Genomic DNA, 41,628 nt, shown 5'->3' with positions numbered 1-41,628 from the left:
GCTACGAGCGCAAAGCCAGCCACTTCCTCGCCTTCACCAGCATCGCCTGCACCCTCATCTGCTACCGCCGCCTCACCAAATGAGACGGCTTGTAAAACGAGGGCGTCCGCACCACGATCGGCTGTGATCATCACGACGGGCAACTCGTCTGGGCTCTCCACCCGCTCATGATGCGCAAGCAGCGACTCTGAGGACGCGGCGGGACGGTGATCGACACCACCTCGGGGAGCATGCCTGGCACGCCAGATCGCCTGTACGGCTACCAAGCAAGGAAGGCGCTGGCCCCGGAGACGCACCTGATGACTCATCAGTAAAGTCAGCAAAAGGTCAGCATCCAGCTGACCAGACCTGCTCACACACGAGCACACCGTAGAAGCACACCCCGCCGGCTGCGCCACCGAGAGAGGGTGCGAAACCATCCCTCCCGGTGGCACGCCGAAAGTCGGAGGCACGGCCGAGCGAGCCTGCTTCGGACATCGGCCGTGAGGAGAAAACCCCAGGTCAGCGCACCCTGCCCCGCGACTTGAGCGGGGTCGGCGGGACCTCCGGCGCAGGCAGCCGGCCCCCGTCGTAGCCCTTGACCTCGCCGAAGCGGGTGGTGGACATCCAGTCCTCGCGGGCCTTGCGGATCTCCTCGTCCGTGCGGCCCACGAAGTTCCACCACATGACGATCTCCTCCTCGAACGGCTCACCGCCCAGGAGCATCAGACCGGCGTCGGATGTGGCGCGCAGGGGCAGTTCCGTGCGGCCGCAGCCGAGGTAGAGCATCGAGCCCGGCAGGACCGGTACGCCGTCTACGTGGGCCTCGCCCGACATCGAGAGGACCGCGTACTCGAAGTCGGGTTCGAGGGGGAGGTTCACCTCGGCGCCCGCCGCCAGGGCCAGGTCCGCGCCGACCAGCGGGCTGTAGATGGTGCCGGGGGACGTCGCGCCGTCGAGTTCGCCGAGGATCACCGTGGCCGTGAGGCCCGGAGCGGTGACCTGCGGAAGGGCCGCGTGGTGCTGGAAGTGCGGCTCGACGTGGCGGTGGGCGTCCGGGAGGGCGACCCAGAGCTGGGCGCCGTGCAGGAAGCGGGCGTGGGGCCGGGGGCTCTCCTCGGAGTGGGAGATGGCCCGGCCCGAGGTCATCAGACCCAGCTCGCGCGGCCGGATGGTCTGGAGGCTGCCGGTGCTGTCACGGTGCAGCACCTCACCGTCGTGCAGCCAGCTGACCGTCTGAAGCCCCATGTGCGGGTGCGGCGGCACCTGCATACCGGGCTCGTCCGCGATGTCGTCAGGCCCGTAGTGATCGACGAAGGCCCACGCCCCCACCATGCGGCGGCCGAGGTTGGGCAGCAGACGGCGAACCTCGGTGGACTCGCCCAGTTGGACCCGGCGGGGGCTCAGGAGTTCCCGTACCGGCTCGGCGACGACGAAGCCGCGGCCGCCGCAGACGTTGAGGGTGGCCTGACGATCAAGATTGCTCATGGCGCTCAACCTATTCCTGTCCGGGCACGGAGCGGGTGTGCCCACGCGAAAATGATAGTGGAATGTTCAACCATCCTGTCGTGTTGACGACGGTGCCGCCCTCACGGGGTGGGCAGAGCGAGAAGCCGGTGGAGGAGATCCAATGAGCGAGACGTACTACGAGTTCGGTACGGCCGCCGAGCGCTGGGACCGCGCGCAGCTGTTCTTCGAGGCGAAGGAGTACCTCACCGCCGCGCGCATCCTGCGTGGTCTGGTCTCCGAGCACCCGGAGCAGACGGCCCAGCGCCTGCTGCTGGCCCGCGCCTACTACCACTCGGCCCAGCTCTCCCGCGCCGAGACCGAGCTCCGCGCCGTACTGGAGCGGGACCCGGTGGAGCACTACGCCCGGCTCATGCTCGGGCGCACGCTGGAGCGGCAGGGACGGGCCGCCGACGCGGCGCCGCACCTGCGGCTCGCCGCCGCGATGGCCGGGGACCTGCCGGAGTGACCCTCGGGGGCGGACGCGGGGCCCCGCGCCGCCCCTGAGCCGCGAGGGCGTCCTCCCGGTGAAGGACCGGCGGGGCAGCCGTACGGGCGCGACTCCGGCGAGCCGGGCGACGCCCCTGCCGAAACCACCGCCGGGCTTCGGTAGGGTCGGGCCGGGAGGTTCGAACCGTGCGCGCGGAACGGCTGGAACGCAGCGGCATGCGAGCGGGAGGTGCCCTGGCGCACCTGCTGCTCGTCGTCGTGCTCGCGCTCGGCGTCTTCGTGATGCACTCGGTGGGCCATCCGGCGGGGTCCTCGGACGGTGGTGCGACCGGGACGGCACAGCATGGGTCTGCCGCCGGGGTGCACGAGCCTCCCTCAGACGAGCCCGAGTCGTCGCCCGCTTCGTCGCACGACTCCGGTATGACGATGGACATGACCACGCTCTGCGTGGCCGTCCTCAGCGTCTGGCTGCTCGCCGGGCTCGTCCGGGCGGCGCTCGGCCGCCGTCGCGACCATCCCGCCCGGATCATCGCCGGGTTCTCACCGGGCCTCGGGCCGAACGCCCCGCCGCCCCGGCCTCCCGACCTCACTGAGCTGTCCGTCCTGCGGATTTAGGCCGAACGCCACCGCGGGCGCCTCGGGCCGCCCGCAGACGCGTCCCTACAGCCTTCCCGCGCGTACGCACGGGCGTACGCCGCACAGACAGCACACGAGGTGTGACACAGATGCGTGCCCTGACGAACCCCGCCGCCCGGAAGCTCGCCCTCATCGGCGCCGCGACCGCTGCCGGCCTCCTGCTCTCCGCCTGTGGCGCCGACGGCCCTGCGTCGAGCGGGACGGATCACGGGGGCAAGACCTCCGCCGCCGCGCCCTCCGCTCCCGCCACGGCCGACGCGTCCGGTGACTTCAACGACGCCGACGTGGCGTTCGCCCAGATGATGATCCCGCACCACGAGCAGGCCCTGGAGATGGCGAAGCTGGCCGACGGCCGGGCCGAGGACCCCGAGATCAAGAAGCTCGTCGTCCAGATCGAGAAGGCGCAGGACCCCGAGATCCAGAAGATGAAGTCCTGGCTCAAGCAGTGGGGCAAGCCCGAGTCCGCCGGTCACGACGGTCACGACGGCGGCCACGAGATGTCCGGGATGATGTCCGACCAGGACATGAAGGACCTGGCGGCCGCCAAGGGCAAGGCGTTCGACAAGAAGTTCGCCGAGCTGATGATCGCCCACCACGACGGCGCGGTCGAGATGGCCAGGACGGAACAGAAGGACGGCCGTAACGAGTCGGCGAAGAAGCTGGCCGACGACGTGGTCCGTACGCAGTCCGCCGAGGTCACCCAGCTGCGGACGATCCTCGGACGGCTCTGACCCATGCCCCGGGGCGGCCCCTCACCGTGAGGGGCCGCCCCGGGGACGGGGGCGTCAGGCGCCCGGCCGTGTGCTGACGGTCTCGCCACCCACCACGACGGTTTCGGCCACCGTGCCCAGGATCTCCTCAGGGTCGACGCGCAGGATGTCGCGGGAGAGGATCACGAAATCGGCGAGCTTGCCGACGGTCAGCGAACCCCGGTCGTTCTCCAGGAAGTTGGCGTAGGCCGAGCCCATCGTGTAGCCCTCGACGGCCGTGGCGACGTCGATCGTCTCCTGCGGCGTCCAGGGCTCCCCGCCGCCCGTCAGCGGGCGGCGGGTGACGGCGGTGTAGATGCCGACCATGGGGTCCATCTCCGCCACGTTCCAGTCGCTGGAGAGGGCCAGCACGGCTCCGGCGGTGTGCAGGCTGCGCAACGGCCATGCCTTGTGCCAGCGTTCGGGGCCGATGCTCTCGGCCCAGTCCTGGCCGGGTCCCGCGATGTCGGGCGCGGCGTGGCGGGGCTGCATGCAGGCGACGACACCGAGTTCGGCGAAGCGCGGCGTGTCGGCGGGGTCGAGGCATTCCACGTGGACGATCTGGTGCCGGGCGTCCCGGGGGCCGTTCACGGCCCGGGCGCGGGCGACGGCGTCGAGGACCGTACGGATGCCGCGGTCGCCGGTGGCGTGGACGAAGCACTGGAAGCCTCGGGCGTCGAGCCGGGTGAGCAGCTCGGCGAACTCCTCCGCCGGGTAGAAGGTGTCGCCGCGGTGACGGCCGCAGCCGGCGTACGGTTCCAGGAGCGCCGCCGTACGGGGTTCGACGACGTCGTCGATGTAGAGCTTGAGCGGGCCCACGTTCAGCCGGTCGTCGTCGTACTTCCTTGCCGCGGCGGCGAATTCGTCGAGGTCGGTCTCGGTCGTTCCGCGAGGGTGGAAGAGGGCGGCGACGATACGGGAGCGGAGCCGGCCCTCGGCGCGGGCCCGCTCGAAGAGGGCCAGGTCGTCGAGGGAGTTCTGCGGTTCGACGACCGTGGTGATGCCATAACCGATGGCGTCGTCCAGGCTCTTGGCGAGGCGTCCGTACTGCCGGTCGGGCGCGGCCCACGGCACGCCGAGCTCGCGCAGGGCGCGGTGGCCGTCGCGCGACAGGCCCTTGACGGCGAAGTCCCGTACGAATCCGGTGGGTTCGCCGGTGACCGGATCGGTGACGGCCTCGCCGAACGGCAGGCTGGTGCGGTCCCGGTGGACGCCGAGCCGGCGCAGGGCGGCGGTGTTGAGCCAGGCGGTGTGCACGTCATAGCTGAGGACGAGCGCCGGGGTGTCTTTGGTGACCGGGTCGAGGTCGGCGGCGGTGGGCATCCGGCCACCGGGGATGGCGGAGTAGTCGAACGCCTCGGCCTCGATCCACGCGGCGCCGGGGTGCGAGGCCCGCCAGGAGGTGATCCGCTGGTGGATGGCGTCGAGGGTGCGGGCTCCTGCGAGCTGGACGCAGGCGCCGTCGGAACCGAGGCGTACATGGTTGTGGGCGTCGATGAAGCCGGGCAGGACGAGCCGGCCGCCGGCGTCCAGGATCCGGGTCTCGGCACCGGTCCACGCGGCGGCGTCGGCGTCGGCACCGACCCAGACGATCCGTCCGTCGCGCACGGCCAGCGCCTCGGCCTCGGGCAGATCGGGGTCGACGGTGTGGATCCGGGCGTGGGTGAGAACGAGATCGGCGGGCGTGGGCTGGGTGACGGGGATGTGCATGAGAACGAACTCCATGTGCCGCGGGGGGCACCTTGAGGGGCTTGCGAGGGCTTACGGGCCACAGGGGCTTACGGGCGGGCGAAGGCGCCTTACGGATGGGCCGAGGAGCCTTACGGATGGGCCGGAGAGCCTTACGGATGGGCCGAAGAGCCTTCCGGGTGGGCGGGCGCGACCGTGCGACGCGCCATGAGCAGGTACACGAGCGCGGAGACGACCGCGCCGAGGAGCGTGAGGTCGGCCCCGCCGAGCGGTGCGACGAGTGGGCCGGTCCACAGCTCGGAGTCGCAGGTGAGCGCGGCGAAGAGGATGCCGGCGAGCAGGGCCGTCATTCCGGCGGGGTGCCAGCCCGCGCGGTACCAGTACGCCCCTCGCGCACCGGCGTGCAGCGCCTCGGAGTCGTAGGCGCAGCGACGCAGCACCATGTCGGCGAGGAAGACACCGCCCCAGGGGGCGAAGACGATGATCAGGAGGGAGAGGAAGGAGAGCAGCGAGGTGGTGAAGTCGGTGAGGAACAGGGCGCCGAGGGAGCCGAGTGCGGTGACAGCGGCACTGATCACGATGGCGCGGGCTCGGCTCCAGGGGATGCCGAGGACCTGGAGGTTCAGGCTGGAGGAGTAGAGCGTGATGATCGAGTTGGTGACCGAACCGCCGAGGACGAGGGCGAGGAAGAGCGGCTGGAACCAGCCCGGGAGCAGCCCTTCGGCCCCGGCGACCGCGTCCGTCATGTCGGTCTGGGTCGCGGCGGCGACCCCGGCGACGCCGAGGACGACGGAGGAGAGGAATCCGCCGAGGGCGCCGCTCCAGGTGAGGGCCTTCAGGGAGGTGGAGCGCGGCAGATAGCGGGTGTAGTCGGCGGGCATGGGGACGTACGAGAAGGGGCCGGCGAGCATGACGACGAAGGCGAGGCTCCAGCCGGCGGCGCCGGGCCCGGCGGCCGGCGCGGCCGTGTCGGCGCCGGGCAGGACGAAGACCAGCAGGGCGGCGAAACCGATGGCGAGGGCGTAGGCCATCCAGCGTTCGGCGAACTGGACGGTGGCGTGTCCCCACAGGGCGACGGCGAAGGTCATCGTCAGCGTGACCGCGAGCGCGACGGCGCGGGCGGCATCGCCGCCGCCCCAGCCCAGGTCGGCGAAGAACGCCTCCAGGGCGAGGGTGCCGACGACCGTGTTGACGATGGTGTAGCCGATGCTGACGACCCAGTTGAGTAGCCCGGCGGGCCAGTTTCCCCGCACACCGAAGGCGGCGCGGGAGATGACGAGGGTCGCCGTGCCGGTACGGACCCCGCTGAGTCCGGCGGCGCTGATGGCGAAGAAGAAGAGTCCGCCGATGACGACGACGGCGGTGGCCTGCCAGAAGGAGAGGCCGAAGGCGACGGCGAGGGCGCCGTTGATCACGTAGGTGAAGGTGAGGTTCGAGCCGAACCAGAGCCAGAAGAGGTCCTTGGCGCTGCCGTGCCGTTCGGTGTCGGGGATGGGGTCGATGCCGTGACCCTCGACCTGGAAGACCTCGTCACGACCGACGGCGGCCGCTCTTCCCTCTGGTGCCATGTCCACTCCCATACCCGCCCCCACATGCACGCAGATCATCTTGAATGCCGTTCTAGAAGTTAGAACGGCATTCAAGATGTGGGAGACAGGCCCGCCTCGTCAAGACCTCGGGGACCTGCGGTTAGAGTCGTGACCGTCAGGACGGGGCGGCGGAGGCGGATCGGGTGGCAGGGGCAGCACGACGGCGTGACGGGCACATCGCCCAGGAGCGCATGCTCGAGGAGGCCATGGCGGCCATCGCCGAGGACGGCCTGGCGGCGCTCACCATGTCGGCGCTCGCCGAACGCCTGGGCACGAGCGGCGGCCACATCCTGTACTACTTCGGCAGCAAGGACCTGCTGCTGCTGGCCGCGCTGCGCTGGAGCGAGACGGCGCTCGCCGAGGAGCGCCGCGCGCTCCTGTCCCGCCGGCTGACGGCGGAGCGCAAGCTGGACCTCTTCCTGCGCCTGTATCTCCCGCGCGGACCGCGCGATCCGCGCTGGACGCTCTGGATCGAACTCTGGGCCCGCACTCCCGCCAACGAGTCCCTCCGCGAGGCCCAGCGCGATCTGGACCGGGGCTGGCAGGAGGACCTGGAGGCGCTGCTCACCAAGGGAGTGTCACAGCGGCGCTTCGCTGCGATGGATGCCGCCGAGGTGACCGAGCGCGCTTCCGAACTCCTCGCGCTCCTCGACGGGTTGAGCACACGGGTCGTCCTCGGCCAGGACCAGGGGCGGGACGCCCGCCCGGCGCTGGAGGCGGCGAGGGCGGCGGTCGAACGGCTGATCCCGCGAGCCCACTGAGCTCGTTCAGCTCGTTCAGCTCCTTGAACTCGTCGAACTCGTTGAGCTCTTGAACCCGTTCAGCTCGCCGGATTCGCGAGCGCGGGCCGCGTTCATCCTGCCTTCGGGTCCTCCCACGGCAAGGGCTCCACGGGAGTCATGGGCCAGTCCGGGGTGCCGGGCCGGTGGCGTGACAGGTCGGCGTTCCAGAGGATCTGTTCGGCGTGGAGCGCGGGCCGTGACAGCCGGGCGATCGAGGGGTAGGAGGCGCCGATGACCTGGGCGAGGGCGAGGGTGGCCTCGGCGTCGGAGGCGGCTTCCCCAGGGTGGGCGTGCGGGATGCCGTACCACGCCGTGACCGCGTCCAGGGAGCGGCGACCGGGGCGGTAGCGGTCCGCGTGGCGGTCCAGGACGAGCGGGTCGCAGACCGGGGCCACGCCCGCCGGAAGCCGCTCGGTCAGCGGGCGCACGCCGTGGCGCAGGAGTTCGGCATGGAGCGTGGTCAGGACGTGCGGAGCGAACCAGACCACCAACAGTTCGCCCGACGCGAGGTGTTCGACGAGCAGGTCCGCCACTTCGCCGAGCGCGTCCGCCGCGGGAACCCCCTCCCTCCGCGCCCGCTCGATCGTGATGCCGTGCCCTTTGCCGGGCGCCAGGGAGAGTGGATCGGATCCAGGATCCAGGATCCAGTCCGCTGACACATCGTCACTCGTCCGTACGGACGCGGCGAGGATCCGGTCGACGGCGGCCCGGTTGCCGGTGGTCGCGATGTCCAGGGCCATGAGCCGACGGCGGTGCCAGCCGGGGTGTCCGAGCCGGGCGGGTGGCGTCGGCTCCCGTACGTGTTCGGGGTGGTAGACCTCCCAGCCGCCCGTCCGGCCGTGCCGGAGCACTCCCGAACCGGCGGCGACCACGGCTCCGCACACCGCGCACGGCCCGTCGTAGTCGTTGACGAGGCCACCCGGCCCCGCACCCGACCCGGCACCCGCACCCGCCGTGGCACCCTCCCCCGACCCGGGGCTCATGACGTCCCGGCGCCGTCGCGATACGCCTCGAGCAGCCTCAACCAGGCCTCGCTCAGCGTCGGATACGCCGGAACCGCGTGCCAGAGGCGGGCGATCGGGACCTCTCCCGCCACGGCGACGGTCGCCGAGTGGAGCAGCTCCCCGATGCCCGGGCCGACGAGGGTGAGACCGAGGACGATCTCGCGTTCGAGATCGACGACCATACGGGCGTGGCCGCGGTAGCCGTCCGCGTACAGACCGGCGCCCGCGACGCCGGAGAGGTCGAGGTCGACGGCGCGTACCCGGTGTCCGGCACGCTGGGCCTCCGCCAGGGAGAGGCCGACCGACGCGGCCTCGGGGTCGGTGAAGACGACCTGGGGCACCGCCGCGTGGTCGGCGGTGGCCGCGTGCGCGCCCCAGGGGTCTTCTTCGGGCAGGGAGTCGCCGGCGGCGCGGGCTGCGATCGCGGCGCCCGCGATCCGGGCCTGGTACTTGCCCTGATGCGTCATCAGGGCACGGCGGTTCACGTCGCCGACGGCGTAGAGCCAGTCGTGGCCGGTGACCCGGAGGCTGTCGTCCACCGAGAGCCAGGAGCCGGGCTCCAGACCGACCGTCTCCAGACCGATGTCCTCGGTGCGCGGGGCGCGGCCGGTCGCGAAGAGGACCTCGTCGCCCACCACTTGGTCACCGCCCTCCAGGACCACCGTGACCGGGCCGGTGCTTCCGTCCCGTACGACGGCGGAGACGGAGACGCCGGTACGGACGTCGGCCCCGCGCGCGGTGAGGGCTTCGGCGACGTGCTCGCCGACGAACGGCTCCATCCGGCCCAGCAGAGTCTCGCCGCGGATCAGCACCGTGACGTGCGAGCCGAGCGCCTGCCAGGCGGTGGCCATCTCCGCGGCGACCACTCCCCCGCCGACGACGACGAGCCGGTCAGGGACACGGTGGGCGCTGGTGGCCTCGCGGCTGGTCCAGGGCCTGGCGCCGGTCAGCCCGGGCAGCTCGGGCAGGACGGCGCGACTGCCGGTGCACACGGCGACGGCGTGCCGGGCGGCGAGGAGGTGGCGCTCGCCCTCGGGTGCCTCGACGGCGACCCGGCGGGCACCGGCCAGCCGTCCATGGCCGCGGAAGAGCCGCGCGCCGGTGGAGTCGAGCCAGGTGACGGCGCCGTCGTCCTTCCAGTGGGAGACGTAGTAGTCGCGGTGGGCGAGCACGGCGGCGGCGTCCAGCGGCCCTCGGACCAACTGCCGGAGGCCGGGCACCTTGCGCGCGTCGGAGCGGGCGATGGCCGGGCGCAGCAGCGCCTTGCTGGGCATGCACGCCCAGTACGAGCACTCCCCGCCGACCAGTTCGCTCTCCACCACCGCCACGCTCAGTCCGGCCGCCCTGGCCCGGTCCACCACGTTCTCGCCGACCGGCCCCGCGCCCAGGACCACCACGTCGTACTCGTGCTCCACCGCTCGTGTCATGCGCCCCAGTCTGGCGTCAGGTGTGCCGGGAGGCCACAGGGGAAGGTGCGGCGGTGCGGTCCCGGAATAGCGGGGGGCGACGCGCCGTTGTGCGGGGCGAGTCCCCAGGGGACCGTGAGGACACCATCAGGAGCCCCGGAGAGGTAGGAAGCATGAGCACCGTAGAGCTCACCAAGGAAAACTTCGACCAGATCGTGAGCGACAACGACTTCGTTCTGATCGACTTCTGGGCTTCCTGGTGCGGTCCGTGCCGCCAGTTCGCGCCGGTGTTCGAGGCCGCGTCCGAGCGTCACGAGGACCTGGTCTTCGCGAAGGTGGACACCGAGGCGCAGCAGGAGCTGGCCGCCGCGTTCGAGATCCGCTCGATTCCCACGCTGATGATCGTCCGTGACAACGTGGCCGTGTTCGCCCAGCCCGGCGCGCTGCCCGAGGCCGCGCTGGAGGACGTGATCGGTCAGGCGCGCAAGCTCGACATGGCCGAGGTACGCAAGTCCATCGAGGATGCCAAGCAGTAGGTCTCGCGCGCGAAGGGCGGTACGGGGAGCACCCGTACCGCCCTTCGCGTTGCCGCTGCTCGGTGTTCGGCGCTCGGCGTCAGCGGCTCACCGCCCGACGCTCCGTGCTCAGCGCTCCAGGACCAGCGCCAGGCCCTGGCCGACGCCGATGCAGAGCGCGGCGAGGCCCGTGCCCGATCCGGCAGCCGCGAGCTGGTGGGCCACCGAGCCGGCGAGCCGCGCGCCCGAGGCGCCCAGCGGGTGTCCGATGGCGATGGCGCCGCCGCGCGGATTGACGATCTGGGGGTCGAGTTCCGGCCACTCGGCGAGGCAGCCGAGGGACTGGGCGGCGAAGGCCTCGTTGAGCTCGAAGGTCGTCAGGTCCGCGAAGGAACGGTCCGCCTTGCCGAGCGCCCGCCGGACCGCCTCGACGGGGCCGAGGCCGAAGAGCTGCGGTTCGATTCCCGTGACGGCCGAGGCCCGGATCCGGGCGAGCGGCTCGCGGCCGGTCTCCCGCAGCCCCTCCTCGTCGACGAGGAGCAGGGCCGCGGCGCCGTCGTTGAGCGGCGAGGCGTTGCCCGCGGTGACCGTGCCGCCGTCGGTACGGAAGGACGGCTTCAGCCGGCCGAGGGCCTCCAGCGAGGTGTTGTCGCGGACGCACTCGTCACGGGCGAGGTCCACGCCGTCGTAGGGCACGACCTCACCGTCGTACAGCCCCTTCGCCCACGCCTCGGCCGCCTTCTGGTGGCTGGCCAGAGCGAAGGCGTCCTGCTGCTCGCGGGTGATGCCGTGCTTGTCGGCGACGAGCTCCGCGCCCTCGCCGAGCGAGACGGTCCACTCGGCGGGCATCCTCGGGTTGGTCATGCGCCAGCCCAGGGTCGTGGAGTGCAGCTGCTGGTGTCCCGCCGGGAAGGCGCGCTCGGGCTTCTGCAGGACCCAGGGGGCGCGGGACATCGACTCGACGCCACCCGCCACGACCACGGAGGCGTCGCCGAGCGCGATGGCGCGGGCGGCCTGGATCACGGCCTCCAGGCCGGAGCCGCAGAGGCGGTTGACGGTGACGCCGGGCACGGAGGTGGGCAGGCCGGCGAGCAGGACGGCCATGCGGGCCACGTCGCGGTTGTCCTCGCCGGCGCCGTTCGCGTCGCCGAAGTACACGTCGTCGATCCGGGCGGGGTCGAGGTCGGACACGCGGCCGACCAGCGCCTTGACGACATGGGCGGCCAGGTCGTCGGGGCGGACGGAGGAGAGGGCGCCTCCGAACTTGCCGATCGGGGTGCGGACGGCGTCGACGATGTAGACGTCGCGGATGCTCATCGGTTCTCTCCCACGTGGACCTTCGACAGGAAGTGTTCGCCAGGTGAACTTTCCTTCGGAATCGTGCGCGCCGAGTCTCTGCCGGACGGCGCCTCCTGTCAACGGTCCGGAGGAGCGATGTGTGGCGGATACAACCGCCGGTCCACCGATCCGCCGGGCGACGGGGCGACGGCGCGGGGCGCGCTCAGGAGCCCGTATCGTGCCGGATCAGCGCCGTCAGGCCGTAGTCCAGCTCACGTCCGTCGACCAGCAGGGCCTCGACCGTGCGGGTCTCCGGATCGATGTCGGCGGCCATGCCGTGGCCCTCGTAGCGCGGGTAGCCCGAGGAGCCCTGACGGCCGGTGGCCTCGACCACCGCCGAGCGGACCGCGCTGTCCTCCACGGAGGCGTCACCGCGGTCCTCCACGTGCTCGGGGACCAGGAGGATCTCGAAACGCTTCGGAACTGTGCTCATGCTTCCGACGCTAAGCGCTCGGCCGGGTCCGCGCCGGACATGTCTCCCGGCCTCAGCTCGACTCCCGCCGTACGACCCGCGAGGCCATCAGATCGTGCGCCGACGGGACGGCCTCCGGGTCACGGACCGCTCGGTCCACCAGTTCCGCCAGGTGCTCGCCGATCACCATGTCGATCCGCACCGTGCTCAGCCGCGGCCGCAGCAGCCGCCCGAGGAGAAGGTCGTCCGAGCCGACGATCGCGGTCTCGCCCGGGATCGAGACGCCCGCGTCCTGCAGGGCCCGCATCAGCAGCATCGCGTACTCGTCGTTGTAGGCGAAGACCCCGTCGAGGCCCGACTCCCTCCACCGGGCGGCCAGTTCGGTGGCGGACTCCTCCTCGTACCGCAACGGCAGAGGTACGACGGTGGCGCCCTTACCCTCGACCGCCTGCCGGGCACCCTCCAGGCGCGGCCCGGAGAACAGTTCCAGGCCCGGCTCCTCGGGGACGACCACGCCGATCCGGCGCCTGCCCCGCTCGACGAGATGCGCGACCGCGACACGGCCCACCCGCGCCTGGTCCATGACCAGCGCGTGCGCGCCCTCGATCCGCTGCGGGCCGACGGTGATCACCGCCTTCGCGCCGGAGCGCTTGAGGATCTTCACGCCCCGCGGGGTCAGCTGGACCTCCCCGAGGGAGACGACGGCGACCGGGCGGAGCTCGGCCCAGGTCCGGGCGGCCTCGTCGCCCTCCAGGCCGAGGCTGCCGTACTGCACCACGGTGTAGTCGAGACGGCGCAGCGCCCACTGGAGTTCGTTGAAGAACCGGCTGTACAGCGGCCCGGCCGGCACGTGCGCGGTGGGAAGCAGCACCATCCGGCTGTGGCCGGCGCGCAGACTGCGGGCCGCGGCGTGCGGCACATAGCCCAGCTCCTCGGCCGCCTCGCGCACCCGGCGGCGGGTCGGCTCGCTGATCCGTACGGCCGCGGTGTTGTTCAGAACGTACGAGACGGTGGCTCGGGAGACGCCCGCGAGCCGCGCGACATCGGCGCTCGTCGGCACGGGACGTTCGGCGGACTGTCTGGGTGACTGGCTCATCGCTCCGGCATCTTTCCAGACCGATCCCCACCGAGGTCTGGCGGATGGCCGGATTCGAGTGCTACACAGTGCTGACACGCGTCACTTACACGTGTCATCGGCGGGCTGTCGGCCCCGCATGTCGTCTCCTCCCGTGTCACCCAGCCATCACTTCCGCTCCTCGCCCCGCGTCGGGCGAGCTCCTGCTCAGGAGGGCAACGTGGCCCTTTCCTCCACCGGCGCCGACACCACCGGCGTCGGCCCCTCCCCGGCCCCCCGGCCGAACCGCGGGCTGCTGCCCTTGCTGCTCGCCGGGAACACGGCGATGTACGCGCTGTACGTCGGCGTGCCCGGCATGCTCCTCGCGCTCCAGATCGAGGCCATCGACCCCGCGGAGAAGGTGGCCAACTTCGGCCTGGTCTCCGGTGTCTCCGCCATCTTCGCCACGGTCTTCAACCCCGTGGCCGGCGCGCTCTCGGACCGGTCCGGGCGCCGCAATCCGTGGATCCTGGCGGGCGGCCTGCTCGCCGTACCCGTGATGCTCCTGCTCGGCGGCGTCGACACGATTCTGCTGGTGACGATCGCCTGGTGTCTGGGGCAGGCGGTGATGAACGTCTACCAGGCCGCGCTCACCTCCGTCGTCCCCGACCGGGTGCCGCCCTCCGCGCGCGGCAGGGCCTCCGCGGCCGTCGGCCTCGGTCTGCCGATCGGCTCCACGATCGGCGCCCTGGTCGGGGCGGCCTTCTCGGAGGACTACCGCACCGGCTATCTGGTCTTCGGCGCGGTCGTCGCGGCCACCGCGGTGCTCTTCACCGTCTGCGCCCGCGAGCGGAAGACGCCCGCCAAGGCGCCGATGCCGGTCAGGGCACAGCTCGCCGCCTTCGGCAGCGCCCTGAAGGAGCACGACTTCCGCTGGGCGTTCATCGGCCGCGCGCTGCTGGTGCTCGGCTACTTCGCGGTCGCGGGTTTCCAGCTGTACATCCTCAAGGACCACACCGAGCTGCCGGCCGGACTGTCGGCCGAGGCGGCGGTGGCGATCCTGATGCCGGTCAACGGCGTCGCGATGGTGGTCTCCACCGTCCTCGGCGGCTGGCTCTCGGACCGCTACGACCGTCGCAAACTCTTCGTCGGAGCCTCCGCCGCGCTCGCCGCGGTCGCGCTGGTGATCCCGGCCGCCTCGACGAGCTGGACCGCGATGCTCGCCTTCTCGGTCGTCAACGGCCTCGGTTTCGGCTGCTACATGGCGGTTGACACGGCGCTGGTCACCCTGGTGCTGCCCAAGGCCGAGGACGCCGCCCGCGACATGGGCGTGCTCAATATCGCCAACGCCGGCCCGCAGATCGTCGCCCCGTTCGTCGCCTCGCTGATCGTCTCGGCGAGTGGCGGATACACGGCCCTCTTCCTGGCCGCGGCCGTACTGTCGGTGCTCGGGGCGCTGGCCGTGCGCCCGATCCGTAGCGTGCGCTGAGCACCCCGTTCCGAAAGGCGTCACCGTGCAGTTGCACACCACCACCTGGGGATCAGGCGACCGGATCGCCCTGCTGATCCACGGCATCATGGCCGACCACCGCACCTGGCGCAGGGTCGGCCCGGCGCTCGCCGCGCACGGCTACCGGGTCATCGCCGTGGATCTGCGCGGTCACGGGGCCAGCGGCCGCGCCGCCGGCCCGGAGGGGTACACCCCCCGGGACTACGCCGACGACGTGGTCGAAACCCTGCCCGCCGGGGCCGAGTTGGCGATCGGTCATTCCCTCGGCGGACTGACGCTGGCCCTGGCCGTGGAGCGGCTCGCACCGCGCCGCGCGGTCTACTCCGACCCCGCCTGGCATCTGCCGGCCGGGTCCGGCGGCTATCGCCCGGAGCTGTTCACGCAGAGCAAGTTCCTCACCCGCGAGCACATCCGGGAGTTCAACCCCCGCTGGGAGGAGGAGGATCTCGACATCGAGACCGAGACGATACGGCTCTGGGACGAGCGGACGGCCCACGGCCTGGTGGGCTTCGCCGGCCGGGACGCGTGGCCCGTCGCGCCGGTCGTCCCCTCCCTGGTCACGCTCGCCGATCCGAGCATGCTGGTCTCTCCCGAGAACGCCCGGATGCTGAAGGAGCGCGGTTTCGAGCTCCGTACGGTCGTCGGCGCGGGCCACACCATCCACCGGGACGACTTCGACGGGTTCATGACCGCCCTGGACGGCTGGATCTGAGGTATCGGGCGCGTCCGCGTTCGGCGCGTGGACCACACCGTGGCCGGGGCCCGGAGCCATGACGGCGCCGGGCCCCGGCCACGACGTGCGGAAGGTCAGTTGTGGCCGAACTTCCGTTCCTTCTTGTGGGCGACCTGCTGCGCGAGCGGGCGGGGTGTCTCGCCCGTCGCCGACGTGCCGGTCTGTTCCTTCGTCGTCGGCGCGGCTCTGTGTTCGTGGCCGCCCGTACGGGCTCCGTGGTTCACCCTGGTCTGCTTCTTGCCCACGATCGTGCCTCCTCTGACTCCTGGAGCGGACTCGGGACGCTGGGCCGTTCCCAGATTCGCACGAGGGTGCGAGCGGCGCATGTCAGGGCGTGGGGGCGTGCCCGGCCAGCACCGGCCAGAGGGCGGGGTCCTCGGAGTTCAGCGCCCACAGGGCGGTGTTCACGACGCCGTGGCGGCGCAGGACGGCCAGGTGCCCGGCGACTCCCTTGGCGTCCTGGTACCAGACCTCCCGGGCGTGCTCGCCGTCCCGGTAGGTGAAGTACGGGGTGCTGGAGACGGGGTCGAGCCGGTAGGGGGCGCCGTGGGCGCGACGCAGCGCGTCGGCCTCCTTCCAGGTGACGTGCGCGGTCTTTCCGGCGTCGGTCTTCACGCCGTCCGTCTTTCCGGCGTCGGTCTTCACGCCGTCCGTCTTCACGCCCTCCGTCTTCCCGCCGTCGGTCGTTCCGGTGTCCGCCTTCCCGCCGCCCGCCGTGGGCCAGTCCCAGCCGTAGGCGGGCAGGGCGAGCTCGATCCGCTCGGGCGGTACGAGGGAGGTGGCGGTACGCAGCAGCTCGTCGTACCAGGCGGTGCTCGCGAGCGGTCCGGGGGCGCCGCCCGCCCAGTGCAGGTTGTACGCCATGATCCGCACCCGGTCGGCCGTCTTGCCCAGGGCGGCGTAGTCCCAGACGCGGCCGGTGGTCGCGGTCTTGGGCTTCACCGTGACCACGCACTGTTTGCCGAGGGCGTGCAGTCGGGCGCACACGTCCTCGACCAGGGCGGTGTAGCCGTCGCGGACGGCCGGGTAGGCGGAGTCGCCGGTGGTGGCGATGGTCTCGTAGTCGAGGTCGAGGCCGTCGTAGTCGCGGGAGACGGCGACGGCGGCGAGGGCCTTCGCGTGGGTGGCGCGGCGGGCGGGGTCGGTGAGGATTCCCGCGAGGACGCCGGAGGGCAGGGTCTCCATGACGGTGGGGACGACCTTGATGCCGGCCCGGTGGATGCCGTCGATGACGAGCCGCTCGCCGGCGCCGGTGTGCGGGGCGATCCGGTCGGCGGCCTTCGTCTCGTACCAGAAGGGGCTGACGGTGTGCAGCTGGTCGGCGTGGCGCAGGGCGGCGAGGTAGGCGGCCTCCTGGTCCCAGTAGGGGAGCCAGGCGGAGACGGTGCGCGGGGGGTCGCCCTCGGCCGCCCCGACGGCGGCGGGCGCGCCGATGAGCAGGGCCGTCAGCGCGGTCAGGAGCGCGAGGGTGCGGGACGGTGTCGCAAGGGGCATGGACCGAGCCTCGGCGGGCGGGGCTCGCGGCGCCCTGCGGGTTGGGCCATCCAGGCCGCGGGGGCGGGACGTGATCACGTTCCGGTACGTGGGGGGCGAGGGTCCCGACCGGCCGGGACCGCGGTCAGGTTCCTGTGAAGACCCGCTGGAACGCGCCGAGCGTCGTCCTGCCCGCCGTACGGTCCAGGATCGCGAAGACGATCTCGTCGAAGTGGCCGGCGAACCGGCCCTCGCCCGTGAGAAGGGTCCTGAAGGCGCCCGCGACCTCGGCCGGGTCGTTCTGGAAGACCCCACAGCCCCAGGCGCCCAGGACGAGACGGCGGTAGCCGCCGGCGACCGCCGTCTCCAGGACCCGTTCGGCGCGGGACGCGAGGGCGGCCGGGACGCGGGATGCGAGCTGGGGTGTCTGCCGGCGGATCACGCCCGCGTTCGGGGCGGGCGAGGTGAGGAAGCCGACCGTGAACGGCTCGTCCAGGAGGGCGCCCCGGTCGTCGCGGAAGACCGGGACGGCGGGCGAGAGGATCACCCGGTCGGTGTAGAAGGCGTCCCGCTCGGCCCGGTGATGGGCGTAGTACTCGGGGGCGCGCAGCAGCGTGGTGTAGAGCGCGGAGGCCCGGCAGACGGCCTCCTCCTGGGCCTGGGCGCCGTTGAGGTAGCCGCCGCCCGGGTTGCGGGCCGAGGCGAAGTTCAGGACGGCCACCGGACCGTCGTGGGCCCGGGTCATGCGGCGGGCGGCGACCAGACTGCTCTCGTCGGTGACCTCGATGACGGTGTCGCGGTCGGTGTCCGGGGTGACGGGAACGGGCTCGGGGCCGTACAGCCGTGTCGCCCGTATCGCCGCCGTCAGTTCCGCCTCGATGGAGACCTTCCGGCCGCCGGGGGCGCGGTAGTGGCCCGCCTCGACGATCTCCTCGGTCTGTTTCGCGATCCCCCGCAGCCGTGCGCTCATGGCCGAAAGCTTGATCGACTTCATCCCTCCTGACAAGGGGTTTTCCCGCGCGGAGCCGGAAGGGCGGTCTTGCACGCCCGTCGACCGTGGCTTTAGGTGGAGTCAGCGCCTTCCACGACAGGAGGATCCGACATGGCGTCGAGCGGCATACCGCCGGGCGGTCCGCCCTTGACCGAGGACGAGGCGGAGGATCTGCTGCGATGTATCTGCTTCAAGACGGGACCGCCCCGCACGATCGGGGTGGAGGTGGAGTGGCTCCTCCACGAACTGCGTGACCCGCGGCTCCCCGTCCCGTCGCGGCGGCTGGCTTCCGCCCTCGACACCGTACGAACCCTGCCGCTGGCCTCGGCACTGACCTTCGAACCCGGCGGACAGCTGGAGCTCAGCTCGCCGCCCGCCGCCTCCCTCATGGAGTGTGTCGGCACTCTCTCGGCCGATCTCCGCGCGGTACGCGACGCGCTCGGCCCCCTCGGACTGTCGCTCGGCGGCTACGGCGTCGACCCCTGGCACGCCCCCCGCGAGCGGCTGCTGCGCGAGCCCCGCTACGACGCGATGGAACTCGTCCTCGCTCGCAACGGCCCGGCCGGCCGGGCCATGATGTGCGAGTCGGCGTCGGTGCAGGTCTGTCTGGACGCCGGGCTGGAGGAGCCGGGCCCGCTCGGCTACCACCGCCGCTGGCAGCTGGCCCATCTCCTCGGCGCGGTCCTGGTGGCCGCGTTCGCCAACTCGCCTCTCCACGGCGGCCGTCGCACCGGATGGCGCTCCACCCGGCAGGCCCTGTGGACCGATCTCGACCCGGACCGCGCGCTCGCCCCGCCCGACTTGGACGGTGAGCCGCGCGCGGCGTGGGCGGCCCATGTGCTCGACACCCCGGTGCTGTGCGTACGGGCCGACGAAGGGGCGTGGGCCGTACCGGAAGGGCTGACCTTCCGGGAGTGGCTGCGCACGGGGCGGCCACGCCCCGTCGATGAGGAGGACCTGCGCTACCACCTGACCACCCTCTTCCCTCCCGTACGGCCGCGCGGCCATCTGGAGCTGCGGATGATCGACGCGCAGCCCGGTGTGGACGGCTGGATCGTGCCGGTGGCCGTGACCGCCGCGCTCTTCGACGATCCGGAGGCCGCCGAGACGGTATACCGAGCCGTCAAACCGCTTGCGGAGTACGCGGGTTCGGGAGCCGCTCCGCGCAATCCGCTCTGGCTGGCGGCGGCCCGTGACGGGCTGGCCGATCCCGATCTGCACGCCGCCGCCCTGGTGGCGTTCCCGGCCGCTCTGGAGGCGCTCCCCCGGCTGGGGGCGAGCGACTCCGTCCAGCGGGCGGTGGCCGCCTTCCACGAGCGGTACGTGATTCCCGGCAGCTGCCCGGCGGACGAACTCCGGAAGGTGACGTCATGACCGTGACCGACGATCCGACGACGCTGCGGCGGCGGGCGCTCGACGCTCTCACCACGGCTCGGAAGCGCACCGCGCTCCTCACCTCGTGCGTCGAGGACGACGAACTCACCGCGCAGCACTCGCCGTTGATGTCACCTCTGGTGTGGGACCTGGCGCACATCGGCAACCAGGAGGAACAGTGGCTGTGGCGGGCGGTCGCCGGGCGTGACGCGCTGCGACCCGAGATCGACTCGATCTACGACGCCTTCGAGCATCCTCGCGCCAGCCGCCCGTCCCTGCCGCTGCTGCCCCCCGCCGAGGCGCGCGCCTACGCCTCGGACGTACGCCGTCGGGTCCTGGACGTCCTGGAGCGCACCCCGCTGGAGGGCCGCCCGCTGGTGGAGGCGGCCTTCGCCTTCGGGATGATCGCCCAGCACGAACAGCAGCACGACGAGACCATGCTGATCACCCATCAGCTGCGCAAGGGACCGACGGCGTTGACGGCGCCCCCGCCGCCGACGACGCACGGTGGGCCGCTGCCCGCCGAAATCCTCGTCCCGGGCGGCCCGTTCACGATGGGGACCTCCGACGAGCCGTGGGCACTGGACAACGAACGCCCGGCCCACACCCGGGTCGTCCCGTCGTTCTTCATCGACACCGTGCCGGTCACCAACGGCGCCTACATGGCGTTCGTCGCGGACGGCGGCTACACCGACGAACGCTGGTGGCGGCCGGAGGGCTGGGCACAGATCCGGCGGCACGACATCGAGGCGCCGCTGTTCTGGCGCCGGGCGGGCGGCCAGTGGCTGCGCCGCCGGTTCGGGGTGACGGAGCCCGTTCCCGAGGACGAGCCCGTGGTGCATGTCAGCTGGTACGAGGCGGACGCCTTCGCCCGCTGGGCCGGACGCAGGCTTCCCACGGAGCCGGAGTGGGAGAAGGCGGCCCGTCACGATCCGGCGACCGGGCGCTCCCGGCGCTATCCCTGGGGTGATGCGGACCCGGCTCCGGCCCACGCGAATCTCGGCCAGCGGCACCTGCGGCCGGCTGCGGCGGGAAGCTACCCGGACGGCGCGTCGCCGCTCGGTGTACGGCAGTTGATCGGGGACGTGTGGGAGTGGACGTCCAGCGACTTCCTGCCGTATCCGGGCTTCCGGGCCTTCCCGTACAAGGAGTACTCCGAGGTCTTCTTCGGCCCCGCGCACAAGGTGCTGCGCGGCGGGTCGTTCGCCGTCGACGCGGTCGCCTGCCGGGGCACGTTCCGCAACTGGGACCTGCCGGTGCGTCGCCAGATCTTCTCCGGTTTCCGTACCGCACGGGACGCGGAGATCTCCTGATGTGCCGTCATGTCGCCTATCTCGGCGAGCCGGTCGCCCTCGGGGAGCTCGTGCTCCGGCCGGAGCACTCCCTGTGCCGGCAGGCGTGGGCGCCGCGCACCCAGGTCAGTGGCGTGGTGAACGCGGACGGGTTCGGGGTGGGCTGGTACGCGGAGGACGACCCGGTCCCCGCGCGCTACCGCCGGGCGGTGCCGGTCTGGGCCGACACGTCCTTCACCGATCTCGCCCGGGTGGTGCGCAGCGGCGCCCTGCTCGCGGCCGTCCGGGGTGCCACCCGGCCCGGTGCCGACGGGGAGGCCGCGGCGGCCCCGTTCGGCGCGGGGCCGTGGCTGTTCAGCCACAACGGCGCGGTCGAAGGCTGGCCGGAGTCGATGGTCGGCCCGGCGGCGGCGCTGTCGGCCGGGGAACTGCTCCGGCTGGAGGCACGGACGGACTCGGCCCTGCTGTGGGGGCTGGTGCTGCACCGGCTGCGGGCCGGCGACGCGCCGGGGCGGGCGCTCTGCGACACCGTGCGGGAGGCCGCCGGGGCGGCCCCCGGCTCCCGGCTGAACCTGCTCGTCACGGACGGCTCCGAGATCACCGCCACGACCTGGGGGAACACGCTCTTCTATCTGACGGGCCCCGACCGGAGCGGCGCGCCGCGCACGGTCGTGGCGTCCGAGCCCTACGACGACGATCCGCTCTGGCGCGAGGTGCCGGACCGCACTCTGCTGTCCGCCACCCGCACCGACGTCACCCTGTCCCCGCTCAAGGAGCCCTCCGCGTGAGCCCGTTCCAGCTGACCCGCACCCTTCCCGAGGACGCCACCGACGCCGCTCTGCGCGCCGACGTGCTGCACGGCTTGACCCGTACCCCCAAGGAGCTGCCGCCGAAGTGGTTCTACGACGCGCGCGGCAGTGAGCTGTTCGAGGAGATCACCCGGCTCCCCGAGTACTACCCGACCCGTGCCGAACGGGAGATCCTGGCCGCGCGGGCGCCGGACATAGCGGCGGCCACCGGCGCGCGGACCCTGGTGGAACTGGGCTCCGGTTCGTCGGAGAAGACCCGGTTCCTGATCGACGCGCTGCTGCCCGGCCTGGACAGCTATGTGCCGGTCGACGTGAGCGAGTCGGCGCTGACCGGGGCGGCCGAGGCGCTGCTCGCGGAGCGGCCGGGGCTACACCTGCACGCGCTGGTCGCCGACTTCACGCGGGGGCTCGCGCTGCCGGGGACGCCCGGGCCGCGCCTGATCGCCTTCCTCGGCGGCACGATCGGCAATCTCCTGCCGGCCGAGCGGAGGGTGTTCCTGCGTTCGGTGCGGGCGATGATGACGCCGAGCGACGCCCTGCTGCTCGGCACGGACCTGGTGAAGGACGAGGCGACGCTGGTCGCCGCGTACGACGACGTGGCCGGGGTGACGGCCGCGTTCAACAAGAACGTGCTGGCCGTGATCGGCCGTGAGCTGGACGCCGACGTGCGGCCGGAGGACTTCGACCATGTCGCGCTCTGGAACCGGGAGCAGGAGTGGATCGAGATGCGGTTGCGGGCCCGCCACGCGCTCACGGTGAAGGTGCGTGAGCTGGATCTGGTGGTGTCGTTCGAGAAGGGTGAGGAGGTGCGGACGGAGGTGTCGGCGAAGTTCCGTCAGGCGGGCGTGCGTGCGGAGCTGACGGCGGCCGGACTGGAGCCGACCCACTGGTGGACGGACGCGGAGGGACGGTTCGCGCTGTCGCTGGCGACGGCGCGCTGAGCCGCGCGGGCGAGGCTGCGTCGGTCCGGATATTGGACGCTGGATATCGGATCCAATACCCGGACCTCGGCGACGAGCCCCCTGGCCGCCGCGATCCGCCACAGAGACGCGGCCAGCGGATCCTCGCCCACGAACGCGGCGGGCCCGGCGGGCCGGTAGTCGAGCCGTACCGGCTGCACGACGGCCCCCGCGTCCAGCGCGGCCTGGAAGGCGGCTGGGCGGAAGGTGCCGCCGGCCCGCCCGCACCAGGTGGAACCCTCGGGGAAGACGATCACCCGTCCGCCGGCGGCGAGCGCCCGGGTCATCTCCCGGACGGTGCCGGGCAGGGCCCGCAGCCGGTCGCGCTCGATGAAGAGAGTGCCGCCCCGGGCCGCGAGCGGCCCGAGCACGGGCCACGCCCGGACCTCCCGCTTGGCGAGCATGCGACCGGGCAGGACGGCGGCGACGAGTGGGATGTCCAGCCAGGAGATGTGGTTGGCGACGACGAGGAGGGGGCCCTGGGCGGGGGCGGGAGCGCCGGTGACCCTGATGGTTACCCCGAAGGCCCGTATCACCGCCCGGCACCACCACCGCGCCGGGCGCCGCCGGGCGTCGGCCGGCAGCAGCGCCGTCAGCGGGGCCAGCAGCACTCCGACGAGGACCACGGCGAGGCCGGCGGTCAGCCGCGCCACCGCTCTGGCGGGTCGCACGGTGGCGCACCCGGGACCGTGGTGCGCGCCGCACCGGCCGGGGGTGCAGGGGGCGGCCGGCAGCCAGGGGGACGGGGCCGCGCTCACTGCGCCGGTGCGAGGGAGAGGAAGTGGCGCAGATAGCGGGGGTTGGTGTTGCGCAGCGAGAGCAGGACGTAGAGGTCGGCGACGCCGAAGTCCACGTCGTGTGCGGGGGCTCCGCAGACCCAGGCGCCGAGCCGGAGGTAGCCGCGCAGCAGCGGCGGGAGTTCGGTGCGGCCCTCGGGGCGGGCGACGCCGTCGGGGGTCCAGAGCTTGTGCGGGGTGACCCAGTACTCCTCCGGGGCGAGGTGCTTGGCCTTGACGGTGTCCCAGGTGGCCGCGGCCAGCCTGCCCCCGTCGGCGAGCGGTATCGAACAGCAGCCGGCCAGCCAGTTGTGGCCGGTGCGGGTCATGTAGCGGGCGAGTCCGGCCCAGATGAGGGCGATGACGGCGCCGTTGCGGTGGGCCGGGTGGACGCAGGAGCGGCCGACCTCGACGAGGTCGTCGCGGACGGACTCGAGCCGGCCGAGGTCGAACTCGCTCTCGGAGTAGAGGCGTCCGGCGATCCGGGCGCGGTCCGGCGGCAGGACCCGGTACGTTCCGACGACCTCGCCGGTGGTCTCCTCGCGTACCAGCAGGTGGTCGCAGTACGCGTCGAAGGCGTCCATGTCCAGGCCGGGTTCCGGCCCGTCGAGGCGTGCGCCCATCTCGCCGGCGAAGACCTGGTGGCGCAGCCGCTGGGCGGCGCGGACGTCCTCCTGGTCGCGGGCGAGGCAGACGACGTAGCGGGGCTGCGGGTCCCCGGCCGGCCCGGCGGGCGCCACGGCCTCGACGGGGACACCGCCGGCGAGGAGGCCGGGCGGGACCGGGGCGCCCGGCGGGATGGTGGTGGCGCCGGCCCGGACCGGGACGCCGGCCGGGACCGGGACAGCGGGTGCGACGGCGGGTGCGACGGCGACTGCGGGCGACGGTGCGGGCATGTCGGGCTCCTCCGGCGTACGGAAGGGGACGGTGAGGGCCGGGCCGCGCGGGGCGGTGGTCCGGCTCCTTACTTCTTCCGTGACCGGCTGGATTCGACGTGACCGTTCGGGGGCTCGCGGGTGTGGATGCGCTGAATGCTATTCGGCGAGCGCCTGGGTGATCTGCTCGGAGGCGTACTCCGCCGCCCGCTTCGGATCCTCTCCCTGGAGCACCGCCGTCATGTACGGCTTGATGGGGTTGGCGGCCTCGACGTCGGCCCACTGGGGGGAGTTGGGCGTGGCCCGGCCGCGCGCCGCTCCGACGGCCATGACGGCGGTGGCCTCCTGACCCTCGACGACGGAGGAGAGCGACGTCTTGTTGGGAACGTAGTTCATGGCGCGGGCGAGTTCGGTCTGCCACTTCTCCCCCGCCAGGGCCTTCACGACGTCGATGGCGGCGGTCCGCTCGGGCGCGTTCTCCGGGATGATCAGGTCGGATCCGCCGGTGAAGACGGCGCAGGGCTCTCCGGCCTTCTTGCCGGGGATCGGGAAGAAGCCGAGCTTGCCCTTGAGCGCCGGGTTCGCCCGGGTGATGGCGGAGACGGCGCTGGGCGTGGCGATGATCTGGGCGACGTCTCCCTTGGCGAAGACCTCCGCCTGCGGCGGTGTCTGTTCGTCGGCGTTCTTGGGGCCCGAGCCGAGGGACTGCAGGTCCTTGTAGAAGTCCATGCCGCGCAGCGCCGCCGGGCTGTCCAGGGCGCCGGTCCAGTCTCCGCCCTTGTCGTCGGCCAGTTCGCCGCCCTCGTCCCAGATGAAGCCGGCCAGCGTGTACCAGTCCTGGCCCGCGAGGTAGATGCCCTGGGAGCCGTCGCGGTTGAGCTTCTCGGTGTCGTCGAGCCACTCGGCGCGGGTGGCCGGCGGCTCGGTGACGCCGGCCGCCGCGAAGAGGTCCTTGTGGTAGATCACGACCCGGTTGGCCGCGTACCAGGGGATGCCGTACTGGGAGCCCGCGATCCGGCCGGGTTCGGCGAGGCCGGGCAGCCAGTCCTCGCTGCCGAGGTCGCGCACGGACTCCAGGGTCAGGTCGAAGAGCTTGTCGGTGTCCGCGTACTGGGCGACCTGGGTGTTGCCGACCTCGATGACGTCCGGGCCGCCGGGCCCCTGGATCGCCTCGGTGACCTTCTTGCCGATGCCGGTCCACTCCTGGAACGTGAACCGCAGCTTCACGCCCTCGTGCTCGGCTTCGTACGCCGCGGTGAAACGCTTGAGGAAGTCCTCGCTGACGCTGTCCCGCATCAGCCAGACGCTCACCGTGCGGCTCTGGTCCCCGCCGGGCAGGAGCCCGCAGCCCGTGAGGGCGAGGGCGGTCGCGGCGGCGAGAGGGCAGACGAGAGGGCGGTTCTTCACGTAGGTCACCTTCTGCGTTCCATGAAATGGAGTGCGGCATGAGGAGCTGACCCGACGTGGGGGGAACGAACGGGGTGTTCGCGCGGGTATGTGGCCTGGATTCTGGTCTGGACCAACGGGGTGGTCAAGTCCTGGACGATCCCGCTCCGGGCGAGCGCGACGCCCCGCCCGCGGTCGTGCCGGCCACCCGGCGCGCGACGTGTCGCGGACCGGGGCGTGGTGGGGCACGGTGGAATGACCCCATCGAGAGGAGTTCGGCCCCCATGTCGAACCACACCTACCGCGTCACCGAGATCGTCGGCACTTCCACGGAAGGCGTCAACCAGGCCATTCGCAACGGCATCGGCCGTGCCGCGCAGACGCTGCGGTCCCTCGACTGGTTCGAGGTGACGCAGGTCCGCGGCCACATCGTCAACGGGGAGATCGAGCACTACCAGGTCGGTCTGAAGGTCGGCTTCCGCCTGGAGGACGGCGGGTGACGACGGCGAGTCGACGACCGGAAGCGACGGGCACGAGCAACAGGCCGCACCCTCATGACCGGAAGTGACAGGCCCGCGCGTCGGCGCGGGCGCCGACGGCCTGCCCGGTCCCGTCAGGTGCGGCCCTCCCTCTCCTGGGCGTCCTTCAGCTCCGCGGACGGCACGGCCCAGCGGGCCCGTACGACCGTGAAGCCCGCGGCCTCCGCCGCGTCGCAGACCAGGTCGTCGTCGTCGACGAGCATCCGGATCTCACGCTCCCGGCCGAGCCTGCGCAGGATCTCCAGCTTGGTCACACGCGCCGGGCGGCGGTCGGTGTCGCGCCGCATGTGGATCCGGCCCTCCGGCAGACCTTGGGCGGCCAGCCATGCGACGGTGTCGCGGCGGCAGCGCTCGGGGCGCCCGGTGAGATAGACGATCTCGCATTCCCGCGCCGCCTCCAGGCAGAGCTCGACGCCCTTCGCGAGCGGCGGATCGTCGGGCGCGGCCGCGAAGAAGCCGTCCCAGTCGCGGGGCCGGCGCTCCAGGAAGTGCTGGCGGTGGGCGGTGCCGGAGAGCGTGTTGTCGAGGTCGAAGACGGCCACTGGCCTGCTGATTCGCGTCACGGCGCCAGCCTAGGGAATCCTCGTGGCGCGAGGACGTTGAACCGGGCGTGACCTCTTCACTCGACGGCATCCGCTTCTCCGTCCTCGACCGCTCCCGCACCAGGGAGGGCGAGGACGGCGCTCAGGCGTTGCGTGACACCGTACGCCTCGCGCGGGAGGCGGAGGAGCTCGGTTACCACCGCTTCTGGGTCTCGGAGCACCACAGCGTGCCGGGCGTGGCGGGATCGGCGCCGACCGTGCTGGCCGCCGCCGTGGCCGGCGCGACCTCGGCCATCCGGGTCGGTACGGGAGGGGTGATGCTCCCCAACCACCAGCCGATGGTCGTCGCCGAACAGTTCGGCGTCCTGGAGGCGCTGTTCCCCGGCCGGATCGACATGGGGCTCGGCCGCTCGGTCGGCTTCACGGACGGGATCCGGCGGGCTCTGGGCCGGGACAAGGAGGACGCCGAACGGTTCGGGGAGCAGCTCACCGAGCTGCTGGGCTGGTTCACGGGCACCCAGACCGCCCATCCCCAGGTGCACGCCCGCCCGGCGGAGGGGCTGAAGGTCCCGCCGTACGTCCTCGCGACCGGAGAGGGTGCCTCCCTCGCCGCCGAGGCGGGGCTGCCGCTGGTCATCGGCGATCTGCGTGGCCGGGAACGGCTGCTGACGGCGATCGACGCGTACCGGTCCGGTTTCCGCCCGTCGGCCTGGGCGGAGGAGCCGTACGTCGTCGTCGCGGGCACGGTGGCCGTGGCGGGGAGCGAGGAGGAGGCCCGGCGGCTGCTGGTTCCGGAGGCGTGGTCCCTGGCGTACTCGCGCACGCGGGGCGTCTTCCCGCCGCTGATGCCCGCCGAGCGGATCGAGGGGCTGCCGATGACGGAGAAACAGCGCGGGTTCTTCGAGTCGGGGCTCCAGGGCCATCTGTACGGCACGGAGGAGCGGGTCACCGAGGCGCTGGAGCGGGTGGTGAAGGAGACCGGGGCGCAGGAGGTGCTGGTGACGACCAGTACGTACGACCGCGGCGCGCTGCTCGACTCGTACCGCCGGCTCGCCCGCGTCGCGGGCCTGACCGGCGCGGACGCCTGATACCGAACGGTCGGGGTCGCGGATCGGTCCCGCGGCTCGGAACCGCGACAAGGGCAGGCGAGTGTCGTGTCGCGCGCCTCTTCCCCTGACCGAATAGATGAAAATGTGCTGTGCGTTTCCGCCGATTCCTGGCCACAGTGTTGCTCTTCCTGTCGACGCCGACGACGGCCCTTGCCGCGGCTCCGTCCACCGGCGACCAGCACAGCACCGCGTCGGTGCCGAAGTCGTTCACGATCTCCGGCATCGACCTCCACGACGCGCAGATCGTCAAGTTCGGTCGGCGCTACTTCATGTACGGCAGCATGTACGGCTGCGGATTCCAGTGGCTGGTCCGCGGCACGAAGTGGTGCGGCTTCGGTGTCAGCACGGCCCGGAAGCCGCAGGGACCGTGGAGCGAACCCCGGCTGCTGTTCTCCACGACGTCCCTCGACCCCTCGACGCTCCAGTCCTGGCAGGAGACCTGCGGCCGGACCGGCCAGGGCTGCTTCAACCCCCGCATGATCCGGCGGAAGGGCTGGGGCAAGGACGACGGCGCGTACATTCTGTGGTTCAACGCGCCCCGCCAGTATTCGATGGGGGCCGAGAACGCCTACAACGTCATGGGCTGCAACGGTCCGGTGGGGCCGTGCGGTCCGGAAGCCGGGTCGCCCTTCGGGTCGTACAAAAAGCCGGACCTCGACATCTGCCGGGGCAACGGCGACTTCGGTCTCATCGACTCCGGCACGCCGGGAGCCCGCCCTGCCCTCGTCTGCACCAGACCCGGCACGGCGGCGCTCTCCATCCAGGAGCTCAACCGGTGGGGCAGCGGAGGCACTCCGGGCCGGGGGGTCGAGCGGGTCGCCGGCATCAGCAAGGCGGAGGGGCCCGGGGGCTACTGGGACCGCGTCCACCGGCGGTACGTCCTCACCTACTCCGACCACGGCTGTGGCTACTGCGCCGGTACACCCATCGGCTACGCCACGGCCCCGAGCCTCTACGACGGCTGGTCGGCGCCGGGCAACGTCGGGTGGGGCGCCCCACTGTTCGGACGTCGCGCGTTCCACGCGAACTCGTGCGGCGGGCAGCCTCGCACCGTGACGGTCCTCGACGGTCGGCCCTGGCAGATCATCGACCTGTGGCTCGGGACCCGCAACGAGGCGGGGGCCGCCACGCACCTCGTGCCGCTCAGGTACGCGCCGACTCCTGGCGTGCCTGGCGACGGGCAGATCTGGCGGCCACCCCTCACCCTGAACTGCTGAGCCCGGCGGTGGCGGTCGGCGGCCCGCTGAACCCGGCGGCGGTCGGCGGCCGGGCTCAGCCGCGGACCTTCCGCCGCGCCCGCAGCCACTCCTTGTTCATCGCCGCGATCGAGGGCAGCGGGATGCCCTTCGGGCAGGCCGTCGCGCACTCCCCCGTCAGCGTGCAGCCGCCGAAGCCCTCCGCGTCCATCTGGGCCACCATGTCGAGAACCCGTGTCTCGCGCTCCGGCGCGCCCTGCGGGAGCACGTTCAGGTGGTTGATCTTCGCCGAGGTGAAGAGCATCGCCGAGCCGTTCGGGCAGGCCGCCACGCACGCGCCGCAGCCGATGCATTCGGCGTGCTCGAAGGCGAAGTCGGCGTCGGCCTTCGGGACCGGGGTCGCGTGGGCCTCGGGCGCCGCGCCGGTGGGGGCGCTGATGTAACCGCCGGCCTGGATGACGCGGTCGAAGGCGGAGCGGTCGACGACGAGGTCCTTGACGACGGGGAAGGCCGCGGCGCGCCAGGGTTCGATGTCGATCGTGTCGCCGTCGCGGAAGGACCGCATGTGGAGTTGGCAGGTGGTGGTGCGCTCGGGGCCGTGGGCCTCGCCGTCGATGACGAGGCTGCACGCGCCGCAGATGCCCTCGCGGCAGTCGTGGTCGAAGGCGACCGGGTCCTCGCCGCGGAGGATGAGCTCCTCGTTGAGGGTGTCGAGCATCTCCAGGAAGGACATGTCGGAGGAGATGCCGTCCACCTCGTAGGTGGCCATGGCGCCTTCGGCGTCGGCGTTCTTCTGGCGCCAGACGCGCAGGGTGAGCTTCATGCGTAGCTCCGCTGGGTGGGGTGGACGTACTCGAAGACGAGGTCTTCCTTGTGCAGGACGGGGGCGTCACCGGTGCCCCGGAATTCCCAGGCGGCGACGTACGAGAACTCCTCGTCGCGCCGGGCCGCCTCACCGTCCGGGGTCTGGGACTCCTCGCGGAAGTGGCCGCCGCAGGACTCGGCCCGGTGCAGGGCGTCGAGGCACATCAGCTCGGCGAGCTCCAGGTAGTCGACGATGCGGTTGGCCTTCTCCAGCGACTGGTTGAACTCCTCGCCGGTGCCCGGGACCTTGATCCGGCGCCAGAACTCCTCGCGGATCTGCGGGATGCGGTCGAGCGCCTTGCGCAGGCCCTCGTCCGAACGGGCCATGCCGCAGAACTCCCACATGACCTCGCCCAGTTCGCGGTGGAACGAGTCCGGCGTGCGGTCGCCGTCCACGGAGAGCAGGAGGTTGATCCGGTCCTCGGTCTCGGCCAACACCTCCCGGACGACGGGATGGTCGTCGTCGAGCGGCTCGCTCGACGGGTGGCGGGCCAGATAGTCGTTGATCGTGGACGGCAGGACGAAGTAGCCGTCGGCGAGGCCCTGCATCAGCGCGGAGGCGCCGAGGCGGTTGGCCCCGTGGTCGGAGAAGTTGGCCTCGCCGATGGCGAACAGGCCCGGCACGGTGGTCTGGAGGTCGTAGTCGACCCAGAGCCCGCCCATCGTGTAGTGCACGGCGGGGTAGATCCGCATCGGCACCTCGTACGGGTTCTCGGCGGTGATCCGCTCGTACATGTCGAAGAGGTTGCCGTACTTCTCCTCGACGGCCTTGCGGCCCATCCGCTTGATGGCGTCGGCGAAGTCGAGGTAGACGCCCTGGCCGCCGGGCCCGACGCCGCGCCCCTCGTCGCAGACGTTCTTGGCGGCGCGGGAGGCGATGTCACGCGGGACGAGGTTGCCGAAGGAGGGGTAGATCCGCTCCAGGTAGTAGTCGCGCTCGTCCTCGGGGATCTCGGCGGCCGGCCGCTGGTCGCCGCGCGCCTTGGGGACCCAGATGCGGCCGTCGTTGCGCAGCGACTCGCTCATCAGCGTCAGCTTGGACTGGTGGTCGCCGGTGCGCGGGATGCAGGTGGGGTGGATCTGGGTGAAGCAGGGGTTGGCGAAGTACGCTCCGCGCCGGTGGGCCCGCCAGACGGCGGTGGCGTTGGAGTTCATGGCGTTGGTCGACAGGTAGAAGACGTTGCCGTAGCCGCCGCTCGCCAGCACGACCGCGTCGGCGTAGTGGGTGGAGATCCGCCCGGTGACCAGATCGCGGGCGACGATGCCGCGCGCCCGTCCGTCGACGACGATCAGGTCCAGCATCTCGGTACGGGCGTGCAGTTCGACGTTGCCCGCCGCGATCTGCCGGGACAGCGCCTGGTAGGCGCCGAGGAGGAGCTGCTGGCCCGTCTGGCCGCGGGCGTAGAAGGTACGGGAGACCTGGACGCCGCCGAAGGAGCGGGTGTCGAGCAGTCCGCCGTACTCGCGGGCGAAGGGGACGCCCTGGGCGACGCACTGGTCGATGATCTCGACGGAGATCTGGGCGAGGCGGTGGACGTTGGACTCGCGGGCGCGGAAGTCGCCGCCCTTGACGGTGTCGTAGAAGAGGCGGTGGATGGAGTCGCCGTCGTTGCGGTAGTTCTTGGCGGCGTTGATGCCGCCCTGGGCGGCGATGGAGTGGGCGCGGCGCGGGGAGTCCTGGTAGCAGAACTGGACGACGTGGTAGCCCTGTTCGGCGAGGGTGGCGCCGGCGGAGCCGCCGGCGAGGCCGGTACCGACGACGATGACGGTGTGCTTGCGCCGGTTGGCGGGGTTGACCAGCCTGGCCTGGAAGCGGCGGGTGTCCCAGCGCTCGGCGACGGGTCCGGCGGGGGCCTTCTCGTCGGCGAGGCGGGCGCCGACTTCGTAGTCGAGGAAGCTCATGTCAGCTCACCACTCCGGTCATGACGGCGACGGGTACGGAGACGAAGCCCACGGTCAGGGCGAGGGCGAGCCCGTTGGCGAGCACCTTCAGGGTCCGCTCGCGGCGCGCGTTGCCGACACCGAGGGTCTGGGCCGCGCTCCAGAAGCCGTGGCGGACGTGCAGGCCGACGGCGAGCATGGCGACGATGTAGACGACGTTGCCGTACCAGGTGGAGAAGGTGTCCACGACGTTCTGGTACGGGTGGCCTTCCTGGAAGCCGCCCGGGTGCGCGGTGCCGGTGGTCAGGTCGAGGATGTGCCAGACGATGAAGAGGGCGACGATGACGCCGCCCCAGCGCATGGTGCGGGTGGCGTAGCTCGCCTTCCTGCGCCGGTGCGCATAGGCGGTGGGGCGGGCCTTGATGTCGCGCCGGCTGAGCTGGTACGCGGAGACGGCATGGGCGACGACGGCGGCGAGGAGCACGATCCGTACGAGCCACAGCGCCCAGGAGTGGTGCAGGACGGGGGCGCCCATGGTGCGCAGCCAGTGGCCGTACGCGTTGAACTCCTCGGGGCCGAAGAAGACCTTGAGGTTGCCCATCACATGGGCGACGAGATAGCCGAGCATGAGCAGACCGCTGACGGCCATGACCGTCTTCTTGCCGAGTGTCGATCCCCAGAAGCCGCGCGAGCGCGTCGGGGACGGTGGTCGGCCGGTCCCCCGGTCCGTCGTCTTCGTTGCCAGAGCCATGCCCCAGACGCTAGGGCCGGGAGGGCCGAGAGGTCCAAGACATGGTCCGGCTCATCTCGATAGGCTGAGCCTATGCAGTTCCAGCAGCTCCTCTACTTCGTGGCCGTCGCCGAGACCCGTCACTTCACCCGCGCCGCGGAGCGGGTGCACGTCTCGCAGCCGTCGCTGTCCCAGCAGATCAAGGCGCTGGAGCAGGAGCTCGGGGCGGAGCTGTTCAGCCGGGCGCGGGGGAACATCACGCTGACGGACGCGGGTGAGGCGCTGCTGCCGCTGGCCCGGCGGATCCTCGCCGACACGGACACGGCGCGGCACGAGGTGCAGGAGCTGGCGCAGCTGAAGCGCGGGCGGGTGCGGCTCGGCGCGACGCCGAGTCTGTGCACGGGTCTGCTGCCGGACGTGCTGCGCGCCTTCCACGATCTGCACCCGGGGATCCGTCTGCTGATCGAGGAGGGCGGCTCGCACGACCTCGTACGGGAGCTGGCCCGCGGCGCGCTCGATCTGGCGCTGGTGGTGCTGCCGCTGCCGACCCCGTCACCGGCGCTGACGACGGTGGAGCTGCTGCGGGAGGACCTGGTGGTGGTCTCTTCGGCTGCCTCGCCGGCCCCGCGGCGGCCGGTGCGGATCGCGGATCTGCGCGACCAGCCCCTGGTGATGTTCCGGCACGGCTACGACCTGCGGGAGCTGACGGTGGCCGCGTGCCGGGCGGAGGGCTTCGAGCCCTCGTTCACGGTCGAGGGCGGCGAGATGGACGCGGTGCTCGGTTTCGTACGGGCGGGTCTGGGGGTCGCGGTGGTGCCCGCCATGGTGGCGGCGCGGGCCGGGCGCGACCTGCGGGTCACGGCCCTGGCCCGCCCGGGCCTGCGGCGCACGATCGCGCTCGCGCACCGCAGCGACGTGGCCCCGCCCCGGGCGGCCCGCGAACTCCAGAAGCTCCTGCTCCGCTCCACCTGAAACGGCCGGCTGCCGGGTTGTGGGCAATCGTCCCGCATGGGGGTCCCCCAGGGCGGACTTCGTCCGGGAGGACCCCCATCGCCCCAGTGGAACGGTCGCCCACGACGACGCACGTTGTCGGCTATACCGCGTCCGCCAGGACCAGGGAGTGGATCCGGTCCGGGGCCCCCGGGCGCGCGTAGTACCAGCCCTGGGCCGTGTCGCAGCCGAGCTCCCGGAGCTGTTGCGCCTGGGCGCCCGTCTCCACGCCCTCCACCGTCACCGCGAGCTCCAGGCTGTGCGCCAGCGAGACGATGCCTTCGACGATCTTGAGGTCGACCGGGTCCGCCGGGTGCTGCTGCATGCCCCGGGTGAAGGAACGGTCCAGCTTCAGGACGCTCACCGGCAGACGGCGCAGATTGGCGAGGTTGGAGTAGCCGGTGCCGAAGTCGTCGAGCGCGATGTCCACGCCCATCTCGGCGAGCTGCCGCAGCGGCTTGAGCAGGTCGTCGTCGGCGCCGATCAGCGCCGACTCGGTGACCTCCAGGCACAGCGCCCCCGGCTCCAGGCCGGAGCGCTCCAGGACGTCGACCGTGTCGGCGACCAGACGCGGGTGGTGCAGCTGGGTCGGCGAGAGGTTGACGTTGATCCGCAGCGGCCCCCCGTCGGAGTGCCGGGTCTGCCAGAACCGGGCTTGGCGTACCGCCTCCTGAAGCACCCATCGGCCGAGCGGCACGATGAGTCCGGTGTTCTCGGCGAGCGGGATGAACCGGTCGGGCCCGAGCACACCGTGCTGCGGATGGCACCACCGGACGAGCGCCTCCGCGCCGTGCACGCTGCCGTCGCCGAGGTGGACGAGCGGCTGGTACTCGATGAAGAACTCGCCACGCTCCAGCGCGGCCGGCAGGGCGGTGGTCAGCCCGTGCCGGGTGATGGCGCGGGCGTCGGCCTCCGCGTCGGCGAACTCGAAGCGGTTGCCGCCCGCCGACTTGGCGCGGTACATCGTGATGTCGGCGCTGCGCAGCACCTCGGCCGGGGTCCGCTCCCCGGCCGGTCCCTCGACGACGCCGACGCTGCCGCGCACGGTCAGTTCGCGGCCGTCGATCCGGACGGGGGTGGCGAGCACCGCGAGGATACGGTTCGCCAGCTCCACGACACCCCGTTCGGTCCCGGCGCCCGTGGTGAGGGCGACGAACTCGTCACCGCCGAGCCGGGCCACCATCTCGCCGGGCGCGGTCGCGCAGCTCTGCAGCCGGTCGGCGACCTCGACGAGCAACCGGTCGCCGGCCGAGTGGCCGAGGCTGTCGTTGATGGCCTTGAAGCCGTCGAGGTCGAGGTAGCAGAGCCCGAAGCGGGCGCCGTCGGCCGGTGCGAGCGCCTTCTCCAGGCGTTCGAAGAACAGGGTCCTGTTGGGCAGTCCGGTGAGCGCGTCGTGGGTGGCTTCGTAGCGCAGCCGGAGGTTGAGCAGCCGTCGCTCGGTGGTGTCCTCCATCAGCGCGAGCTGGTACTGGGGGAACCCCTCGGCGTCCCGCAGCAGCGAGACGGTGAGGTTGGTCCACAGGACGGTGCCGTCGCCGCGGTAGTACGGCTTCTCGACCCGGTAGTGCTCGCGTTCGCCGCGGACGAGCTCGTCGTAGAGCCGCCAGACGTGCGGGCCGTCCTCGGGATGGCCCCATTCGCTGATGTTGCGGCTGCGGACGTGGTGCTCCAGGCCGCCGAACATCCGGGTGAGGGTCTCGTTGACCTCCAGGACGTTGCCGTCGAGGTCCGCGATGCCGATCCCGATCGCGGCGCCGTCGAAGACGGCCCGGAAGCGGCTCTCCGTGGCGTGCAGGGCGACTTCGGCGGCGCTGCGGGCGGAGAGCGCGGAGCGGGCGATGGCCTCCTGCTCGACGAGGGTCCGCTCGCGCAGGGCTTGGGCGAACCCGGCGGCCATCGCGTGCTGCAGCCGCGCGCAGCGGGCCCGCAGCTCCTCGCTCGGCGTGTCCCGCGCGGTGCCGCAGTAGAGCACGAGGTAGGAGTCGACGACGCCGAGGGTACGGCTGAGGGCGTCCGGGTCCGTGCAGTGGGCGGCCACCAGGCCCGCGCCCGCGCGGTGGGCGGGGGCGGTGTCGAAGGGTCTGCCGTGCAGCGCGGCGCTCAAGGAGCGTGCCAGCGGCAGCAGATGGCCCTCGAACTCGGCGCGGGTCAGCGAGGTGGCGGTGACCGGGAAGATGGCCCGGCTCCAGATGGTCACGAACCGCCTGAGTCTGTCCTCGACGTCGTCCGGTTCCGCGCCGGAACCGGACGGTTGAGACGGCAGCTTCACGCCTTGCGCCCCACCCCTGCGAAGCCCGAGAAGGCGTACGGATCCTCCTGGTCGACCGGGCCGTCGGGCCTCCAGTCGGGCATGAACACGAGGCCGGGTTCGACCATCTCGTACCCGTCGAAGAAGCGCTGGACCTCCTCACGCGTCCGCATCACCAGGGGGTTGCGGATGTCCCGGTAGACGTCGACCGCTCCGCCCACCCGCTCCTGGGGCAGGGGTATGCCCTCGTAGCCGGCGTGACTGATGATCAGGAGACTGCCGGGGGCGAGTGCCTCGCCGAGCTCGGCGACGGCCTGCTGCGGCTCGTCCGCGTCCTCCACGAAGTGCAGGACGGAGACCAGGAGCAGGGCCACCGGCTTGTCGAGGTCGAGAAGCCGGCCCACCTCGGGGCTGTTCAGGATCTCCCGCGGCTTGCGCAGGTCGGCGGCGACGACGGTGGAGCGTTCGTCGCCCGCCAGGACGGCCTCGCTGTGGGCGACGGCGACCGGGTCGTGGTCGACGTACACCACGCGGGCGTCGGGGCTGGCGGCCTGGGCGACCTCGTGGACGTTGCCGAAGGTCGGTATGCCGGACCCGATGTCCAGGAACTGGGTGACGCCCTGTTGGACGGCGAACCGTACGGCCCGGCGCATGAACGCCCGGTTCGCCTGCATGACCTTGGGGAGGCCGGGCACGAACTCCATGGCTTTGCGGGCCGCTTCCCGGTCCACTTCGAAATTGTGCGAGCCGCCCAGATAGAAGTCGTACATACGGGACACGCTCGGCACCGAAATATCGATACCCGGCGGAGCCCAGGCGGGACGCTCCATCAATGTCTCCAACAAGTCGCCACGGGGGTGCGGCCATGTGTTCGCGGCCGGTGTTCGAGCCGAGGCTACTGATCGCCCGCCGAGAGAGCGAGCAGAAACGGAAATTCGCGGTCCGTTCTTGGTCACACGCCATTGGCACGTGCGAGTCGAACGAAGACTTCACGCCTTCGGACCGTGCAAATTCACGTGCATATGGACGTGCGTCGGGCCCGCCGCCACGGGAGGTCGTGGCGGCGGGCCCGACAGGCCGGAGCGCGGCGGGGGGACCTACTGGGGCGCTCCGACCAGCTTCCCCTCGGGGGACACGGCGTACCAGGTGCCGCCCACACCTTGGCCGTTGGTGTCTCCGGGCTCCTCGTCCCCGGCGAAGGTGTACAGGGGCCAGCAGTCGATGGTCTGCTGCTTGACGCCGTCGGGGCGGCTGAAGGTGACGTAGCCCTTGCGGGTGATGCCCTCGGTGTCGTTCTTGTCCACGGGGGCGACAACCGGCCACTTCTTCAGACAGGGCCCGGTGCAGGCCGTCTTCATGGGCCAGGCGGAATCCTTGGTGAAGCGATAAACCGTCATTCCGCGCGAATCCACCACGATGTCACCGAGCTTGGGATCCTTTCGCACCGAGAGCCCGGCGGCGGCCGTAGCGGAATCATTCCCTCCACCGATCTCCGCGACTGTACCGGAATCATCTCCTCCGCCAGTCTCCGCGGCCGGCGCGGCCTTCTTTCCGTCGGGAGCGGCCGCGAACCAGGTGCCGCCGACACCTTGGCCGTTGACGTCACCGGGCTGTACGTCCTTGGCGTACCGGTACATCGGCCAGCCGTCGAGCGTGAGTTGCTTGCTGCCGTCGGCGCGGGTCACCTCGCCGAGCAGCGACGGGTCCACGCCGGCGGGCGGCTTGGCGCCCTCCGGACTCACCACGGGCCACGCCGTCGCGCAGTCGCCCTCGCAGGTGGCCCGGGGCGGGCTCGCGGAGTCCCTGTCGAAGCGGTAGAGGGTGAAGCCCTTGCTGTCGGTGACCACCTTGCCGAGCCGCTTGGTGTCGGCAGCGACGAGTTGCCCGGCGGGCGCGGCCGCACCCGCCCCCGTACCGCCGGAGGAGTCGCTGCCGGATCCGTAGCCCCCCGAGGCGTATCCGCCGGAGGCGTAGCCGTTCTCCGCGGGCGCCCCGGCCGGGTTCGCCGCCCCGGCGGGGGCATCGCCGATCGACTGGCCACCCTGCTCCTGACCGCACGCCGTCGTCAGCGCCAGAACGGCCGCCGCCGTCAGCGCGAGTGCCGTGTTCCGCCAGGTCCTCATGTCAACTCCCCTTGCTTCATGGCTTGTTGGAGTGGCGTCGGGCGCCGTTCCCGGCATTGGATACGCGGCGCGAGCGCGTCGTGCTCAAGGGGCGACGAAGAATCTTCCGCCGAAAGGTCAAACCGGCGCCCTTCGAGAACCCCTCCATCCGGGGAATCAGGGCCATTTCCCGCGTGGCGCACCGGCTTTGTAATCATGATCTTCGGCGTGTCCCAGTACGGATCGATCCTCGCGCGGCCCTTGGCGGCCGCCGCGCTGCTGTGGCTGCTGGCCACTCCGGCGCCCGCCGCCGCCGATGCCTGCGCCTATGCCTCGACCGGGCCCGGCGGCTCGAACATCTCGGTCGCGGTCGCCGGGCCGGGCGCGTGCTCGCCGACCCCCGCCCCGCCGGAGCCGACGTGCCCCGCGCCCAGCCCGACGCCGCAGCCCCCGACGCCGGAGCCTCCGCCGCCGGAGCCTCCGCCGCAGCCCCCGCCGCCGGAGCCTCCGCCGCAGCCCCCGTCGCCGGAGCCCGAGCCATCGCCTCCCGTACGGGCGGACCCACCGCCCCCGCCGAAGCCGGCCCCACCGCCACCCCCGGCTCGGGCGCCGACGCCTCCGCCGCCTCCGCCCGCCCCGACGCCGACGCCCTCCCTGCGGCCGAGGCCGCCTGCCCCGACCCCCGTCGCCCTGCCCGCCTACCGCCGCGCCCCGCGGCCCGAACCCGAGGGCGGCCCCTCGCTCATGTCCATGACGCTGCTCGTCCTCGCCCCGGCGGTGCTCGCGACCGCGATCCTGCGCCCCCGCTCCCGCTGAGCCCCGTCGAAGGAAACCCACCATGTCCGAATGGCTCGTCCTCACCATCGCGATGGCCGCCGCCTGCGCCGTCGTCCTCACCATCGTCGTCATCAACAACCGGAGGATCCCCGACGACGACGATCCCACCGAGACCCCCGACGTCATGGAGTACATGACGATGATGATCGGCGTGGTGTACGCGATCGTGCTCGGCCTGGCCATCGCCGGCGTCTGGGAGGCCCGCAGCGCCGCCCAGGAGACCGTGCGCCAGGAGGCCCAGGCTCTGCACGAGGTCTCGGAACGGGTCGAGGTCTACCCCGCCGACGTCCGCGCCCGGATCCGCGCCGACGTCGACGCTTACGTCGCCTTCGTCGTCGACGACGAGTGGCGCCACATGTCCGAGCACGGCGAACTCAGCGAGACGGGCACCGAACTGCTCCAGCAGGTGCGCCGGAGCGTGACCGACTACCGGCCCGCGAACGACCACGAGGGGCAGGCGTACCAGCCGCTGGTGGACCAGGTGGCGGCGGCGGACGACGCCCGGGGCGCCCGGGGCCAGAGCGCGGGCGCGACCATGCCGGGCGTGGTGTGGTTCGGCCTGATCACCGGCGCGCTGGTGACGGTCGGGCTGATCTTCACGCTGCAGATCCGGCGCACCGGGCGCGAGCTGCTGCTCGCGGGCCTGTTCAGCGCGCTCATCGCGTTTCTGCTCTTCCTGATCTGGGACTTCGACGCGCCCTTCGGGCGCGGGATCTCGGCGACGGCCACACCGTTCACCGACCTCTTCCCCCGGCTCACCGGCTGAGCGGGCCGGTGCGGACGGCCGGGACAGGGGCCGGATGGGGCGCTCCCTGAGCCGAACGGTGGACATCCGTGCCCCATTCGCCCGCCTGGGATCGCGGCTGTGATAGTGCGCTCCTAGCGTTGCGGGCGTCGAGGTGCATTTCCTTCCCTTTCGCGGAAACCGCTTCCGCGGCTGCTCCTCGAGGACCCGGAGGACACACCATGCGCGCGATACGTGCCGCGTCCACTGCCCTGCTGGGGGCGGCCGCCCTCGCCTTGGCCGCTCCCCTCGCCTCGGCGGCGGACGGCGCCCCCGCCCCTGCCCAGAACGCGCCCCGAGCCAAGGCTCCGGGCGATTTCGTCGTCTCCCCCTCGCTCGTGGCGCCCGGTGGCCGGGTGACACTGACCGCTCCCGGCTGCCGCAGCACGGCGACCGCTTCGGCGGGCATCTTCGACACCGTGACCATCCCCCCCGGAGCCTCGGCCACCGCCGTGGTGGACTGGGACGCCAAGCGGGGCGCCGTCTACACGGTCTCGTTCAACTGCACCGGCGGCGTCCAGGACACCGTGACCCTGACCATCAGCGGCACCACGGCGTCCCCGACCCCGACGACCGGCTCGACCGTCCTCACTCCGCCGCGCGGTGTGCAAGGCGGCCTCGGCGGCTCCGTCAGCGGGGTCGACACGGTCACCCTGGCGGCCGGTGCCGGACTGGTCGCCGTCGCGGCCACCGGTCTGGTCTACGTGGTGGTGCGACGCCGGTCCGGCCTCGACCGGCCCCGGCGCCACTGACGGCGGGGACCGGTGTCCTCCACCGGAACCCGCCGCCCCCACCGCGCCCGTACACCCCGCCCGAACGCACACGCCCCATCGCACAAACCCGTCGCCCCCGAGTCCTGGACAGTCAGGAGTCGGGGGCGACCGGCGTACACGGCCGACCGGGAGGTTCGGCCGGTCAGACGGTTCCGCCGCTCAGACGGCGCCGGCGGGCGATGAACAGACCGCCGCCGAGCGCGGCCGCGGCGACGAGCGAACTGCCGACCGCCATCTCCGTGGAGCTCGGCGCGAGCGAGCCGCCGATACCTCCCTGCGCGCCCTGACCGGCCAGGACGACGAACTCCTGGGTGAGCACGCGGTTGCTGTCGTCGCAGTGGACGGTCAGCTTGTGCTTGCCCGGCGTGGCGTTGTTGTGGATGCGGGCGACGGCGCTGGAGACCCCGTTGGAGTTCGCGGAGAGGGTGGTCGTCGGGAAGGCGGCGGACGTGACCGTCCCGCCGTGGCAGCCCCTGACGGTGATCGTGATGGTCGACCCCTGGTGGACCGCGAAGGGCGTCACGGTGACGCTCTTGGAATCGCCTCCCCGCTGAGCGCTGAGAGAGCCGACGGTGACACTGCTGGGACCGTTCGTGGCGGCGGCGAGAGGGGCCGTGAGCCCGACCACCGCCATCGCGGTGGCGGCCACCGCCAGAGTGCGTGCAGCACGCATGGTTGAACCTCCAGTGGAAGACGCCCCAAAGCGGTGCCCCGGGAAATTCGACGAGTACGCCTTCCATGACGAACCATCACAAGTGCGGACGATCACCGCATCTCGGCACTGGTCCACCCCGGTGAGGCGACACGCCGGGAGAAAGGCCGGTGAACCTGACGGAGCCGCAGGTCACAGACCGTCAGCATGCTTATCTGATGATTACTCGGATGGGTCATCGTTCTCGTCACCCGGCCCGCCCTGAGGTACGACTGTGCTCCCGGCGCGCACCGGACGGCCGAGCACGGCCGCCACGCCCCCGCCACCCGTTCGCCTTTCCCTGATCGCCGGTCCGGCCCGCCACCCTTACCGTTCTGACGACGCCACGAAGGGAGAACCATGAGCCCCAAGGACTTCAGCGTCTTTGAGCCGAGAAGACGCCGACCGTGGGGCGTCCTGGCTCTCGTCATGCTGTCCGGCCTGGCGATGATGCGCAATGGAGTCGATGTCGAGATCGGCCCGCCGCAGCCCGCGGCCGCCGCGGCTCCCGACACCCGCCCGAGCGGGGCTCCGCCCTCTCTCGCCTCGGGCCTGGAGGCGCTGCCGTTCGCCCAGGCCTCGCGGGTGAAGATCCCGTCCATCAGGGTCGCGGCCCCGATCATGGAGGTGGGCCTCGACGAGAACGGCTGGATCGCGGCACCGCCCCCGGAGGACTCCAACCTGGCCGGCTGGTACCAGAACGGCATCGCGCCGGGGCAGCGCGGCACGGCCATCATCGTCGGCCATGTCGACAACGCGACCGGCCCGGCGGTCTTCTACTCCCTGGGTGCGCTGCACAAGGGCGAGCACATCGAGGTGGAGCGGTACGACGGCCGGGTCGCGGTCTTCGAGATCTACGGCGTCGAGGTGTACTCCAAGAACAACTTCCCCGGCGTCCAGGTCTACGGCGACACCGGGGAGCCGGAGCTCAGGGTCATCACCTGCGGCGGCGGCTACTCACGGGCGACCGGCTACGACGGCAACGTCGTCGTCTACGCGCGCATGGTCGGCTCGCGCTGAGCGCGTACGGCGAAGGCCCCCGGATTCCCCGGGGG

Annotated in this window: 41 protein-coding genes; 19 read left to right on the top strand and 22 right to left on the bottom strand. The window is 72.0% G+C overall.

Annotated elements, in window-relative coordinates; all coding sequences use genetic code 11:
- Positions 1–501: 501 nt before the first annotated feature.
- Positions 502–1,467: a pirin family protein gene (locus tag ABZY12_RS31380; RefSeq protein WP_356896319.1), complete on the bottom strand. Its 966-nt coding sequence runs from the start codon at positions 1,465–1,467 to the stop codon at positions 502–504.
- A gap of 142 nt (positions 1,468–1,609) precedes the next feature.
- Here ABZY12_RS31380 and ABZY12_RS31375 point away from each other — a divergent pair, with 142 nt between their 5' ends.
- The 3 genes from ABZY12_RS31375 (at position 1,610) to ABZY12_RS31365 (ending at position 3,302) form a co-directional block, all read left to right on the top strand.
- Complete coding sequence (locus ABZY12_RS31375; RefSeq protein WP_356896317.1) at positions 1,610–1,954, top strand: tetratricopeptide repeat protein; 345 nt, start codon at positions 1,610–1,612, stop codon at positions 1,952–1,954.
- A 167-nt stretch (positions 1,955–2,121) separates the two neighbouring features.
- A complete protein-coding gene (locus tag ABZY12_RS31370; protein ID WP_356896315.1) occupies positions 2,122–2,550 on the top strand; it encodes a DUF6153 family protein in 429 nt (142 codons plus the stop codon).
- A gap of 110 nt (positions 2,551–2,660) precedes the next feature.
- On the top strand, positions 2,661–3,302 hold the full coding sequence (locus tag ABZY12_RS31365; protein ID WP_356896313.1) for a DUF305 domain-containing protein: 642 nt from the start codon (positions 2,661–2,663) through the stop codon (positions 3,300–3,302).
- Between the two features lie 54 nt (positions 3,303–3,356).
- On the opposite strand, the gene ABZY12_RS31360 is transcribed toward ABZY12_RS31365, so the two are convergent.
- Both ABZY12_RS31360 and ABZY12_RS31355 read right to left on the bottom strand, forming a co-directional pair.
- Positions 3,357–5,045, bottom strand: a complete 1,689-nt coding sequence (locus ABZY12_RS31360; RefSeq protein ID WP_356896311.1) for an amidohydrolase — start codon at positions 5,043–5,045, stop codon at positions 3,357–3,359.
- A 116-nt stretch (positions 5,046–5,161) separates the two neighbouring features.
- Complete coding sequence (locus ABZY12_RS31355; protein ID WP_356896309.1) at positions 5,162–6,577, bottom strand: cytosine permease; 1,416 nt, start codon at positions 6,575–6,577, stop codon at positions 5,162–5,164.
- A gap of 164 nt (positions 6,578–6,741) precedes the next feature.
- Here ABZY12_RS31355 and ABZY12_RS31350 point away from each other — a divergent pair, with 164 nt between their 5' ends.
- Complete coding sequence (locus tag ABZY12_RS31350; protein WP_356896307.1) at positions 6,742–7,359, top strand: TetR/AcrR family transcriptional regulator; 618 nt, start codon at positions 6,742–6,744, stop codon at positions 7,357–7,359.
- Positions 7,360–7,451: 92 nt separating this feature from the next.
- Here the strand turns inward: ABZY12_RS31350 and ABZY12_RS31345 are convergent, their stop codons facing one another.
- Together ABZY12_RS31345 and ABZY12_RS31340 are read right to left on the bottom strand one after the other, a co-directional pair.
- A complete protein-coding gene (locus ABZY12_RS31345) occupies positions 7,452–8,363 on the bottom strand; it encodes a 3'-5' exonuclease (protein WP_356896305.1) in 912 nt (303 codons plus the stop codon).
- Positions 8,360–9,811: an NAD(P)/FAD-dependent oxidoreductase gene (locus tag ABZY12_RS31340; protein ID WP_356896303.1), complete on the bottom strand. Its 1,452-nt coding sequence runs from the start codon at positions 9,809–9,811 to the stop codon at positions 8,360–8,362. Before ABZY12_RS31340 ends, ABZY12_RS31345 begins: the two co-directional genes overlap by 4 nt.
- Positions 9,812–9,963: 152 nt before the next feature.
- Here ABZY12_RS31340 and trxA point away from each other — a divergent pair, with 152 nt between their 5' ends.
- Complete coding sequence (trxA, locus tag ABZY12_RS31335; protein ID WP_356896301.1) at positions 9,964–10,326, top strand: thioredoxin; 363 nt, start codon at positions 9,964–9,966, stop codon at positions 10,324–10,326.
- A 108-nt stretch (positions 10,327–10,434) separates the two neighbouring features.
- On the opposite strand, the gene ABZY12_RS31330 is transcribed toward trxA, so the two are convergent.
- The 3 genes from ABZY12_RS31330 to ABZY12_RS31320 form a co-directional block, all read right to left on the bottom strand.
- Positions 10,435–11,622, bottom strand: a complete 1,188-nt coding sequence (locus ABZY12_RS31330; protein WP_356896299.1) for a thiolase family protein — start codon at positions 11,620–11,622, stop codon at positions 10,435–10,437.
- Between the two features lie 184 nt (positions 11,623–11,806).
- A complete protein-coding gene (locus ABZY12_RS31325; RefSeq protein WP_356896297.1) occupies positions 11,807–12,076 on the bottom strand; it encodes a hypothetical protein in 270 nt (89 codons plus the stop codon).
- A 52-nt stretch (positions 12,077–12,128) separates the two neighbouring features.
- Entirely contained in the window at positions 12,129–13,151 is a 1,023-nt protein-coding gene (locus ABZY12_RS31320) for a LacI family DNA-binding transcriptional regulator (protein WP_356896295.1), read from the bottom strand.
- A gap of 199 nt (positions 13,152–13,350) precedes the next feature.
- Between ABZY12_RS31320 and ABZY12_RS31315 the strand changes: the two genes are divergently transcribed.
- Together ABZY12_RS31315 and ABZY12_RS31310 are read left to right on the top strand one after the other, a co-directional pair.
- The gene (locus tag ABZY12_RS31315; RefSeq protein WP_356896293.1) at positions 13,351–14,598 is read left to right on the top strand and encodes an MFS transporter; all 1,248 of its coding nucleotides are present in this window, start codon (positions 13,351–13,353) and stop codon (positions 14,596–14,598) included.
- A gap of 25 nt (positions 14,599–14,623) precedes the next feature.
- Positions 14,624–15,331, top strand: a complete 708-nt coding sequence (locus ABZY12_RS31310) for an alpha/beta fold hydrolase (RefSeq protein ID WP_356896292.1) — start codon at positions 14,624–14,626, stop codon at positions 15,329–15,331.
- A 95-nt stretch (positions 15,332–15,426) separates the two neighbouring features.
- Here ABZY12_RS31310 and ABZY12_RS31305 read toward each other — a convergent pair whose 3' ends face one another.
- The 3 genes from ABZY12_RS31305 to ABZY12_RS31295 form a co-directional block, all read right to left on the bottom strand.
- Complete coding sequence (locus ABZY12_RS31305; protein WP_356896290.1) at positions 15,427–15,597, bottom strand: hypothetical protein; 171 nt, start codon at positions 15,595–15,597, stop codon at positions 15,427–15,429.
- A gap of 82 nt (positions 15,598–15,679) precedes the next feature.
- Positions 15,680–16,846: a glycosyl hydrolase family 18 protein gene (locus ABZY12_RS31300; protein WP_356896288.1), complete on the bottom strand. Its 1,167-nt coding sequence runs from the start codon at positions 16,844–16,846 to the stop codon at positions 15,680–15,682.
- Between the two features lie 124 nt (positions 16,847–16,970).
- Positions 16,971–17,795, bottom strand: a complete 825-nt coding sequence (locus ABZY12_RS31295; protein ID WP_356896286.1) for a TIGR02452 family protein — start codon at positions 17,793–17,795, stop codon at positions 16,971–16,973.
- Between the two features lie 132 nt (positions 17,796–17,927).
- On the opposite strand from ABZY12_RS31295, the gene egtA reads away from it, so the two are divergent.
- The 4 genes from egtA to egtD are packed head-to-tail and all read left to right on the top strand — an operon-like array spanning position 17,928 to position 22,232.
- The gene (egtA, locus tag ABZY12_RS31290; protein WP_356896284.1) at positions 17,928–19,190 is read left to right on the top strand and encodes an ergothioneine biosynthesis glutamate--cysteine ligase EgtA; all 1,263 of its coding nucleotides are present in this window, start codon (positions 17,928–17,930) and stop codon (positions 19,188–19,190) included.
- A complete protein-coding gene (gene egtB / locus ABZY12_RS31285) occupies positions 19,187–20,503 on the top strand; it encodes an ergothioneine biosynthesis protein EgtB (protein ID WP_356896282.1) in 1,317 nt (438 codons plus the stop codon). Before egtA ends, egtB begins: the two co-directional genes overlap by 4 nt.
- Positions 20,503–21,270: an ergothioneine biosynthesis protein EgtC gene (gene egtC, locus ABZY12_RS31280; RefSeq protein ID WP_356896280.1), complete on the top strand. Its 768-nt coding sequence runs from the start codon at positions 20,503–20,505 to the stop codon at positions 21,268–21,270. Before egtB ends, egtC begins: the two co-directional genes overlap by 1 nt.
- Positions 21,267–22,232 (top strand): L-histidine N(alpha)-methyltransferase, encoded by a 966-nt coding sequence (egtD, locus tag ABZY12_RS31275; RefSeq protein WP_356896278.1) that lies wholly within the window; start codon positions 21,267–21,269, stop codon positions 22,230–22,232. The genes egtC and egtD overlap by 4 nt, the downstream gene beginning before the upstream one ends.
- On the opposite strand, the gene ABZY12_RS31270 is transcribed toward egtD, so the two are convergent.
- The 3 genes from ABZY12_RS31270 to ABZY12_RS31260 form a co-directional block, all read right to left on the bottom strand.
- Entirely contained in the window at positions 22,127–22,921 is a 795-nt protein-coding gene (locus ABZY12_RS31270; protein ID WP_356896276.1) for a lysophospholipid acyltransferase family protein, read from the bottom strand. The two genes, egtD and ABZY12_RS31270, sit on opposite strands and share 106 nt — an antisense overlap.
- An 83-nt stretch (positions 22,922–23,004) precedes the next feature.
- Positions 23,005–23,922 (bottom strand): GNAT family N-acyltransferase, encoded by a 918-nt coding sequence (locus ABZY12_RS31265; protein ID WP_356896274.1) that lies wholly within the window; start codon positions 23,920–23,922, stop codon positions 23,005–23,007.
- Between the two features lie 138 nt (positions 23,923–24,060).
- Positions 24,061–25,308, bottom strand: coding sequence for an extracellular solute-binding protein (locus ABZY12_RS31260; RefSeq protein WP_356896272.1), 1,248 nt, complete (start codon positions 25,306–25,308; stop codon positions 24,061–24,063).
- A 263-nt stretch (positions 25,309–25,571) separates the two neighbouring features.
- Between ABZY12_RS31260 and ABZY12_RS31255 the strand changes: the two genes are divergently transcribed.
- The gene (locus ABZY12_RS31255; RefSeq protein WP_356896270.1) at positions 25,572–25,787 is read left to right on the top strand and encodes a dodecin; all 216 of its coding nucleotides are present in this window, start codon (positions 25,572–25,574) and stop codon (positions 25,785–25,787) included.
- 113 nt (positions 25,788–25,900) lie between these two features.
- Here the strand turns inward: ABZY12_RS31255 and ABZY12_RS31250 are convergent, their stop codons facing one another.
- On the bottom strand, positions 25,901–26,389 hold the full coding sequence (locus tag ABZY12_RS31250) for a hypothetical protein (protein WP_356896268.1): 489 nt from the start codon (positions 26,387–26,389) through the stop codon (positions 25,901–25,903).
- A gap of 47 nt (positions 26,390–26,436) precedes the next feature.
- Between ABZY12_RS31250 and ABZY12_RS31245 the strand changes: the two genes are divergently transcribed.
- Positions 26,437–27,456 (top strand): LLM class flavin-dependent oxidoreductase, encoded by a 1,020-nt coding sequence (locus ABZY12_RS31245; protein WP_356896266.1) that lies wholly within the window; start codon positions 26,437–26,439, stop codon positions 27,454–27,456.
- Between the two features lie 110 nt (positions 27,457–27,566).
- Positions 27,567–28,694, top strand: coding sequence for a hypothetical protein (locus ABZY12_RS31240; protein ID WP_356896264.1), 1,128 nt, complete (start codon positions 27,567–27,569; stop codon positions 28,692–28,694).
- A gap of 55 nt (positions 28,695–28,749) precedes the next feature.
- Here ABZY12_RS31240 and ABZY12_RS31235 read toward each other — a convergent pair whose 3' ends face one another.
- The 3 genes from ABZY12_RS31235 to ABZY12_RS31225 are packed head-to-tail and all read right to left on the bottom strand — an operon-like array spanning position 28,750 to position 32,169.
- Positions 28,750–29,496 (bottom strand): succinate dehydrogenase/fumarate reductase iron-sulfur subunit, encoded by a 747-nt coding sequence (locus tag ABZY12_RS31235; RefSeq protein ID WP_356896262.1) that lies wholly within the window; start codon positions 29,494–29,496, stop codon positions 28,750–28,752.
- Positions 29,493–31,439 (bottom strand): fumarate reductase/succinate dehydrogenase flavoprotein subunit, encoded by a 1,947-nt coding sequence (locus ABZY12_RS31230; RefSeq protein ID WP_356896260.1) that lies wholly within the window; start codon positions 31,437–31,439, stop codon positions 29,493–29,495. The genes ABZY12_RS31235 and ABZY12_RS31230 overlap by 4 nt, the downstream gene beginning before the upstream one ends.
- Position 31,440: 1 nt before the next feature.
- Positions 31,441–32,169: a succinate dehydrogenase gene (locus tag ABZY12_RS31225; protein ID WP_356896258.1), complete on the bottom strand. Its 729-nt coding sequence runs from the start codon at positions 32,167–32,169 to the stop codon at positions 31,441–31,443.
- Between the two features lie 72 nt (positions 32,170–32,241).
- On the opposite strand from ABZY12_RS31225, the gene ABZY12_RS31220 reads away from it, so the two are divergent.
- A complete protein-coding gene (locus tag ABZY12_RS31220) occupies positions 32,242–33,120 on the top strand; it encodes a LysR substrate-binding domain-containing protein (protein ID WP_356896256.1) in 879 nt (292 codons plus the stop codon).
- A gap of 121 nt (positions 33,121–33,241) precedes the next feature.
- Here ABZY12_RS31220 and ABZY12_RS31215 read toward each other — a convergent pair whose 3' ends face one another.
- The 3 genes from ABZY12_RS31215 to ABZY12_RS31205 all read right to left on the bottom strand — a co-directional run bounded on the left by ABZY12_RS31215 (position 33,242) and on the right by ABZY12_RS31205 (position 37,509).
- Entirely contained in the window at positions 33,242–35,407 is a 2,166-nt protein-coding gene (locus ABZY12_RS31215; RefSeq protein ID WP_356896254.1) for an EAL domain-containing protein, read from the bottom strand.
- Positions 35,404–36,216, bottom strand: a complete 813-nt coding sequence (locus ABZY12_RS31210) for an SAM-dependent methyltransferase (RefSeq protein WP_356896252.1) — start codon at positions 36,214–36,216, stop codon at positions 35,404–35,406. The genes ABZY12_RS31215 and ABZY12_RS31210 overlap by 4 nt, the downstream gene beginning before the upstream one ends.
- Before the next feature lie 267 nt (positions 36,217–36,483).
- Positions 36,484–37,509 carry an SCO0930 family lipoprotein gene (locus ABZY12_RS31205; protein ID WP_356896250.1) on the bottom strand — a complete coding sequence of 342 codons (1,026 nt, stop codon included), beginning with the start codon at positions 37,507–37,509 and terminating at the stop codon, positions 36,484–36,486.
- Positions 37,510–37,716: 207 nt separating this feature from the next.
- Between ABZY12_RS31205 and ABZY12_RS31200 the strand changes: the two genes are divergently transcribed.
- From ABZY12_RS31200 to ABZY12_RS31190, 3 genes are all read left to right on the top strand, one after another.
- The gene (locus ABZY12_RS31200; protein ID WP_356896248.1) at positions 37,717–38,304 is read left to right on the top strand and encodes a hypothetical protein; all 588 of its coding nucleotides are present in this window, start codon (positions 37,717–37,719) and stop codon (positions 38,302–38,304) included.
- Positions 38,305–38,326: 22 nt separating this feature from the next.
- A complete protein-coding gene (locus ABZY12_RS31195; protein ID WP_356896246.1) occupies positions 38,327–39,091 on the top strand; it encodes a hypothetical protein in 765 nt (254 codons plus the stop codon).
- Positions 39,092–39,291: 200 nt separating this feature from the next.
- Positions 39,292–39,861 carry a hypothetical protein gene (locus ABZY12_RS31190; protein ID WP_356896244.1) on the top strand — a complete coding sequence of 190 codons (570 nt, stop codon included), beginning with the start codon at positions 39,292–39,294 and terminating at the stop codon, positions 39,859–39,861.
- Between the two features lie 163 nt (positions 39,862–40,024).
- Here the strand turns inward: ABZY12_RS31190 and ABZY12_RS31185 are convergent, their stop codons facing one another.
- A complete protein-coding gene (locus tag ABZY12_RS31185) occupies positions 40,025–40,555 on the bottom strand; it encodes a hypothetical protein (protein ID WP_356896242.1) in 531 nt (176 codons plus the stop codon).
- A 378-nt stretch (positions 40,556–40,933) separates the two neighbouring features.
- Between ABZY12_RS31185 and ABZY12_RS31180 the strand changes: the two genes are divergently transcribed.
- Complete coding sequence (locus ABZY12_RS31180; protein WP_356896240.1) at positions 40,934–41,593, top strand: class F sortase; 660 nt, start codon at positions 40,934–40,936, stop codon at positions 41,591–41,593.
- The last annotated feature ends 35 nt before the right edge of the window (positions 41,594–41,628 follow it).

The organism is Streptomyces sp. NPDC006551 (genome assembly GCF_040611675.1).
GTDB lineage: Bacteria > Actinomycetota > Actinomycetes > Streptomycetales > Streptomycetaceae > Streptomyces.
Note: the sequence above shows the minus strand (reverse complement) of the source record. Positions and strands in the feature narration are given on the sequence as shown.

Bases quoted from the DNA above. Each gene is read 5' to 3' on its own strand.
- ABZY12_RS31225 (WP_356896258.1), bottom strand. From the start codon at position 32,169: ATGGCTCTGGCAACGAAGACGACGGACCGGGGGACCGGCCGACCACCG.
- trxA (WP_356896301.1), top strand. From the start codon at position 9,964: ATGAGCACCGTAGAGCTCACCAAGGAAAACTTCGACCAGATCGTGAGC.
- ABZY12_RS31380 (WP_356896319.1), bottom strand. From the start codon at position 1,467: ATGAGCAATCTTGATCGTCAGGCCACCCTCAACGTCTGCGGCGGCCGC.
- ABZY12_RS31345 (WP_356896305.1), bottom strand. From the start codon at position 8,363: ATGAGCCCCGGGTCGGGGGAGGGTGCCACGGCGGGTGCGGGTGCCGGG.
- ABZY12_RS31235 (WP_356896262.1), bottom strand. From the start codon at position 29,496: ATGAAGCTCACCCTGCGCGTCTGGCGCCAGAAGAACGCCGACGCCGAA.
- ABZY12_RS31365 (WP_356896313.1), top strand. From the start codon at position 2,661: ATGCGTGCCCTGACGAACCCCGCCGCCCGGAAGCTCGCCCTCATCGGC.
- ABZY12_RS31180 (WP_356896240.1), top strand. From the start codon at position 40,934: ATGAGCCCCAAGGACTTCAGCGTCTTTGAGCCGAGAAGACGCCGACCG.
- ABZY12_RS31360 (WP_356896311.1), bottom strand. From the start codon at position 5,045: ATGGAGTTCGTTCTCATGCACATCCCCGTCACCCAGCCCACGCCCGCC.
- ABZY12_RS31185 (WP_356896242.1), bottom strand. From the start codon at position 40,555: ATGCGTGCTGCACGCACTCTGGCGGTGGCCGCCACCGCGATGGCGGTG.
- ABZY12_RS31340 (WP_356896303.1), bottom strand. From the start codon at position 9,811: ATGACACGAGCGGTGGAGCACGAGTACGACGTGGTGGTCCTGGGCGCG.
- ABZY12_RS31195 (WP_356896246.1), top strand. From the start codon at position 38,327: ATGTCCGAATGGCTCGTCCTCACCATCGCGATGGCCGCCGCCTGCGCC.
- ABZY12_RS31255 (WP_356896270.1), top strand. From the start codon at position 25,572: ATGTCGAACCACACCTACCGCGTCACCGAGATCGTCGGCACTTCCACG.
- ABZY12_RS31205 (WP_356896250.1), bottom strand. From the start codon at position 37,509: ATGAGGACCTGGCGGAACACGGCACTCGCGCTGACGGCGGCGGCCGTT.
- ABZY12_RS31210 (WP_356896252.1), bottom strand. From the start codon at position 36,216: ATGGAGCGTCCCGCCTGGGCTCCGCCGGGTATCGATATTTCGGTGCCG.
- egtB (WP_356896282.1), top strand. From the start codon at position 19,187: ATGACCGTGACCGACGATCCGACGACGCTGCGGCGGCGGGCGCTCGAC.
- egtA (WP_356896284.1), top strand. From the start codon at position 17,928: ATGGCGTCGAGCGGCATACCGCCGGGCGGTCCGCCCTTGACCGAGGAC.
- ABZY12_RS31220 (WP_356896256.1), top strand. From the start codon at position 32,242: ATGCAGTTCCAGCAGCTCCTCTACTTCGTGGCCGTCGCCGAGACCCGT.
- ABZY12_RS31375 (WP_356896317.1), top strand. From the start codon at position 1,610: ATGAGCGAGACGTACTACGAGTTCGGTACGGCCGCCGAGCGCTGGGAC.
- ABZY12_RS31355 (WP_356896309.1), bottom strand. From the start codon at position 6,577: ATGGCACCAGAGGGAAGAGCGGCCGCCGTCGGTCGTGACGAGGTCTTC.
- egtC (WP_356896280.1), top strand. From the start codon at position 20,503: ATGTGCCGTCATGTCGCCTATCTCGGCGAGCCGGTCGCCCTCGGGGAG.
- ABZY12_RS31300 (WP_356896288.1), bottom strand. From the start codon at position 16,846: ATGCCCCTTGCGACACCGTCCCGCACCCTCGCGCTCCTGACCGCGCTG.
- ABZY12_RS31325 (WP_356896297.1), bottom strand. From the start codon at position 12,076: ATGAGCACAGTTCCGAAGCGTTTCGAGATCCTCCTGGTCCCCGAGCAC.
- ABZY12_RS31330 (WP_356896299.1), bottom strand. From the start codon at position 11,622: ATGAGCATCCGCGACGTCTACATCGTCGACGCCGTCCGCACCCCGATC.
- ABZY12_RS31230 (WP_356896260.1), bottom strand. From the start codon at position 31,439: ATGAGCTTCCTCGACTACGAAGTCGGCGCCCGCCTCGCCGACGAGAAG.
- ABZY12_RS31295 (WP_356896286.1), bottom strand. From the start codon at position 17,795: ATGAGCGCACGGCTGCGGGGGATCGCGAAACAGACCGAGGAGATCGTC.
- ABZY12_RS31190 (WP_356896244.1), top strand. From the start codon at position 39,292: ATGCGCGCGATACGTGCCGCGTCCACTGCCCTGCTGGGGGCGGCCGCC.
- ABZY12_RS31320 (WP_356896295.1), bottom strand. From the start codon at position 13,151: ATGAGCCAGTCACCCAGACAGTCCGCCGAACGTCCCGTGCCGACGAGC.
- ABZY12_RS31265 (WP_356896274.1), bottom strand. From the start codon at position 23,922: ATGCCCGCACCGTCGCCCGCAGTCGCCGTCGCACCCGCCGTCGCACCC.